The sequence below is a fragment of the Maribacter luteocoastalis genome (assembly GCF_048890225.1).
Lineage (GTDB): Bacteria > Bacteroidota > Bacteroidia > Flavobacteriales > Flavobacteriaceae > Maribacter > Maribacter luteocoastalis.
In genome coordinates, this window is sequence record NZ_JBMFZG010000012.1 from 1 (window position 1) to 57,671 (window position 57,671).

The following is a 57,671-nucleotide window of genomic DNA, read 5'->3' on the forward strand; positions in this document are numbered from 1 at the left end:
CATATGTTTCTGTCATTGGTTTTATGTCTTTCATTATTACTCTCTACTTATTTAGTGACAAGAGTTTTGGAAATATGACAGATTTTTGAATTTATTTACAGATTTTCTCAAATTACTGGCAACGGTTCGTATAACCGTCAGTTACGGGTTAATATGCGTTAATTTTCGGTTTAGCACTGACGTTAGCAATTCCGAGTGGATTCGGACGCAGTCGAATCCGCCGTAATTGCGGTTATACATTGTTGTACCACGTTTTTATTTTTTAATTAATTCTTTAATAGTCAAAATATTTGTCAGTTTATTTATCCCAGTATTTGAGATAAATCGAAAACTTAATTCTATAAATACAAATCTTATAACGAGTAAACCTATTAAAAGAATTGGTAAAAAGCTAAGTCCTTTTTCAATTCCTTGATTGTAGGCGATTAAACCAAATCCAATAAAAGGATAAGATAAAAGGATTGAGAACATTACTTTAAATGCTTTATGAATCCGAACCTCAATTTCGCCTATTTTTCCCTCAAATTTTCCTATCAAAACACAAACTGCTCCACGACCTATTTCAGACGAAATCAGTTTAAACCCTTTTTCATTTACTTGTCCTCTAAATTCTTTTTTTGTCCAATCAGAAGTTAGGGAATCAGTGATTTCTGTATTTGATTTTAAATTTTGCATAGAGATTGAGTAGTCGCTTCTCAATTCAGCGTTAAAATTTTTAGTCGGAAACAATTTCATTCAGTTAGCAGGTTTTTCTCAAATGTGGTACAACAATTGTGTATGTGTACAATTACACATATTCCTATTTTATAAACATCTAATCTAAAGGATTTTTGATTGTTTTAAAAGTATTGGTTGCCACATGGGTGTAAATTTCCGTTGTTTTGCTAGAACCATGGCCCAAAAGTACCTGAATCTGGCGTAGATCCACTCCAGCTTCTAAAAGATGCGTGGCAAAACTATGCCGTAAGGTATGTGGGGTCACCACTTGCATCAATCTGGCTTTTTTTGCCGCTTTCTTTACCACCTGTACCACGCTTTCGGCACTATATTTTCTTCCTTTCCTTCCTTCAAACAAAAACACCTCTGGGCGCCATTCCTTATAGTACATGCGAAGGTCGTCCAACGCCGTTTTGGATAATAGGGTATATCTGTCCTTGTTCCCTTTTGCCCCTTCAACACGCACCAACATTCGTTTACTGTCTATATCCGTAAGTTTTAAATTTAATAGTTCAGAACGTCTTAATCCCGATCCATACAGGAGTTTTAGTATACATTTGTGTTTGATGTTTTGCGTATTGTCAATAAGGGAAAAGACCTCTTCCTTGGCAATGACCTTAGGCAATTTTGATTCTTTTCTAGGTCTTTCTATCTCATAAAACCTATTGGGCATACCAAGAACTGCCTCATAGTAAAATTTAATGGCATTGATAGTTTGGTTTAGGTAAGAATTGGATCGGTTTCTATGGATAAGCTTTTGTAAGTAAGACCTTATGTCACTTTCGTTGATTTCGGTCAACTCCTTGTTTTTGTAATGGTTGATGAACATTTCAAAAAAAACCACGTAGGTGCGTACAGTACTGTTTGCGTATCTTTTCAACTCAAGCTTTAGTAAATATTCTTCTGGACAGAGACGGTATCCAGGTAGACATTTTCGCTTTCTGAACCAAGCCACGTCAACCAGCTCATTATTGGTGTTTATAGGTTTATTGGAAAGGAAACGATTGTAATTGATCCACACTAGACCCTTGAAAGTAGAAAAGATAATCCCTAGGTTTCTTTTTGTGTTTACAATATAGGCCATTTGGTGGGGCTCGCTCCATTTGGGTTCTGGGAGGCTCTTCACCAAGCCCTGTATAAGCCTATCTGGAGAGAATTTGATGCCGATCATTTTTTGCCCATTGATCATTAAATGATAAAGTGTTATCGATTTCATAGCATTCATGTAGCAAGAATAGACAAGAAATTAAATATAAACTGTATATTAAACTCATAATATATGTTTACAAATGGCTGATGTTAGATTATGTCCTATGTGTGATGAAATTGTAAAAGGAAGGTCGGACAAGAAGTTCTGTTCATCAAAGTGCAGGTCAATACATCAATATGAAAATAGGCAGGAGACAGAAACTTTTTATTTAAAGGTTGAAAAAAAATTACGGATAAACAGAAAGTTATTGAAAAAATATAACAGATCAGGTTTTACCACCATAAGAAAAGAGGAGCTATTGGCCCAGGGGTTTGACCCTAATTTTTTTACCCATTATTGGAAAAACCAAAAAGGCGATGTGTATTTGTTTGTGTATGAATATGGGTTTTTGAGAACACTGAACAATGGAAAGGAAAAATACCTTCTTATTAAATGGCAGGACTATATGGAGAAATGACCATACCCAATAAGAAAAGTTTTTTAACCCACATTCCTGTGTGTCAATTGGGGTTTTTTACAGAGGTATTTGTTATGGTAGGATATGGCAAATTAGGGTTCTTTTTCTTTTTTAGCCATACATGACCACCATAGGTCTCTACTAGATAGGGTGTTTTTTAAAATACGACCCCTAATTCACCCTCTACGGGTTGTGAATGGGGTTTTTTAACCTCTGCAACTACTTTAGGGCCCTACAATCAGGTTTTTTTTTCTTTTTAGCCATACATGACCACGATAGGTCACCACTAGAGAGGGTTTTTTTTTAAATACGACCCCAAATTCACCCTCTGCGGGTTGTGAATGGGGGTTTTTTTAACCTCTGCAATCACTATAGGACCCAACAACTAGGGTTTTTTTTCTTTTTTTTAGTTATACATGACAACGATAGGCCACCACTAGATAGGGTATTTTTTAAAATACGACCCCTAATTTACCCTCTACGGGTTGTGAATGGGGTTTTTTTTAACTTCTGCAATCACTATAGGACCCAACAACTAGGGTTTTTTCTTTTTTTTAGTTATACATGACAACGATAGGCCACCACTAGATAGGGTATTTTTTAAAATACGACCCCAAATTCACCTTCTACGGGTTTTGAATGGGTTTTTTTTAACCTCTGTAACCCTCTTCAACCCTATTGGAAACTTTTTTACCATAAGGAAATACCATAGACCTATGGTTGGTATCGGCAAACGGCATCCCTCTCCATTTCATTAGGTCAAAAAATAGGGGCCCGTTTTACAGGTGAATGAAAAGGCTATTTAAACAGGTTATAATTTTTTTTGTTGAAAAGAGTTTCGATGAGGTAATCCATTGCCTCTTGATCCTTTGGCATTTTATCCTCTTTGACCTTTCTCTTTAACATATTGTCAATCACATCCAAATATGTTGTTTTCGAAGTTATATCTATATTAAAAAAAGTATCCTCTTCAAAAGAAAAATCATCGAAGTGCTTTGACAGATTACCTAAAGGGGCAGAACAAGAGATTTCTTGCTATAACTCCACCAAGGCAAATCACGCAACATATCAGTTCAACATATGTACTTTGGACCGCATTATTGTATTCCCATTACAGTCAAAAAAAATGAAAAAGGTTTTCAGTATAGTTGCATAAAATAACGCGGACTTTATATGGCGCTACGTTGTATTTAATTCAAAATTAGTGGTAACCTATATAGTAATATTCGCATTCGGACTGATTTATGGAAAATCTTTTTTATGAAATTGATAAGGACAAAACAGAAACGATGATTGTTTTCATCAATTTCAAAAGAATAGACTATTATCTGGGTTTGGTGATAAAATATGAAGTCTTGAGAATGTTTTTTTTGGATGGAACAACCTGAAATTCTTAAATTTAAGACAAGTTTAAAAACAATATAATGGGAAAATTTGAAATTAAAAAGGATAAATCTGGACAGTTTAGGTTCAATTTAAAGGCATCCAATGGACAGGTTATTCTAAGTAGTGAAGCCTATTCCACAAAAGCAGCCTGTAACAATGGAATTGCTTCGGTTCGTGCAAATTCACAAGATGACGGCAGATATGATAGGAATACAGCTAAGGATGGCAGTCCATACTTTAATCTTAAAGCATCAAACGGTCAAGTAATTGGAGTCAGTGAAAGGTATTCGAGTTCATCATCTATGGAGAGTGGAATTGCCTCGGTCAAGTCTAATGCTCCAGATGCCAGTATTGAAGATAATTCTTAAAAAGGTGACTGTATTACTATTTTAAAATAAAAATCAGAAAAGTTTAAATAGAAGATTGTTGTTATTGGTAAATGGATTTAATTTCTAATGCTACATAATCCACATCGCGGTATGAGCATATTTCTCTATTCATCCTATTTTTTTATATCTATATTGAAAATTCGCTTCAATAAAATAGTTTCGGCCTCCTTTTCGGTAATAATAGGTGATTTATCGACTCTTTTTATTGCGGGTACTTTTTTGGAAAGTGGGGGTGGTTTTATAGTGAGCTCCCCTTTGCCAGATAAAATTTCTTGCTTCGCTATTCGTATTTCCTTTTTATCGTAATACTTGGATAATTTAGGAAGCGAAGATTCTATTGTTTTGGCTAAATTAAGATTATTTTCCGGCGCATCTTCCTTTCTAGGGTAAAAGTGTTTTATTATCGTTTCAAGATGAACTTTATAGCTATTATATTGAATTAAGAACAACCCTTTAATAGTACTTTCCAAAGGCCGTAATTGGGTCAAGTTGTCTTGCAGCCATTTGGTTATATAAAACAGACATTCGACTTGCTCATAGTATTGTTCCAAAACATAGTTAAACTCCAATTCATTTGAATTGGCCTTCCTATTTATTAACTGGTAGATATTTTTTTTTAGAGAAGCTCCTTTCAAAATTACCCCACTATTGTCCCTATCCGATTTGTAAAGTATCGGTCCCTTAACATAATCTATAACTAGTACCTTATTTTTAAATTTTTGAAAATCAAATTTTTTATAGTTTTCTATGAATTCATTTGCAAATTGATTGTCAGGGATGTAAAACACAATTTCTTCCCACAAAATTGGAATTAGTTCTCTGTAAAATTTTTCTAAGGATGTGTTATTCATGTGCACTCTTTAGCATAGTTGAATAATCTTCTGGTAATTCAGCATCTATGTCGCGTAAATATTTCTCCAACGCAGTCATAGAGGTATGACCGGTTATTAACATCAACCTACTTTTTGCTTCAAAAGGTGAAGAATCCTTCATCAAGGCCCTATATAATTTAGTAATGTATGTGTGCCTAAAACTATACAGGCCATAATCTGCGCCTAAATTGAAGGGTTCTTTGACGACTCTTTTAAAACGCTTTGTAAAATAGTCTCTCCTATTTCCAATAGTCGTTTCCCATTTGCCTGCAATTTTGTCCGGTGTGAACAGTACCGCTTCTTCATCCAGTTTTTTAAGATCTGGTATATCCTTCCATAATATTTCCGGAATGATCTTTGTCTTCAAAGGACTGTTTTTAGCCTTGAAATGGACCCTTTTATTTTTTAGGTCAATATCTTTCACTCGTAGTCTGCATACTTCTATAGGCCGTAAAAAATTATAGGAGATGAATTTTATATAAAGTAGTAATATTGGGTCATTTATTTCTAAATGACTAAATATCCTTTCTTGTGTATCCTGAGAATATGTTTTATTTCGTTCCGGAATAGATTTTAATGGAGGTATTTTCTTTATAAAATTTTGCTCTAAGATATCATTGTCGACGAATACTTGAATAATACTACTTAAATCTGTTCTGAAGTTATTTCTGTTACGGGCACTTGTCCTATCCAAAACATCATTTAAAAATGAGGTAACAACCTTCTTATCAAGATCTGTGATGTCCACTATTTCAGGACAGTATGTTTTTAACCATTTTAAAAAAATTTTTATTTTATTTTCATAGCCTCTTTTGGTTGTTTGGCTTAATAATTTTTCTTTGCGTTTTATCCCAAAATCAAAAGCTTCTTGAACAGTCATTTTTTTCCCATTTGAAATAAGATTCAAATTTTTGATGCCCTCATTGGCTAAGCGTTGGGTATTGGCGGTATCATTTTTAGATTGTAAACTATGATGTAATTCTAAATTATCGGAATAGGGATTGTAGCCTTGTTTCAATAACCGTAACAAGACCTTTCTATAGGTGACCAATACTGATAACCTATCTTCTTTGGTTTTATACTTGTTGGCATTTCCGTAAAAGGGAGTCTGTCGTTTTTTCTTTCCGGTTTTAGGGTCACGAAAAGAAAAATAGACATACCATCTTTTTTTTAAATCCCACTTGGCCGAATATATTTTGGGCTCGGAAAAGTTTCGCTCTACAGACAAATCGTATGCACTTTCGTATTCATTTTTGTATTCATTAGAAAACAACTCCTTAAAATTAGGCATAAAAAAACGGCTTAGTGAAAACTAAACCGTTGTTTTTTAAGATTTTAATCTTAGTAGCGGGAACTGGACTCGAACCAGTGACCTTCGGGTTATGAGCCCGACGAGCTACCTACTGCTCTATCCCGCGGAGTGACTGCAAATATACAACCCTTTTTTACTTAAATCAAAATTCTATTCTAAACTTTATCTTAAAAATCTATACCTTCGAAATTATGACGGATTTTAATGATTTTTTGGCCAATGCTATTTCATGGACAGAGTGGCCTATGTTTATTTTATTGATCGGTGGTGGACTACTGTTGATGTTTTACTCTAAATTGCTGCCTTACAGGTATTTTGGTCATGCCTTGGCTATTACACGTGGAAAGTATGATGACAAAAATGCCAAGGGAGATGTAAGCTCTTTACAGGCACTTTCTGCCGCAGTTGCTGCAACCGTTGGGCTAGGAAATATTTCTGGGGTCGCCATTGCCATTCATGATGGTGGCCCTGGAGTTGTTTTTTGGATTTGGATGACCGCATTAATTGGTATGTGTATCAAATTTTATTCTTGTAGTCTTTCAATAATGTATAGGGGTCATGATTCTGAGGGAAATCTTCAAGGAGGTCCTATGTTTTATATTACTAAAGGCTTGGGGAATAAATATAGGCCCTTGGCCATTTTCTTTGCTATAGCCGGATTGTTTGGGTTTTTAGGGGTATTTACAGCCAATCAGTTTACAGAAACGTTTATGAGTGTAATTGATCCCGGATCAACCCTATTTGAAATGAGTGACTATAATTGGAAGTTGACTATAGGTTTTGTCCTGGCCATAATCACTTCCTTTGTTATTTTCGGCGGACTATCAAAAATAGCCAAAGTAGCTACTGCATTGGTTCCATTTATGGTTTTGGTATATCTGGTTGCCGTTATAATTGTTATGGTAATGAATGCATCCCAGGTATTGCCGTCACTAAAATTAATCATTACAGAAGCATGGAATTTTAAAACTGTTGTTACTGGTGGTTTTTGGGGTTTGGTGATCATTGGTGTACGTAGGGCCATGTTTTCAAACGAAGCAGGTTTGGGTAGCGCGCCCATGTATCACGGTCAATCTAAGAATGACGAGCCTATACGCGAAGGTCTTGTGGCAATGTTGGGCCCGTTTATAGATACCATTTTGGTGTGTACCTTTACTGCTGTTGTCATTATACTTAGTGGTGCATATTTAGAGGATGGAAGCGGAATTGTAATGACTTTGAACGCATTTCAAAAAACACTTTTTGGCTTTGGTGATGAATTATTAATGATTATTGTTTCTGCATTCGCGCTCTCTACATTATTTACGTATTCCTATTATGGCGTAAAATGCTTGTCTTATTTAACCAATGCCAAAATTGGACGCTTTTATAATTGGTATTTTATTATCATGATTGTTTTTGCAGCCGTTGCATCATTGGAACTGGTAAAAAACTTGATTGATTTATCTTATGCATTAATGGTAATCCCTAATATGATAGCTGTACTTTTGTTGGCGCCAAAAGTAAATGCTGCGGCAAAAGTATATTTTAAAAAATTGAAGCATGAAAGAGCATAAGGCTGGTTTTGTAAATATTATTGGAAACCCTAACGTTGGTAAATCTACCTTAATGAACGCTTTTGTGGGGGAAAAACTCTCTATTATTACCTCAAAGGCGCAAACTACCAGGCATAGAATATTAGGAATCGTCAATGGGGATGATTTTCAGGTAATCTTAAGTGATACCCCAGGAATTATTAAACCTGCTTACGATTTGCAGTCCTCTATGATGGATTTTGTGAAATCTGCCTTTGAGGATGCCGATGTGCTTTTGTATATGGTGGAAATAGGGGAGAAGGCACTAAAAGACGAAAAGTTCTTTGATAAAATAAAAAATTCTAAAATCCCCGTACTATTACTTTTAAATAAGATCGATGGAGCAAGCCAGGAATTGTTGGAGGAACAAGTCCAATACTGGCAAGAACAATTACCAACCGTAGAAATTCATCCTATTTCTGCATTGCAAAACTTTAATGTAAAAGGGGTGTTTGAGCGTATTTTGGAATTATTGCCGCAATCACCGCCATATTACCCAAAAGACCAATTAACAGATAAACCAGAACGTTTTTTTGTAAATGAGACCATTAGGGAAAAAATCTTGTTGTATTACAAGAAAGAGATTCCCTATGCGGTGGAAGTTGAGACAGAGGAATTTTTTGAGGATGAGGAAATTATAAGAATTCGTTCAGTGATTATGGTTGAGCGTGATACACAAAAAGGAATTATAATTGGGCATAAAGGTAGTGCCTTGAAAAGAGTGGGGGTAGAAGCCCGTAAGGATTTAGAAAAATTCTTTGACAAACAGGTACATATAGAGTTATATGTAAAAGTGAACAAAAACTGGCGAAGTGATAGTAGACAGTTAAAAAGGTTTGGATATAATCAGTAATAGTGTCTGTTGGAATGTATTGATCGGTCAATACTTTTAAATTTGGCAGTATACCATCCGGTTCTCTAGTTTATAAAATATGAACTCGGCATAAAGGGGAGCCTTATCTTTATTCTTCTTCAAAAACCATCAGTACCCCCTGATCAGTTAAGTATCGCTATTGGGTTGTACGTATGTTGTTTATGACACATTAAATAGTACCTTTGCGCCAAATTTAAAGTTATGGGCGCTATTGTAGCTATTGTGGGAAGGCCAAATGTGGGGAAATCGACTTTTTTTAATCGATTAATACAACGTAGGGAAGCTATTGTTGATGCGGTAAGCGGCGTTACCCGTGATCGCCATTATGGTAAGAGTGATTGGAACGGTAAAGAATTTTCTGTTATTGATACCGGGGGTTATGTTTTGGGTAGCGATGATATCTTTGAACAGGAAATAGACAAACAAGTTGAGCTTGCCATTCAAGAGGCAGACGCTATAATCTTTATGGTGGATGTAGAGACCGGGGTAACCGGGATGGACGAGGATGTAGCTAAATTACTTCGTCGTGTTAATAAACCAGTTTTTCTTGCCGTGAATAAGGTAGATAATGCCATGCGTGAAGAAGACGCCGTTGAGTTTTATTCACTTGGTTTGGGTGATTTCTATACACTTTCAAGTATAAATGGAAGCGGAACAGGCGATTTATTGGATGCACTTGTAAAAGAGTTGCCAGATGTAGTCGAAGAAGAAAGTGAGTTGCCAAGATTCGCCGTAGTGGGCAGGCCAAATGCAGGTAAATCATCTTTCATTAATGCCCTTATTGGTGAAGAAAGATATATAGTTACAGATATTGCAGGTACTACACGTGACAGTATAGATACTAAATATAACAGGTTTGGTTTTGAATTTAATTTGGTTGATACTGCAGGAATCCGCAGAAAATCCAAAGTAAAGGAAGATTTAGAGTTTTACTCGGTTATGCGTTCAGTAAGGGCAATTGAACATTGTGATGTTTGTTTGTTATTGTTGGATGCCACTAGGGGATTTGACGGCCAGGTAGAAAATATCTTTTGGCTAGCCGCTAGAAACCATAAGGGAATCGTGATTTTAGTAAACAAATGGGATTTGGTAGAAGACAAGGAAACCAATACCATTAAACAATATACGCAACGTATTAAACAGGCTATTGAGCCTTTTACAGATGTTCCCATTTTATTTATTTCAGTGCTTACAAAACAGCGCATATTCAAGGCAATAGAAACCGCCGTTGAGGTCTATGAGAATCGTAATAGAAAGATTCAGACGCGAAAGTTTAACGATGTAATGTTGCCTCTAATTGAGAATTATCCTCCGCCAGCGTATAAAGGTAAGTTTGTAAAGATCAAGTTTTGTACGCAGCTGCCAACGCCCTATCCACAGTTTGCTTTTTTCTGTAATCTTCCGCAATATGTTAGGGAGCCCTACAAACGCTATTTGGAGAATAAGATAAGAGAGGAATTTAATTTTACTGGTGTGCCTATGGCTGTTTTTATGAGGAAAAAATAGTTTGCCAGGAGCTAGGAGCTAAATGTTTACCAACCACCAGAGGCCCCACCGCCTCCAAAGCCGCCACCACCAAAGCCGCCACTAAAACCACCGCCTCCAAAACTGCCACCGCCTGAACTTCCAGAACCACTTGATCTACCCATATTGCTTAGTATGATGATGTCCCACGGACTTAATCCACCGTGTCTTCGCCCACCACGACCATTATTTTTTCCACCACTTTTTCTACTCCAAAGGATAATGATAATGATGATGAAAATGATAAAAGGGAGAAAAGAGGAGAACGGAAACCCTTGATGGTCATCAAAGGTACGATCTTCCTTAAATTCACCGGTCAACACTTGAAAAATAGCATCTGAACCTTTGTCCAGACCTGCATAAAAATCACCTGATCTAAATTCTGGTAAAATTATGTTTTCAATAATTCTTTTTGATAAAGCATCGGTAAGGGTAGCTTCTACGCCATAGCCCGTATTTATAGCAATTTTTCTATCGTCCTTGGCCAAGATTATAAGAATGCCATTGTCCTTTCCTTTCTGCCCAATACCCCATTTTTGTCCCCATTGGGCTCCTAGATAATTAATGTTCTCTCCTTCTGTACTGCTTATTATTGTAATGACAATTTGGGTAGAAGTACTGTCCGAATATCGTATGAGTTTATTACTAAGTGTTATTTTTTGTTGATTACCAAGAAGGTCAATATAGTCGTAAACACTAGTTTGCAGTTCAGGCTTCTCCGGTATTTCAAATTGGGCATATCCTGGAAGTATCCAGCATAAAAAAACAATAAGACTAACCTTTAGATACCTCATTGCTCAATTCATTTGTGCTTTCATGATGCCATGGGAAATGGGCTTCCAATTCTTTACCCGCTTTAAGGACCCCTGCCACAATACCTTCTTTGAAATTACCATTTTTAAAGTGATTTTGAATGGTTTCCTTGGTTGTTTCCCAAAAATCCTTGGGGACTACCTTATTAATGCCTTTATCGCCACAAATGGCAAATTTCTTGTCATTCACGGCAACATAAAGTAGCACGCCATTTTCTTCTTTGGTATTGTCCATTTTAAGCATATGGAAAACCTCTTTAGCACGTTCAAAATGATTTATCCTGGCATGTGCTTCAAGATGTACCCGTATTTCTCCTGAAGTATTTTTTTCAGCCTCAAGAATAGCGTTAACAACTTCCCGCTCTTCAGCCTCCGTCAAAAAATCCTCTACTTTGGACATTGTTTAATTATTCGAAATTAAAATCTACATCTGGTGCTTTTTCAGAACCGGACTCCGATTTAAAATAGGCCAATTCATCAAAATTAAATAACCCAGCTAATATGGAATTGGGGAATTTTTTAATGTGTAGGTTGTATGGTTCAACAGTTGCATTGAATCTGTCCCTAGCAACATTAATTCTGTTTTCGGTACCTTCTAATTGCGATTGTAATTCTAAAAAGTTCTGGTTCGCCTTTAGTTCTGGATAGCGTTCCACAGTAACCAAAAGTCGGCTCAATGCTCCGCTTAATCCACTCTGTGCCTCATTAAATTGTGCCAACTGTTCTGGTGTAATATTCGTTGGGTCAATACTGATGGAGGTTGCTTTGGCACGTGCTTCAATAACGTCGGTTAATGTTCCTCTTTCAAAATCTGCTGCGCCCTGTACGGTCTTCACCAAATTACCTATAAGGTCATTTCTGCGTTGGTAGGCACTTTCAACGTTTGCCCAGGTTTTAGTTGAGGTTTCCTTTAGACTTATGGCTGTGTTGTTAAAGCCCACGCCCCATTGATAAAGTCCAAATGCAATTACGCCAAGTACTATAAGTACGATTAATCCTTTTTTCATGGTAGTGTTTGTGTTTATAGTTGATCCTTAATTTTAATAAGCTCTGTTTTTACCCGCTCCAATTTCTGGATGATATCAAAATTAGTAAGTGTTCTTTGTTTCTCCTCCTTAAGGTGTGTTTTTGCCCCATCAAGGGTAAAGCCACGTTCTTTGACCAAGTGATAGATCAATTGTAGGTTTTTAATGTCCTGGGGTGTAAATTTTCTATTCCCCTTGGCATTTTTTTTAGGTTGAAGAACATCAAATTCTTTTTCCCAAAACCGTATCAACGAAGTGTTTACGCCAAATGCCTGGGCCACTTCACCTATTCCGTAATATCGTTTTTCAGGAAGTTCTATTTGCATTAATCCAAAGATTGATTTTCTTGATTGGCATATTTCAGCATGTTTTCAAACTCTTCGGGGGATAAACTTCCATAATAGAAGTTAATAGGGTTTATGCGGTCATTTTCTTTCCATACCTCATAATGGAGGTGAGGCGCTTCGGAACGTCCGGTACTGCCAACAAAACCAATTAGGTCTCCTCGCTTTACCTTCTGGCCTTTTTTTACATTGTACTGGCTTAAATGCCCATAAAGGCTTAAATACCCAAAGCCGTGTTCAATGCGGATATGTTTGCCATAGCCTGAGGAATTATTATCTGCTCTGGTTATTTTGCCATCGCCAGATGCATAAATTGGAGTACCCTTGGGTGCGGTAAAATCCATTCCATAATGCATTTTTCTTGCCTTTGTAAATGGATCTGAACGCCAACCGTAACCAGATGCCATACGCGTAAGGTCATCATTGTTTATAGGTTGTATCGCAGGAATGGACATTAATAATTTTTCCTTTTCCTCGGCCAATTTGGTAATCTCATCCAAGGATTTGGATTGTATGGCCATTTGTTTTTTAATGATATCTAAACGTTCGGTCGTGGCAATGACCATCTCGGAATTATTAAATCCTTCCAACGACTTGTATCTATTTATACCCCCAAAACCGGCACGTCTTTGTTCCTCTGGTATTGGGTTGGCCTCAAAATAAAGTCGGTATATATTATTATCGCGATCTTCAATGTTTGCCAAGACATCTTCAATCTGTTCCATTTTTTTATTTAAAAGCTCAAACTGTAGCTCATAATTCTTTACTTCTCGCTGTAGGGAGAGTTCTCTCGGGGTATTGATAAGGTTGGTGTTCAATAATAACGTCAATCCTAAAAATCCAAAAATCAAGGAGCCTAAAAAGAAAAAACCAATATTTCTGTAGCGCTTGGATTTTTCCGGCTCTATCTTTCTATATGAAAGTGTATCTGGATCGTAATAGTATTTTACCTTAGACATGAAGGGATTTTATCCTATTTTTGTGGTTTAGTTTTAACATAACAAACAAATATAAAAATTGTTTTCCACAAACAGTTAAATTTTGTAAAAGCTTAGCGTTTTAGATGAATTCCAGAGAAATAAGAAAGCAATTTCTAGCATTTTTTGAAAGTAAAAAGCACAAGGTGGTACCTTCGGCACCAATGGTTATAAAAGATGACCCAACGTTGTTGTTCACCAATGCGGGAATGAATCAATTCAAGGAGTATTTCTTGGGTATTAGTGAGCCAAAAAGCGTTAGGATAACAGATACCCAAAAGTGTCTTCGTGTAAGCGGTAAGCATAATGACCTAGAGGAGGTTGGCAAGGATACCTACCACCATACTATGTTTGAGATGCTGGGGAACTGGAGTTTCGGCGACTATTTTAAAGAAGAGGCCATTACATGGGCATGGGAGTTGTTAACTGATGTTTTTAAGATTGATAAGGATAGTCTGTACGTTTCTGTTTTTGAAGGGAGTGAAGATGACGATAAATTGGACAAGGACCATGAGGCTTACGATTTATGGAGCAAAATAGTGCCCAAAGAGCGCATTATCATGGGTAACAAGAAGGATAATTTTTGGGAAATGGGAGACCAGGGTCCTTGTGGTCCTTGCTCAGAAATTCATGTGGATATTCGTTCCAAAGCCGAGAAGGCAAAAGTGTCAGGGGCAAGTTTGGTAAACCAAGACCATCCTCAAGTCGTAGAGATTTGGAACTTGGTATTCATGCAATACAACCGCAAGGCGGATGGCAGACTAGAAAGTTTACCATCTAAACACGTGGACACCGGAATGGGATTTGAACGTTTATGCATGGTTTTGCAAAATGTGCAGTCCAATTATGATACCGATGTTTTTACACCATTAATTAGGGAAATAGAGGCTATAACCAATTCTAAATACGGTAAAAAGGAAGAAACGGATATTGCCATACGGGTAATTGCAGATCATATTAGAGCAGTTGCTTTTTCTATTGCCGATGGCCAATTGCCGAGTAATACCGGGGCCGGATATGTGATTAGGCGAATTTTACGTAGAGCGGTACGTTACGGATTCACTTTTTTGGATACCAAGGAACCGTTTATGTACAGATTGGTAAGCGCACTAGTAAAGAGTATGGGTGATGCTTTTCCGGAATTGAAAGACCAAAAGCAATTAATGGAAAATGTAATTAAGGAAGAAGAACATTCTTTCTTGAAGACCTTGGACCAAGGTTTGGTCTTGTTGGAAACGATTATCGATAATACCAAAACAAATACGGTTGATGGTGAAAAAGCATTTGAATTGTATGATACCTTTGGTTTTCCAATAGATCTAACGGCCCTTATTTTAAGTGAAAAAGGGTATGGGTTAGATGAGGTTGGTTTTGAGGCAGCTATGCAACGACAAAAAAAACGTTCTAAATCTGCTTCTGAAGTTTCTAAAGAAGACTGGGAGGTTTTGGAGATAGATTCTGAACAGGAGTTTATTGGTTACGATATGTTGGAGGCCGATGTTAAAATCACGAAATACCGTAAAATCATATCAAAAAAAGAAGGAACCCAGTATCAATTGGTGTTTAACTTGACGCCTTTTTATGCCGAAGGTGGAGGACAGGTTGGAGATAAAGGGTATTTGGAAACTGCTGACGGGGATGTAATTTATATTATCGACACAAAAAAAGAGAACAATGAAATTGTGCATTTCTCTAAAAACCTACCCAAGAAATTAGAAGGTTATTTTAGGGCTGTTGTAGATGTAAAACAAAGGCAACGTACCCAAGCCAATCATACAGCAACGCATTTATTGCACCAGGCACTACGTGAGATTCTTGGGACCCATGTAGAACAAAAAGGGTCTGCGGTTCACTCCAAATACCTTCGTTTTGATTTCTCCCATTTTTCTAAATTGACGGTAGAAGAATTAAGGCAGGTAGAGGATTTTGTAAACGCACGTATTGAAGGTCATTTGCCCTTGGAGGAAAAGCGAAATATACCCATGCAAGAGGCAATAGATGCGGGTGCTATGGCGCTTTTTGGGGAAAAATATGGTGATACGGTTAGGACTATAAAATTTGGTAAATCAGTAGAGCTTTGTGGGGGTACACATGTTCAAAATACTGGCGATATTTGGCATTTCAAAATTAAGTCAGAAGGCGCTGTAGCTGCCGGTATACGTAGGATAGAGGCTATTACCAATGATGCGGTCAAGGATTTCTATTTTGAAAATAACCGAGCCTTATATGAAATAAAGGATGCGTTGGGCAATGTTCAAGATCCCGTAAAAGCGGTGATTAGCTTGCAAGAGGAAAATTCAGAATTAAAAAAACAGATTGCTGGCCTATTAAAGGATAAGGCAAAAAGCCTTAAAGGTGATTTGTTGAATGAATTGGAAGAGGTAAACGGTATTCGCTTTTTAGCTAAAAAGATAGATTTAGATGCAGCAGGTATAAAAGACCTGTCCTTTTCGATGGGCATGGATCAACAAAATCTTTTCCTTTTATTTGGTGCGGAACAAAACGGTAAGGCGTTACTTTCTTGTTATATTAGCAAGGAGTTGGTAGCATCCAAAAACCTCAATGCAGGTAATATTGTGCGTGAATTGGGCAAATATATCCAAGGAGGCGGTGGTGGCCAACCATTCTTTGCTACCGCTGGAGGTAAGAATCCTGCGGGTATTGCTGAGGCTTTGACAAATGCCAAAACTTTGATTTCTTAATTCTTTGAATTCTAATATAGGGTTGGTGGTATAATAGTTATTTTGTAAATGAAACTCCAGACCCAAATCCCTTTGCAAAAATCTGATAATCAAATGGATTATGATAGTCAGGTCTTGCTTATGGGTTCGTGTTTTTCTGAGAATATTGGGAATAAGCTCACATATCATAAGTTCAGGACTCTACAAAACCCGTTCGGCATTTTGTATACGCCACTAGCTATTGAAAAATGTATAGCGGCAGCAATCCGAAATACTGGACTATCTGAAAAACATCTGGTGCAATACAACGATAAATGGCAATCGCTGGATGTGCACTCAGACCTTTCTAGAAAAACTAAAAAAGCTACTGTTGAGGCTTTGGAAAGGGCTTTGGTAAAAACAGGACAATTTTTACAAAACGCTACACATGTGTTTTTGACCATGGGTACATCTTGGGCCTATACCTACAAGACTACAGGGGAATTTATTGCAAACTGCCATAAAATACCTAGTAAACAATTTGACAAGGTCTTAATTCCGCATGAACGCTTGGTTAGTTCCTTGTTGAATACAATTGAATTGTTAACATCCGTAAATCCTGAGGTGCAAGTCGTCATTACCATTTCTCCTATTCGTCATTTAAAAGATGGATTTGTGGAAAATCAGCTGAGCAAGGCTAATTTAATTTCTGCGGTGCATCAGGTTGTGGCCAATACCAAGGTAGCGTACTTTCCGGCCTATGAGATACTTTTGGATGAGCTTCGCGATTATCGTTTTTATGCAGAAGACATGGTTCATCCTAATAAATTGGCGGTCGACTATATCTGGGAAAAGTTCAATAAGGTCTATATTTCGGATAAGGCAATGAAAACTATGGCGGAGGTTGCCAGTGTTCAAAGGGGATTGCAGCATAGACCTTTTGACGTATCATCTAGTGCCCATCAAAACTTTATGAAGTCGCTACAGCAAAAAATTGCGTATATAAAAGAGGAATATCCGTTTATGGATTTCAAGCAATCCAATTCATGAAGAAGTTTATATCAGGCGTTATAATTACATTGGCGGTTGTCCTTATTTTTCGTTCTTGTACCCAAGAGAAGGAATCAAAATCTATTTTGGAGGAAAACTCAATGCTTATTCAGCAAGAAATTGCCAACGTTTCTAAATTGATTGTTACCGAAGGGCATTTTGCAGAAGTGTATACTTATAAGGATTCCAAAGCGCTTTTTGGACCCTTGTTTACCGCTGATAAAAAAGCATTGGTTGTGGTCAATGCAGAAGTGACAGTTGCTTATGATATTGGTCAAATTGATTTTGAGGTCAACAAGGAAGCCAAAACCTTATTAATTAAAAGTATTCCTGGACCGGAGGTGAAAATTAATCCAGATTTTGAGTATTATGATGTTACGGCAGATTATTTGAACCAGTTTAGTGCATCAGACTACAATACCATCAAACGGAATGTAACGGCGTCTTTGTTGAAGAAAGTGGAGGCATCTTCACTTAAAACCAATGCTAAAAATAGATTTATGAGCGAATTGCAAAAATTCTATATTCTTACAAATAGTATGGGGTGGCAATTGGTTTATAATGAGACTTCAATCTCCAACATGGAAGATTTTTCTATACTACAGTAGCCTTTGCCTTATTTATCAAGGAGATGCCATGGTCTATTAAATGGCCTAATTCGGGGTTTTCCAATGTTAAGGAGTTCATATTCCGCTATTTCTTTCATATAATCCGAATCTGGTTTCCGAAGAGTCTTTAGGGTTAATTCTTAATTATAAATAAGAAATAACCTACAAAAATAAAGAAAAACACAATGTTTACATAGGCTTATACAACAATATTTTTTTTAAGTAAGAGAAAAAATATCCCTTTGATGTAGGAAAATACTTAAAATAAATATCATGAATGACCAACCTATTAATTTAAGGGTACTGCTACTTCTAGTAATCGCATTTGGCATATCTCTATATGCGAGAGCCCAGAACAATGTTAGAAACCCAAACACAGATTCAGAGATTCTTTCGAAGGCTATTACAGATTCCACTCTTTGGGAAAATACATCTATCCCACTCGAAAGTCTATCTGAAATTTACCTATTAGATCATGGAGTAACTCTTGATGTACCGGAGCAGTTTACCATACAGGGTATTCTTATTAAGGTAATCCAAAAAAATCAACTTTCTCTAGTTGGTGATACTCCTTTGGTGCAAGTACACACCTTTAATGTAGAAAATGAAGCTGCCTTGGTAAGGCTTTATTTAAGATATGTGGAAAATGGAGTGGAAAAAAACACCAATACGGAACTATGGTTTAATAACGACGGGGCAAACTGGAATTTAATAACCAAATAAAAAAAACCATGAAAAAAAATACTACGACCAAGGCAATATCATTGTTATGCTTGCTATTGTTTATAGGTCTTTCCAAAATTACGGCGCAAAATCATATTTTGAACAACGATAGGCTTCGGATAGGTAATGGCACCCAAAACTCCATTAATTCCGCAGGGAATATGGAACAGCCCTTTTATTATAATGGATCTACCTATAGAAAGTTGACCTATAGCACCTATCCATTGGATATACAATGGGGTGTTGGTGGTGATGGCACGGCCAATTGGAACATAAACGGATCCTTGGCAGCGAATCCAGCTTTGTCTGGCCAAACCTTTGACTATAGTAATTTCACCATTACAAATCCAACAACAGGTGATGGGTATGGCCAAATACGCACCTCAGGTACTATAACGATCAATGCTCAGGCGTTCTTAGTAGAAAACATCTACGAGTTACTACAGCCTGAAGGTTATATTGGAATAAAAGTTAAAATTACGAATATCAGTGGTTCACCGGCCTCCAATGTTCGGTTATGGGTGGGTACCCGTGATGATTATGTAGGAGGTACGGATCAACCTACAAAGACGCGTGGAAATTTGATCAACCAAGAATTCGTATCCATATCCGCTACTTCGGAACAAGCTAAGGCAATAAAAATATCCACAGCACAAGAAGCTATTTTGTTCTTTAGCAATTCGGACAGGGCGTATTCTACGATAAATAGTTGCTGTAGTTTTAGCAATTCCACGAATCAAGACCCTGCTACAAATCTTATAACACAGACCGGTGATGGTTCTTATGCCCTCTATGTGCGTTTTAATGATCTGGGTGTTAATGAAAGCGATGAACTAATCTGGTATTATGGCGCCGGTACATTACCTGAAATTGATGAGATTATTGCAAGGGTGGCAAGTGCAGCTATCGGGGCGTTCGATAATATTACATACCAATCGGCGGATTATGGGGCCACAACGGTGGAAGCAGGCACAGGGTACTGGGTATTGGTGCCCAATGGGGCCACGGCCCCTACCGAGGCCCAGATAAAAGCGGGAGTGGACTACAACGGGGTTACCGTTGCTTCTGCTGGAAATGCCTCTATGCAGGCAAATGTGGAGCACGTATTTAATTTGACCGGATTATCCGCCTACACAGATTACGATTTTTATTTTGTATCGGAGTACTTTGATGGTGTTGATTATGTTTTCACCGAAATCATCAGTGAAGACCTGCATACTAAGGAGGCTCCACCTGTTTTGACTTCCATTAGTCCAGATACGGCAGCTTATGGAGAGACCATCACCATTTTAGGTTCAAATTTACTGACGACGAGCGGTGTCACCATTGGTGGGCTCAATGCCACATATACCGTAGTTGATTCAGGAACGGTTGAGATTATAGTCCCTAATGGCGCGGATGATTACTATATAGAATTGACCAACGAGAGTGGATCAAGTTCCATTGAATCCGAGATTTCAAGCACAACGGGAAATTGCAATACAGGATGGGGTGGTGCATGGCAAACAATAACTCCTGCTGATAACGGAATCCTTAATTCGGTTACACTAAAGTTAGAGAATACTGATCCCAATAACATATATGATTTGTTCTTGGAACTTCATACGGTTGATAATGACCCATCTTCTCCAAATCCCAGCGTTAAATTTAATTCATTATTGATCTCTTCGGAGACGATGACCGTTTTACCAAATACTGCTGCTGCCGAAGTTATATTTACATTCGCTACAAATACGGTATTGGATGCCAACACTAACTATTACATAGTGTTAAAAAATGCATCGGGAAATCCTTCGGAAAATGGGCTTCAGGCAATATATAAGCAGTGTTCCAGTAGTGGTACTACAGATGGTGCAGCTGGTAATATTTTTGGTCGATTGTACCATAAATTTACCGTAAACCCAATATTGAACGTAAGCAATCCGCCTACAGACATATCTATTTCACAGAATACAATTCAAGAAAATAACACTATCAATCAGTTGGTTGGGTCTTTTAGTACGACAGATGCCGATGTAAGTGATTCACATTCTTATGTATTCGTTTCTGGGTCGGGTGATACGGATAATACTTCTTTTGTAATAAATGGAAGTAATCTTGAGGCCGGAGAAGAATTTGACTATGAGACTAAATCATCATATTCAATACGAGTTTCAACAACGGATTCAGAGGGAAATAGCTTTGAAAAGAGTTTTATAATCACCATTCAGGATAATTCTGATGAAGATGGTGATGGAATAAATGATTCATCAGACAACTGTATAAATATTGCCAACGCTGATCAAACCGATACGGATAGTGATGGGATGGGTAACGCTTGTGACGATGACGATGACAATGACGGTACGCCCGATACGGAGGACGACTTCCCCTTGGACGAGACCGAGGATACCGACACGGACGGTGACGGCACGGGTGATAATTCCGATACGGACGATGACAATGATGGTACGCCCGATACCGAGGACGACTTCCCGTTGGACGAGACCGAGGATACGGATACGGACGGTGACGGTACGGGAGATAATTCCGATACGGACGATGACAATGATGGTACGCCCGATACCGAGGACGACTTTCCGTTGGACGAGACCGAGGATACGGATACGGACGGTGACGGTACGGGAGATAATTCCGATACGGACGATGACAATGATGGTACGCCCGATACGGAGGACGACTTCCCCTTGGACGAGACCGAGGATACCGACACGGACGGTGACGGCACGGGTGATAATTCCGATACGGACGATGACAATGATGGTACGCCCGATACGGAGGACGACTTCCCGTTGGACGAGACCGAGGATACCGACACGGACGGTGACGGTACGGGTGATAATTCCGATACGGATGATGACAATGATGGTACGCCAGATACGGAGGACGACTTCCCGTTGGACGAGACCGAGGATACCGACACGGACGGTGACGGTACGGGAGATAATGCCGATACGGACGATGACAATGATGGTACGCCAGATACAGAGGACGACTTCCCGTTGGACGAGACCGAGGATACCGACACGGACGGTGACGGCACGGGTGATAATTCTGATATGGACGATGACAATGACGGTACGCCCGATACGGAGGACGACTTCCCGTTAGACGAGACCGAGGATACTGACACGGACGGTGACGGCACGGGAGACAATGCCGATACGGACGATGACAATGACGGTACGCCAGATACAGAGGATGAATTTCCGTTGGACGGGACCGAGGATACCGACACGGACGGTGACGGCACGGGTGATAATACCGATACGGACGATGACAATGACGGTACGCCAGATACAGAGGATGAATTTCCGTTGGACGAGACCGAGGATACGGATACGGACGGTGACGGTACGGGAGACAATTCTGATGATGATATTGACGAAGATGGTATTCCTAATAGTGAGGATCTCTATCCTTACGGAGAGTCGGAAGATAGGGACAACGATGGTGTGCCAGATGTTGATGATGCCTTCCCGGACAATCCTGATGAGAGCGTAGACAGCGATAGCGATGGCACGGGTGACAATGCCGATATTGATGATGACAACGACGGAGTAATGGATGACGAGGATGCTTTTCCTTGGAACCCCGAGGAGTACTTAGATACTGATAATGATGGCATTGGTAATAATGCAGACTGGGATGATGATAATGATGGTACTAGTGATGCGACAGATAAATTCCCGTTGGACCCAAGTGAGCATTCTGATATAGATGATGATGGAATTGGTGACAATGCTGATATAGATGATGACGGGGATGGCATATCCGATGGTTTGGACGCATTCCCTACCAATAAGGAACCTACTTTGGTGCCTGCCCAGGCTTTTACTCCAAACGGAGACGGAAACAACGATAGCTGGGTAATTCCTGGAATAGACAACTACCCCAATAACGTGGTAAAAGTCTACAACAGATGGGGGCATGAAGTATTCGCCGTACAATCCTATCAAAATGATTGGCAAGGATTTTATAGGGAAAATAGAGAAAAATTACCTGCTGGTTCCTATTTATATGTAATTGATCTTGGAGATGGTTCTGAGGTAGTCCGAGGATGGATATTTATCAACTATTAAATCAAACTTTAAAAAAATAATTAAAATGAAGCGAATAATAAATTCAATCACTGTTTTGTTCGTCATGCTTTCCATAAGTTTTGCATGGAGTCAACAGGATCCCAATTATACTTTCTATCAATATAATATGAACATCTACAATCCTGCTTATGCAGGGAGCACAGAGGGCATGGAATTTGTTCTTGGGCTTAGAAGTCAATGGGCGGGTATTGAGGGTGCCCCGGAAAGCCAAAGTGCTATTTTTGGGGTGCCGGTTGGCAATAAGGTGGGACTTGGTGTATGTATCCTTAATGATAAAACGTTTATCGAGACCCAAACCTGGTTGGCTGTTGATTTCTCTTATCACATACAATTGAATGATGCCAATCGTATTTATTTTGGTCTTAAGGCGAGTGCAAACTCATACGACGCAAATACCCAAGGTTTATTGACCTATGGGGTTGGACAGGATGGCTCTTTGATGAATTTTGAAAGTCGTTTCACTCCGAATATTGGTGCAGGGGTCTACCTGAGAAATGAAAAGTATTTCATATCACTCTCAGTGCCAAAGCTTTTGACCCCGGATAGACTCCAAGAAACTAATGGTAATGCTTTTTTAGGTGCTGATAGTATGCATGCTTATCTAGCAGGAGGTTATGACTTCTCTATCGGGGCCAAGACTAAACTTAGAGCGTTGGGAATGATCAGATATGTGGAAGCATCACCCATGTCATATGAAATTACGGGACTTTTGGATTTTTCGGAACGTTTTACCCTTGGTGCTGGATATAGGTATAATGAAAGTATTAGCGGACTTTTTCTTTTTAAGGTTTCAAATGGGTTTCAATTAGGTTATGCTTACGAATCTGCATGGCAAAGACCTATAGATGGTCTAGATCAGGGAACCCATGAAGTTTTCATGAGGTTTGTACTATAAAGATATTTGTGTTTTATAAAATGCCCAAGACTTTTAGTCTCGGGCATTTTATTTTTATTTGATAAATTGCTTATCCGTTAAACTAATACCATCGTCTATTAAATGGCCTAATTCTGGTTGATCTTGTTTTATGTTTTCCATATGTTTTTTTATAGACTTGGCAAACGTGTCGTCCCCATTATTAACAGCCAGTTCATATAGCTCTATGGATAATAACCAATCGTTAGGAAATTTTTCTTTTATCACTTCAAATACTTTATTTCTGGAAATCGTGGTGTTACGACCTTCCCTGAAATCCCTTACTTGCTGATATAATTTATTCAATTCAGAATTTTTATTTTCTTCCGGTATAGTTATGGTTTTACTTAGCTCATGATCAATTAGGTCAAAACTTTGCAGGTCTGCAGGGCCGTTATAAGCAGAAATGATTTTTTCACCAATGGCCATGTTGTATAGTTCTTGGTTCGATTCAAATAAAACCTTTCCATTATGCGTAACCTTACAATTTTCAAATGTGATTACTATAATCTGGCCTTGTAGGTTTCTTGTACCCGTAATTATTTTTCCGCAAACGTTTATACCACCTTCAAATTGCAAAGAGACCTCTTTTCCTTCGCAAATATCATATGCCTTTAAGTCTCTTGGTCCCATTTCTTCAATAGCTATATTTATACCTTTTAATCTACCAATGGGAGAGCCAAAACCGTTGGCGTGCTGGTTGGTATCTTGACCTACTAATCCTTTCTCATGATATGCCAATGCAGATTTCCCTTTTGTTTGAAAATAGATGGGTTCTCCATTGTGCTCAATGACATATTCAAAATTTCCTGAGACCTGTAAACCCGTACTAAGCTCTATAGTACCTAGCTCTTTAGAGTCGATTAACTTTTGTATACCGTTTAAACCACCTGTTCTTAAGGCCATGGTGTTTGCAAAATCCTCTAAGACCTGACTTAAAAACGCAAAGTCTGGAGTTACAAATAGTTGTGGTTGGGGTTTGGTAATGTCAAAAGAGGTATGTGCCGCTTCCATAGAATAGGGTATTTTCTTTACTTTGTCAGTCATACACAAAGCACTTTCACCAATAGAGGAAAGTAGACCGGCACCATATATTTTTGGGCTGTATACTGAGCCTATGAGTCCATATTCCACAGTCCACCAATGTAAGTTCCTAATCAATGCCATTTCGCTTGGCTCACCCATGTTTTGTTGTAGTTTGGCAACTTTTTCTTCAGCTTTGAGTATATCCCTAGGGTTTGTACTCTTAGCTTCTTTTATAATCGATAAATGCCGAACCGCTTCATACAGCTCAAAATCTTTGGCACTAGATACCGCTTTGCAGCCAATTTCACCAAAACGTCTTAAATATGCCGCATATTCCGGATTTGCAATAATTGGCGCATGGCCTGCACCTTCATGAATAATGTCTGGCGCAGGTGTATACGCAATATGCTCCAATTGCCTAATATCAGAGGCAATGACCAGTACGTTATAGGCCTGGAATTCCATAAAGGCAGCAGGGGGAATGAACCCATCTACGGCAACCGCTGCCCAGCCCAAGTCCTTTAAAATACGGTTCATGCCGTACATGTTTGGGATATGGTCCGTAGATATCCCGGTTTTTTGAAGGCCTTGTACATACGCTTCATGTGCTACACTACTCAAGTAATCTACGTTTTTGCGCATAACGTAACGCCAAACTGCTTGGTCTATAGCGCTATAGACCTCATAGTTTTGAGGTTTTATGAATTGCTTCAAGTGTTTTGGAAGCTTATCTAAAATTGGATTGCTTTCGTAGTTCATCACTAATAAATATATATAATTAGGGGATTATATATTGTTAAATTCAGATTATTAGTTTATTTTCCTAAATACTATTCTTTTTTAAGGAAAATGTATATTTATAAGGTTATAAATTGATTTAAAAAAGGAAATAGTTATGCTTGAAAAATTGGATGGCATTGATAGGGCGATATTAAGGATATTGGAAAAGGATGCCAAGACGGTGGCAAAATCGATTGCAGAACAGTTGGGACTAACCAAAACCCCTGTTTATGAGCGTATAAAACGTTTAGAAAAGGAAGGCTTTATTCAAAATTATACGGTTGTTTTGAATACTGCCAAAATTGAGGAGAGTATTACTGTTTTTAGTTTTGTTTCGCTTGATGCACAAAAAGGCAGTCTTATGGATGATTTTCTGTTAAGTGTAGCAGAATTTAATGAAGTTACGGAGTGTTATGTGGTAGGGGGTGAGTTTGATTTTTTATTGAAAGTAACTGTAAAAAATCTTGATGCGTATTATGATTTTGCCAAAATGCGAATTGCAACCTTACCAAATATTGGTGTGGTTAAAAGTGCTTTTGTGTTAAATGAGGCTAAGAATAGCCATCATTTTCCGCTGTTATAAAAAAAGTCGGTTTAAAAATAAATTCCCAAACCGACTTCATAAATAAACTAAATTAAACTTATTTTGATGCTATTGTATTAGGAGGGTATTGTTCCAAGATTTGCGAAACGAATTCCCTAATGCGCTGTTCTTTTTTTTCTATATTTTTGGTATTTGCCAATGTGCCTTCCCCTTTGCCTTGCCAAACTAATTCTTTGCTCTTAGTATCGATAAGGTCAATATATAATGAGCCTTGGGTGGTTGTGCTAACACTGCTGCCTCCCCAGCCCCAGCCCGGTCCCCAAGCATATGGATTGTAACCCCAGCCCCAGGCTCCGCCCCAGCCAAAGTTGTTGTTGTATACATCTACACGTTCTTGTTCTTTAGTGAATATGCTAACCAATAGGTCAGGATTTTCAGATTTAACAAATCCACGCGCGGCCATTTCATTTTCAATAGCCTTTAGAATTCGTTTTTTATCTAGGTCCGAAATTTGTGCCTTATCTATTCCTGTTTTGTAAAATGCATAGGATTTATAGCCATTGAAATCTGCTTGTTGGTCGTAATCGGAAAGTACCCGAACAGATGAGCAAGAGCTTAAGAAAACTAATGCCAGCAAAGGAAGAGCAATGAATTTAAGATTTTTCATATTAGTTTTTTTTATTAAATAAGTGTGTAATTTCTAGGTATAAATAGGCTCAAAAATCATGCCGAACATCTGGGTTATTGGGTATTCGTTTTTGGGTTATAGCCGTATGGGCAATGCCTGCAACCACTTTCGCAACAGTAACCACGTTTTTTATGATATTGTTCCGTAAACACACGATATCCTTCTTCAGACCAATAAAAATCTCCCGCTTCTATGGGTATGATTTCTTTCATTTAAGCGCTCTCAATACTGTGGATATACTTTTCCAAAGGTTTTAATTATAGGTTAAAGTTACTTGTTTTTATGTTGATAAATAGAAAGATTAACATAGTGTAACATCCTTTATCGTGATGTTTTACAAACGATTTAATGGTTTGTGGGTATTGTTGGAAACAATAGCTAAATTATTACAAATGATAAAAATTAACATTTATATTTGTTTGTGACCAAACTATTTTGGGTGTATGATATTGGTTTTTAAACACTTGTTCTATAAAAATTATGTAGGCTTATCTTTATGGCCTTTTATTTTTATAAAAAATCAATCTTTAAAAAAAGATGTAGAGTTAATAAACCATGAAAAGATTCACTTAAGACAACAGCTAGAACTTTTGATCTTACCATTTTATATCCTGTATTTGTTGGAGTGGATAATTCGTTCTATTTGGTATATGAATACTTACAAAGCATATCAAAACTTGAGTTTTGAACGCGAAGCCTACGCCAATGAGAGAAACATTCAGTACTTGGAAAGTCGTAGGCCTTTCAGCTTTATAAAGTACCTTTATACCAGAAAATAGGTCCTTTTGCAAAGCGAGAATCAATACGTACACCTTCCTATATTGGTTGAAAAGAACATCACCCTTGCCATTAAGCGTGAGGATTTGTTACATCCTTTTATTTCTGGGAATAAGTATCGTAAATTAAAATATAATGTACTTGAGGCCATACATAAAAAGCATACAACCTTGTTGACTTTTGGTGGGGCGTTTTCAAATCATATAGCAGCATTATCAGTGGCTGGTAAGGAAAAGGGGTTAAGGACTATTGGTGTTATTAGAGGAGAGGAGCTGGCCCAGAAATGGCAAACTAATCCCACATTATCCTTAGCGCATGAAAATGGAATGCGTTTTAAATTCGTGAATCGTGAATCCTACCGGACCAAGACCAACCCAGAATTTTTGGATAAACTAAGACAGGAGTTTGGTCAGTTTTATTTAGTGCCGGAAGGTGGTACTAATGAATTGGCCGTAAAAGGTTGCGAGGAGATTTTAGACCCAATAGATATAGAATTTGATAAAATTTGTGTTAGCACTGGTACTGGCGGTACCATAACAGGTCTTATTAATGCATCGGAAGATACACAGGAAGTTTTAGGGTTTTCGGCATTGAAAGGGGATTTTCTTAAATCGGATATTGCCTCCATGACAGCAAAAAGGAATTGGAAACTGATTTGCGATTATCATTTTGGTGGATATGCAAAAATATCGGAAGAGCTGGTACTTTTCATAAATTGGTTTAAAAAAGAAACAGGAATTCCATTGGACCCTGTTTATACTGGAAAAATGGTATTTGGGTTGTTGAAAATGATTGAGAATGATAGCTTTGCAATGGGAACCAAGGTTTTAGCAGTGCATACTGGAGGGTTACAAGGCCTTGTTGGAATGAATATGGTATTGAAAAAGAAAAATTTACCTTTGTTGGATATATGAGAAAGAATATTTTGATGCTTGTGGTTTTGGCTATTTTTGCCATAGGATGTAAATCCAAAAAAACCTATACCGATTCCCTTCGTACTAAAAATGTACTTTCGGAGCGAAATAAGAGTGCCAATAAATCTGCCAGGGAGAATACGGATGCTTCTATCCCAGAAGATGTAGGTACGTTTGTACGATTCAAAATCGAGAGTGTTTCAGAATATATCGAAACCTTTTCAGAAATTGCCCAGATAGAAATGAAGGCCTATGGGATTCCGGCTAGTATTACCTTGGCACAGGGACTATTGGAAAGTGGCTATGGCCAAGGGGAATTAGCTTTGAAAACCAACAATCATTTTGGGATTAAATGTCACAAAGGTTGGGAAGGAGATTATGATTTTCATGATGATGATGAAAAAGGTGAGTGTTTTAGAAAATACAACCACCCTATGTACTCATTCCGAGATCATAGTATTTTCTTGACAACCAGGAGCAGATATGACTTTTTGTTTGATTATAAGTCCACCGATTATAAAAATTGGGCACAGGGTTTAAAAAAGGCAGGTTATGCGACAGATAAAAAGTATCCCCAAAAGTTAATCTATTTAATAGAAAAGCATCAGTTGTACAAATTTGATGGGAAAGGGTCAAATACCAGTTATGATAATGCTGTGGTGATGACAGATTCCGACGCTGTTCATATCGTAAAAAAAGGAGATACGCTATACTCTTTATCTAGGCGTTATTACTTGTCAGTTGATGAGTTAATGCGAATGAACAACTTAAAAGATGCCGGCCTTTCTATAGGTCAAAAGCTAACGGTAAAGTCTATCCAAATTAACAAATAGAAGTACATGATCTATAAAAGAAGTAGCGCATTATTTGCGGAAGCAAAGCAATATATTCCCGGAGGTGTTAACTCTCCTGTAAGGGCTTTTAAAGCGGTTGGTGGAGACCCTATTTTTGTTAAGAAAGCCAAGGGTGCCTATTTGTATGATGAGGATGGCAATAAGTTGATAGATTACATCGCTTCTTGGGGCCCCTTAATTTTAGGACATGCCTACGAGCCTGTAATTAATGCCATTGTTGAAAAAGCACAAAAAGGCACTTCTTTTGGTATGCCTACCGAAATTGAAACAGATTTGGCAAAGCTGGCCGTGGAAATGGTGCCTAATATAGAAAGGATACGATTTGTGAATAGTGGTACGGAGGCATGTATGAGCGCAGTACGCTTGGCACGTGGTTATACAGGAAAGGATAAAATCATTAAATTTTCTGGTTGTTACCATGGGCATTCTGATTCTTTCTTGATTCAAGCCGGCAGTGGTGCGGTTACTTTTGGTAGCCCAAATAGTCCAGGGGTTACGCAAGGTACGGCAAAGGATACCTTGCTTGCCGCATATAACAATTTGGATGAGGTGCAAAATCTAGTAAGTGCCAATAAGGGGGAAATAGCGGCTATAATTCTTGAGCCTATTGCTGGGAATATGGGTTGTATTGTGCCTACAGATTCTTTTATTAAAGGGCTAAGGGAATTATGTGACCATGAAGGAATACTACTCGTTTTTGATGAGGTAATGACCGGATTTCGATTAGGCAAAGGAGGTGCTCAAGAAGTTTTAGGAGTAAAAGCTGATATCGTGACTTTTGGAAAGGTAATAGGCGGTGGTTTGCCTGTAGGTGCGTTTGCCGCCAATGCAGACATTATGGGCCATTTGGCACCTGATGGGCCAGTATACCAAGCAGGGACGCTCAGTGGAAATCCCTTGGCCATGAGTGCAGGATTGGCTATGCTAACAGAACTGAACACAAATCCTAATATTTTTAAAAGCCTGGAGGAAAAAACAGCTTACTTGCATAAAGGTATTGCGACAGCATTGGAAAGCAAAGGTGTAACACATCAAATAAACCGCTATGGAAGTATGATCTCCGTCCATTTTACAGATGAGCCTGTAGTAGATTTTGCTTCTTCTGCCAAGGGAAACAACGATACTTTTAAAAAGTATTTTCACGGTATGTTGGAGCAAGGTGTATACCTGCCACCATCGGCCTTTGAAAGCTATTTTTTGAACGATGCGTTAAGCTATCAAGATTTGGATGACACTATTGCGGCCGTTGAAAAAATAGCTTTATAGCTAAACAAAGTAAGCTAAAGGCTGGGTAAGGCATTGAATACCTCACATTTGTTGTTAAACCAAGTTTGCATCGCTTCTGGAGATTTCATAAGATAGTGCATTTTTTCCATGGCTTCCAAATGGGATTTATCTCCTTTTTGGTACATTTCCATGCCATGTTTTTTGCTCTGTTCTGCAATTTCTTCGAAAGAATTGGCACTAAATTCAATATCACAGGCGCCGCCCAACTGCTTACAAGTCATTATTTTCAAAAGTGTTATGTTTAGTAGTCTTGCTACAAGATACTTAATTTGTCTTTTGCCCTTACTGTGTTTCTAATAATACAAGACTGATATAGGTCATTGGAGGTGGTGTTCGTTGCCATTAGTTTTCTAAAATAAAAACTGATCAAATGGAAAACGTTAAAAGACCCACCCATAAAAGGCTATTTTGGATTTTGATTATTTTATCTATTATTGTTGGGTATATTTTTTATAGTATTTTACAAGAGGAATTTAGCTTACGTTTTCTGTTATTTTTCTCTGGGGTGCCTTTTTTTCTATTTGTCATTGGAAGCTTCGGATTGCTTTGGCCAATCATCAAACCACAAGGTGATGAAATTTATATAAGTCATGCCTTGTGGATTGGTATATTATTTATGATTCTATTCTTTATCCATGTTTGGGTGCTTTTACCAAGAATTTGCCCACAATTTGGAGAATGTTTAGGGGTAAGCTAGTACGTGATTTTAAGGGGCTGAATTGCTACTATACGTTCTCTGCAATTGTCCTAAAAGTAAGATTTATTCTTGGTGTAGTTATACGTTTGCTTGGCGGAAGTCTATGTAGCCAATGCGTTTGTGTGTCACCCTTCATCACCAGCAAACTACCATGTTTTAAAATGAGGTCTATCTTTTCTTTGGTGTCTTTGTGTTTGAATGCAAACTTTCGTTCTGCCCCAAAACTAAGCGAACCAATGGCGCCGTTTTTTTTCAAATCTTTTTCACCATCACTATGCCAAGCCATGCCTTCATTGCCGTCATGGTATAAATTTAAAAGACAGGAATTGTACGTTTCCCCAGATTCTTTTTCGACAGCTGTTTTTAGCTCCAATAATTCTTTGGTCCAATAAAGTGCTTTTTTGGTAGTATTGGAATACGTGTACTCAAATGGTTTTTCGCCATACCACGCAACCTTACGTTTTGTAATTATTTTTTTACCGTAGATAATAGCCTCATCGTTTCGCCATGCGATAGTGTCCATTAATATTTGATAATAGGAGTTGGCTTTTGCATGGGTAAAAAGTTTTCCGTAGTACTTAACTATTCCGTCTTTAGGCAACCAATTTTTTGTTTTATCTATAAGGTCATCAAATAATTCCAATACTCCATTTTTTTGTATTCATTAGTCAGCTAATTTCCATAATATCTATTATTACTTTGAAACTTCCCATTGTTATTGCCAAATTAAACACGAATCACTTTATTTAATTTATATGCGTGGGGAAATAGGAAACGTTTTAAAAATTTTATTGTGCCGTGTTCTGATAGCTAAAAGTTCCAGCAGAGTTTTTGTATGTCACGAAAGTTAATTTAGGGTTAGAATTGCAATGGTACTGCCTTTAAAATAGTGACAAAAAAAAGGATGGCCATAGCCATCCTTTTTTTTACTTTTTATATGTTTACGCCCTTGCTGTTAAACTTTTAAAGAAAACAAAGCCAAACCCTAGGAACAACATAAAGTGGAATGGGAACAAACCAAAATCGTTCAAAGGAACTGCACTGTACATGCCAAATAGAAAATAAACCATTAAGGCAAATTCCAATATCATATTTGGTGACATTTTTTTTGCGAGGTACTTATTTCCTTTCCAGCTTTCGGTGATATTATTGATATTAAATTTAGGAGTACGTACAAATTCACTACGTTTACCCATATGACCTTCTAAAACAGCTATAGAGTTGTGTAATGAAAAGCCCAGGGCCACTGAGAAAAAGGTGAAGAAGATCTTTATATAATCTATAAAATTATCAAAACTACTGCCTTGTACGCTCTTATAGGTAAACCAATAACATATAAATAAGATAATGGTACTTACGATAAAGAAGCTAGTAGCCTCAAAAACCCATCCTAAATGACCAAACATGTTCTTTATGTACAACATGGGTATGCTTAAAAAGGCAACAATAAATACACAAAGGAACATACTACTGTTCAATAAATGCATTACACCATGAAATTTGGTTTTAAAAGGTATGTTCTTTGCACTGATCACGCTCCAAACGGTTTTTCTAAAATTTTCTGCCCCACCTTTATTCCAACGAAACTGTTGTGAACGAGCAGCGCTAATAACTACAGGAAGTTCAGCAGGTGTTTCTACGTCTTCTAAATACTTGAATTTCCAATTCTTTAATTGGGCACGGTAGCTAAGGTCCAAATCCTCGGTCAAGGTGTCACCTTCCCAGTTGCCAGCATCCAATATACATTCCTTACGCCAGATACCAGCAGTACCATTAAAATTGATAAAGTGGCCTTTTGCATTTCTTCCAACTTGTTCTAGTGTAAAATGTGCATCTAAAGCAAATGCCTGTATTCTTGTTAGTGTAGAGTACTCACGGTTAATATGCCCCCATCGGGTCTGTACCACACCAATTTCTTGATCCTTGAAATAGATGACGGTCTTTTTTAACCAATCTGAAGAAGGAAGGAAGTCGGCATCAAAAATGGCAATAAATTCCCCCTTGGCAATCTTTAGCCCTTCTTTTAAGGCACCAGCCTTAAAGCCAACTCGATTTTCCCTGCGTATGTGCTGTATGTCCAATCCTGTTTCCTGTAACTCGTTAATACGGGCCGCTGTAACAGCAACAGAGTCATCCGTAGAATCGTCCAATACCTGTATTTCCAATTTACTTTTTGGGTATTCTATTTTGGCAATATTCTCTAAGAGTCGTTCCATTACATATTCCTCATTATAAACAGGAAGCTGTATGGTAACCAAAGGAATTTCTTTTGGGTCCAAAAGATTGAATTTTGGCGCTGTTTGGTTCCTTCTTTTTTGCCCCAAATAATTTACCAAAAGATTAAGTTGGGCAAGGCTATAAAAGAAGATCAATAGTAGTGAAATACTATAGATTGCGATGATAATGTAAGCTATGGTGAGTGTCATATTATTTTATACTGTATTTAAATATCCAACCTAATATTTTTATGCCTGCAAATATAGTTCCTTTTACCGTACCTGATACTTTTGAAACACCAATTCTTTTTTTGTAACGTACTGGTACTTCGGCATATGCCATTTTTTTCTTTAAAATTTTCAATTGCATTTCAACTGTCCATCCATAAGTCTTATCCTGCATTTTTAATTCGTTGAGCTTTTCGTATTTTATAGCTCTAAAAGGTCCTAAATCCGTAAATTTTGCACCAAAAAATAATCGCATTAAAAATGTGGCCAACCAGTTGCCAAAAATTTGTTGTGGAGTCATTGAACCTTCTTCCCGTAAACTTTTTTTTCGGGCCCCAAGCACAAAATCCATCCCATTTTCCAAAATAGGTGCCACAATCTTTGTCAATTCATCTGGATAGTCAGAATAATCTCCATCCATAAATACGATAATATCGGGTTGTTTGGATTTTTTGGCTATATATTCTATTCCACACAAGCATGCATGGCCGTAGCCTTTTCTATTTTCTGTAAGTACGGTTGCCTTTGCTGCTTGGGCATTTTTTACAGTGTCATCTGTAGAGGCATTGCTTACCACAATAATTTCACTTACCGTTTTTGGAATCTCATTGATTACATGTGCAATGGAGTCCTCCTCGTTAAAGGCTGGGATGATAACGTTGATATCTACCATTATTTTAAATCGGAAATGCTATTTTTTTTTTGAAAGGAGTCGAAATGAGTCCATTCCTTAATTTTTTTTCCATTACTATATTTTTCAGCGGAAGTGAGTTTTTCATCTAGATATTTTAGGCAGTATCCGTTCTTAAGGTCATTATGTAGTTGGCATTTGTGATATACACGACCCTTTTTGTCATAATACAACCACCATTTGGTTTTTAAACCACTTTTAAAATGCCCTTGCTGTGTACGAATTCTTTTTTCATCGCAAAAGTACCAATATCTTTCCCGTTTGTTATATTGATAGTGTCCTTGTTGGTATAACGTACCGTTTTTAGGATAAAATTTCCAGTATCCATCTTATATATTAAACCGTAGCCAACCTTCAGATGCCAATTTACCATTATAATAACATGTTTTTTAATTGGTCCTGTTCATAAGCCCGGCAAACTTAATTAGTAAAACAAAAGAAATAAGTGTAACCGTTTTCATACCAGTTTTAATTTTTGTTCACCAAATCCATAAGGTCAACATCATTGCCCAAAAGTACTTGGGTAGGGTTAATACGACCTGCTTCCGGACCGTTTTCCAATTTTAACACCCCTCTAGGGCAAACAGCGGAGCATATACCGCAACCTACACAACTAGAGCGTACAATGTTTTCTCCTTTTTGAGCGTAGGCCCTAACGTCTATACCCTGTTCACAATAGGTAGAACAATTACCACAAGAGATACATTGTCCACCATTTGTAGTAATTCTAAAGCGTGATTTAAATCGTTGTACAAATCCAAGATATGCAGCTAAGGGACACCCAAACCTGCACCAAACCCTATTTCCAAAAATAGGATAGAACCCAGTGCCGATGACGCCTGCAAAAATTGACCCTATGGCCAAGCTGTATGTGTTTTGCACTTGTTGGGTTTTTATGCCCAAAACGGTTCCTGTTTCTGAGAAAAAGCTATATAAGGTCATACCGGTCATCACAATGGCAAACAATAAAACTCCGTGTATAAGCCATCGTTCCACTTTCCAAGCAAATAATGATTTGTCTGAATGTTGCCGGTAAGGGTCCCCCAAGGTCTCCGCCAGTCCGCCACACCCACAAACCCATGAGCAATACCAACGTTTACCAAAAAAATAAACCATTACAGGCACAATGACCAGCGTTAATATCACACCCCAAAAGAGAATAAAAATTCCAATACCCCCACTGTTTAAGAGCGATTTCAAATTCCATTGAAAGAAGAAATCATAGTCAAGGGGAAAGGCATTTTTAAAATCATAATAGGGCATTTGTAACCGCACCATAATTTCAGGAATTAAAAAGGCAAAGACAATCTGAAAGAACAAGACCGATGTTGTACGTACAATTTGATATATATTATGTCTGTATTTGATATACATACGAATCGCCATAACCGTCATGACCACACAGTACATAAAGCCATAAACAAACCAATGCCCTGCGGGGTTTCCGCTTAGACTTTCGCTAATTGGATCTACCAGATATGTCCAGTTTACGGCATATTCCGAACGAAAATAAAGTACTAAGTAAAACCCAACCAAAAATATAAATACCAACCATGCGATCCATCCCTTATTCGTACTGTCTTGGAGGTATATTCCATCGTTCTTAATGCCTTTTTTACCTAAAAGCAAAACGTTGGGCAGAATAAACATTAGTGCACCAATACTACCAAGACCAAAAGTTAGGAACCACATGAAACCCTTATTTTTAACAATGAAGCCACTTCCGGCTTTTTTGCCCAATTCTGCAGCCATATCATGGGGCTTAGTGTAAATCACTTTTTTATACTCTTTGTTTTTTCGGTGATTTGCATTGGCGATTTCAAGGTTTTTTACAATCACTGGTGATAATTGCAACATGCCCTCGAACCGTAATCCAACTACATTTTGTTCCATATCGCTAATGAACTGTTCACTTTTAATGCCTTTCTGTTCAATAAATTGTGAAAATGTTTCTGGGGAGAGGTTGTAAGTGCCAACTACAGGCAAAAGAGTGAATATGGTAAGACCTGTTAAAAAGATTGCTAACCCTATATTTTTAATTGCTTTCATTTAAAGAATAGATTTTTCAGTGCTTATGAGTTGCTAAAAATTCGTTTCCAACTTTTCTTTTTTGGTGTGATGTTTTGACCGAATTCTTCATTGTATTTGGTTACAATGGCATCTTCATAATGGTTATATAATTCAGGGTCAAAATTGGCATCTTTTAAATATGCTATCACATAATCTATATTTCTATTCTCGGATAACCATCGGTCAAAGATTTCATGGCGCATACGTATACCAAAAGTGTTTATCCCCAAAAACAATTTTGTGCTTTTGTGAAAAGCTATGGTTATGCATATTTTTTCTTTGTGATGTCGCCAGTGAAAGTGTTGCTCATAGTCTTTCTTGTTACGTTCGCTAAAGACCCAACCGTAGGTTTGGTATTCTATATCCAAGAACTTGGCCGAATTGAACCAATGGCCTGGTTTATATTCCGTTGGCTTGCCACAAAGTGTCTGTGCCAAGGTTTCTCCCATCATACGCCCAGTATACCATACTGCCTCTACTGGCCTACGGTTGCCAATGGCTTCATGCTGTTGTGCGCAGTCACCAATGGCGTAAATGTCATTTATATTGGTTTCCAATAATCGATTTACCTTGACTCCTTTTTCAATTGCTATTCCAGAATCCTTAAGAAAATCTATGTTGGGGGTAACACCGGCTGTAAGGCCAACAACCGAGCATGGAATAGTATCTCCTTTATCTGTTACCACAGCTTTGGCCCGTCCATTTTCATCAGCCAGTATTTCTTTTAAATTAGTGTCTAAACGCAAATCTATATGATGTTCCAATAGGTGTTCATTGATCATTTTGGATTCGCCAGAGGGTAAAACCCCATTCCAAAAACTAGTCTCACGGACTAGAAACGTAACAGGTATTTTACGGCTTCTTAGCATTTCTGCCATTTCAATCCCTATAAGTCCTCCACCAACTATAACAGCGTGTTTACAGATTTTGTTATTGGGTGCGTTTTGCTCTAATATATCTAGGTCTTGTTTGGAATATAGTCCTTGTACGCCTTTCAAATCTTGACCGGGCCAACCAAATTTATTGGGCTTAGATCCTGTGGCAATGACCAATTTGTCATAAGAAATCTCTTGTCCACTTGCCAATATCACTTTTTTGGAATTTGGCACAATGGTTTCAACAAACCCATTTAATAGATCAATCTTATTTTTTTTCCAGAACCAGTTTTCATAAGGTTGGGTATGCTTAAATTTCATGTGGCCCATATACACGTACATTAATGCCGTACGAGAGAAAAAATAATCGGTTTCTGCGGAGATTATGGTAATTCTATTGTTTGATAATTTTCTAATATGCCTTGCTAAGGTTACACCAGATATACCATTGCCAATTATTACGATGTGTTGCATAAAGTGGTTTTGTTGGGTTTTATGTCGTTCCTAAAGATAATAACTTAACCAGGTGCCTTAATTTAGAAAGATTATAAATGGGTGTACAGTTTACTAATACCTTAAAAGCGTAGTTTTATGTATGTATTTACTTTACATGCCGACTAACCATCCAATACAGAACTATTAAATAGGTTATAATGAAGTACTACTGCAATTGCCTTTTGTTTTTATTGGTTTCATCATTCTCATTTGGGCAAACATTAACCAATTTTTTTAATGATACTGACGATTTCCTTAACTCCTATGTTGAAAATGGTAGAGTAGATTATGCGAGTGTCAAAAAGAATCCAAATACCTTAATTGCAACTTTGGAAATAGCAAAAAAGATAAAGGCTGATGGCTATAAGGCAAATGAATATCAGGCTTTTTGGGTAAATGTGTATAATTTGCTGGTTATAGATGGTATTGTTAAACATTACCCAATACAATCCCCATTGGATATTCCAGGTTTTTTTGACAAGAACAAACATCAAGTAGGTGGGGAAAATATTACCCTAAATGCTATAGAGAATAAATTATTACGAGCAAAATATCCTAATGAACCCCGTTTTCATTTTGTATTGGTTTGTGCAGGTATCGGGTGTCCTCCCATTATAAAGGAAGCCTACAGGCCTGCAGTGTTTGAAATTCAATTAAAAGAGCAAACCGTTAAGGCATTAAATAACCCAAAGTTCATACGGGTAAACGGTTCGGATGTTCAGATTTCCCAAATATTTGATTGGTATAAACAAGATTTTGAGCAAAAAGGAAGCGGTATTAAAGACTTTATAAATAATTATAGAAATCAAAAACTACCAGAAAACAGTACCATTTCATTTTATCCTTATGATTGGAAATTAAATGAATCAGTAAAATAAGCATAAAGTAGTTGGGATTGCCTGTCTGAACTTGTAGTATTTTCAAATTGATTTCTACCGTGAAATTTAACATAGTATTTGGGTTTCTATTTTAAGAAAAAGGAGTAAATATTCTACTTTAGAGGTCCTAATCCATTGTCAATGAAAAATTTGGGACTTCTGTTCTTGTGTGCACTTCAATTTTCTTGTTCAGGTAAAGCACAAAAGAAAATTAATGGTGTAAGTTTTGTAGCTTCTAGGGAAGAGGTAGCGCAATCCCACATAGACGAGGTCGTGAAAATCTATGCGAATAGTGCGGCCATCATGCCCTTTGGTTTTATTAGGGACATAACTTCGCCTCAGATAATTTTTGATACAGAGAGACAATGGTTTGGTGAAACACGTAAAGGTGCCAAGCAATATATAGAACTATTGCAAAGGAATGGATTGGAAGTCATGGTAAAACCACAAATTTGGATTGGTGGAGGGCAGTTTACGGGTACCTTAAAAATGGAAAGCGAAGATCATTGGCTACAGCTTGAAGATTCATATAAGTGCTTTATCCTGAATTATGCGGAAATGGCGGAAGAGGTAAAGGCCCCTTTACTCTGTATTGGTACGGAACTGGAGAATTTCGTAAAGAACAGACCTACATATTGGGAAAGATTAATAAAGGAAATAAGATCTGTTTATTCCGGTAAACTAACATATGCGGCCAATTGGGACGAGTATGACAGAACGCCTTTTTGGGAAAAGTTGGATTATATTGGCATAGATGCTTACTTTCCCTTATCTGAGGCTAAAACCCCTACAGTTAACGAATTACAGTTAGGATGGAGACCTTGGAAAGATAAAATTGCGACTTTGGCCAAAGTAAAAAATAAACCGGTAGTCTTTACGGAATTTGGGTATCGCTCTATGAATTTTACAGCAAAAAAACCTTGGTTGGTAGATAGAAATGAGGAAGAGGTAAACCTTGTGGCACAGTCAAATGCAAAAACCGCCATATTTAATGAATTTTGGAATGAGGATTGGTTTGCCGGAGGTTATGTTTGGAAATGGTTTATACAGCACCAGAACTCTGGAGGGGAATTAGATAACCGTTTTACACCTCAAAACAAACCGGCTCAGGAGGTAATCAAAAATCACTATAAAGCCTATTTGGATTAGGTGAAATTGAAGACTTGGGAATTATCACCTATCCAAACTCTTTTTAATTGCTATTCCACGCTATTTTTAGTAATATTTGTACTTCACTATCCATATCATGCGCATACAACAATTAAATTTACCAACATTATTTCTATTAGTTTTTTCTTCAATGGTATTTGCCCAAACTCCAAGAGATACCATTGTTGCTAAAAGTGGTGACGGCATTTTTTCTATATTGAGAAGTGCTGGGATACATCCAATAAAATACTATGTTGAATTTCTAAATTTAAATGAAAAGAATGTTCGAAATGGCAGTGATTTAATAATTGGGACAACCTATATATTGCCAAATGCCCCAGATAGTTTTAGGAACATGGGAACCAGAATATCGGTTGATACGGGTTTAGAGGAATCAATTTTTGACAAGGAGCTCTCCAAAATGAAAATTAAGGACGCTACACTTCTTCATACCGTATATTATATAATGAATACCCCAGAAACCATACTCAACAGCAATTCAAATGATTTTATGCTAGGATTGGCCAAAGAGCTACTGGAAAAGGGTGCTCGGGTATGTCTTTTGGAGAATGCCTTAATGCAACCGAAAGGTAATTCAGAAAAAGATATTGAAGCATTTAAAATATCGGTTTTAGGTAATTATTCTGGAGTCGTCAATAGAAAATTTTTGGTATATAATGGCAATTATCAGCGCGTTTTGTTAATAGAGGATGGTATTGATAATACTAAGAATATAGAGGTAACGGTAAACCATTACGGTCAAAGTAAGGAAGGGACAAGGTTGGCGGCAAGCCTACAAGACGTTTTTAGAAAAAATGCAATTAGAAAATCTTCTTCCAAAGAGGGTATTTCTTCCTTTAATGATGAGGCAAATATTTTTCTTGCAAAAAATGTACTTCCACCTATTACCATTATTGGGTTGAATAGCAGTAATAATAATCAAGCACAGGGAATCCAATTAAAGTCCGCTAGACCAAACATTACTAAAATGATTGCCAATGGAATATTAAAAGATTATTCCAGTTTAAATTTTGAGGATAATTAGGTTGCCTGTAAATGAGTTGGGCATGAACTTTGTTTTTAATAAAAAGTGAGAAATAAATTCCATTTTATTCATAGTATAGTCCTGCTATGTATTTTGCAGGTGGCCGCTCAGGATACTTTGGTTACCGTTACCGCAAACCCTGGGGATGGCATATTGTCCTTATTAAGAAATGAAGGCTTAAAACCTTATGAGCATTTTGATGAGTTTGTGTCGCTTAATGTGGCTAAATTGAAAGATAGTGTTCATCTAATAGCCGGTAATTCCTATCAAATTCCCAAGGTAAGGTTAGAAAACATTCCTATTGTAGATTCTATTCAGGATCAATCTAAAAAAATTAAGGAAGAAGAAAGTATAGTATTTTCAATTTTTGGGGAGAAGCACGAAACTGTTCTGACAAAAAGTAAACGGTTAAAGGGTGCGGTTTACTATTTGGTATCCGGTCACGGTGGACCAGATCCAGGAGCTATGGCCGTTTATGATGGTAAAAGCATTGCTGAAGATGAATATGCATATGATATTACCTTACGATTGGCCAAAGAATTATTGGCCCATGGTGCAACGGTTTATATTATCATTAGGGATGAAAACGATGGTATACGTGATGAACGTATTTTGGAAATAGATCATGATGAAGTGGCTTACCCTGAAAAGACCATTCCTTTGAATCATTTGGCACGCTTACAGCAACGGGTTGAAATTGTAAATGATTTGTACAAAACCAATAAAGGAAAATACCAACGACTTATTGTAACCCATGTGGATAGTAGGAGCAAAGGGCAGAACATAGATGTATTTTTTTACCATCATGAGCAAAGTAAAAATGGCAAGAAATTGGCAGAGAGCATTCACAAGACGTTTCAATCTAAATACAGTAAATATCAGCCAAATAGAACTTATGAGGGAACTTTTGGAGATAGGACGGCCCTATATTTAGTGAGAAAAACACATCCGGCAATGGCCTATATAGAAATTGGTAATATTAAGAACAAAAAAGATCAACGCCGTATTCTAGATCCCGATAATAGACAAGCATTGGCTAAATGGATTTCTGAAGGGGTGCTGCTCGATTTTGAGGATAAGTAGCAGTGTTCTTTTTAATGGCAATTTTTTCAAGGTAATATGTATATAAATCATTTGGCTTTGCACCTGTAAAATACATGGCATGTATTACCCCGAAGTGATATTGCAAGGTAATCATACCGCGCTCATGATATCTTCTTGCAGAGGTTATAACATAGTTGGGTATAATTTTAAACCGTACTTTTTTATATATCCTATGGATAAGTTCAATATCCTCATAAATTGTATAATTTTCATCAAAACCGTCGAATTCGTCAAACAATCCTTTAGTTATATAGAGTGATTGATCACCGCCCCTACAGAGAATATGGTTTATACATGTACACCAAGCAAAGAATCTTAAAAACAAACTTTTACTATTAAAATGTAACCTAAAACAGCCGGCGCTAAAACCTTGCTCGTATGCCTTAACGATATTTTGGTCGAAATTTCGTGGCGGAATAGAATCTACATGAAGAAAATAAAGAATAGTGCCCGATGCATTTTTTGCGCCAAGGTTCATTTGTTTGGCACGGCCTTTAGATGATTTTAAAATTTTTGCACCCAAGCTTGCTGCTATGTTGGTAGTGGCGTCTGTACTACCGCCATCAACTACAATAATTTCTTTTATACCGTCACCTGAAGCATTTTTTTCAAGTGCCTGTAGTACTTTTGAAATATGCCCTTCTTCATTAAAAGTAGGGATGATAATACTGATTTTGTTCTGTTTTCTGTCCATTAATAAAAGATACCACTGTAATGGTAGCCATTACGGGTTATACCTTACAATTGCTTTATTAATTCTTGGAAAAGTTTCACCATTTTAGGTTCGGTTTTGTTGGCAATTGCGATTATTTCGGCAATATTTACAGGTTTTAAATTATCGGGATCGCATTCATCGGTTAGGACAGAAACCGCCACAATAGGCAAGTTTAAATGATTGGCAACTATTACTTCAGGCACGGTACTCATACCTACTGCATCTGCACCAAGAATTTTTAGCATTCTATATTCGGCCTTGGTTTCTAATTGTGGGCCAACTACTGATGCATATACTCCAGATTTTAATGTAATGTTATTTGTAGCCGCAATGTCAATAAGTTTAGCGCGCATACCCTTGTCGTAAGGTTCGGACATATCTGCAAATCGTTCCCCAAACTCACTCACATTTTTAAATGCTAATGGAGATCCACCTTGTAGGTTAATATGGTCTTCTATTAACATCATATCTCCTTTTTTATAGTTTAAGTTTACAGCCCCAGCCGCATTTGAAATAAACAGTTTGCTGATGCCCAGCATATGCATAACACGAATAGGATAGGTAATATCTATAAAATCATAGCCTTCATATAAATGAAAACGGCCTTGCATGACTACAACTTTTTTTCCTGAAATAGTGCCAAAAACCAACTTTCCGGTATGAAATTCTACTGTTGCCAGTGGAAAAAACGGGATGTGGTTGTAATGTGCCTCAATTTGGTTTTCTACATGGTTCACTAATTCGCCAAGACCTGTGCCCAATACGATACCAATTTCTGGGTTTTCAAACCCCTTTTTCTGTAAATAAGCTACAGATTCCTCCAATTGTTTTTTTGTCATTATTTCATGTGTTTTAAAAAAGGTTCAAAAGCACTAATGTCCTTTATATCTTCATAATAATCTATGTCGTTTCTAGCTTCTAAAAGGGTTGTCTTTTCATACTTAATATCATTTAAGGTGTCCTGTAAAACAGTATCGGTTCCCCAAATTTTGTTTAGAAAAAGTTCCTTTTTAAAGGTTTTCATTCCTAATAAATAGTATCCACCATCCTCTGCTGGGCCAACTACAAAATCGTACTTATCCAAGGCTTTGAAGGCAGTTTCTAAATCGGATAAGGATAGGTTTAACATATCACTGCCTATAATAATGATTTTGTCAAATCCTTTTGAAAACCCATCTAAAAAAGCATTTGCCATACGCTCGCCCAAATCTGCGCCAACCTGTACTTTTTTGTCGTAGCGGTTGTTGTCCCAAATATCATTTGCCCAAATCTCTTCTGAGTAATAGACAATTTTTTTAGCGTATAGGTTTTTGGTAATTTTGGAAGTATGGTTTAAAAGAAATTTATAAATTTCTAAAGTCGCCTCATCTCCAATGGTTGCCGCTAATCGCCTTTTACCCTTGCCCAATTCGGGGTTTCTTGTAAATATTAAAAGGAGATTTTGTGAGCTTGCCAGTGTAAAATCTATGGCCTTATCGTCTTTTGTATTTTCGTTAGGTTGTAAAATTCCCAAATCAGCTTCCTTTATTAATAATCCAAACAATTTTGTTTATACAGTACTACACTTACCTGACGGATTTATTTAAAATAAAGTCAGTTGTCATATACTTTGATTCCATTATCCAATAACTTTCCCCAATGCTTATTAAAGGCGTGTACACTATCGGTTTCCTGACCTCGACTGTTATAGACAGCTCTGTTATTATTTTTCCAGCTAAAAATACCACCATAAAGATTAAGGACATTAGTGTACCCAAGTGCTTTGAGCTTTTCACCAATATTTTCTGAACGTATGCCAATAGAGCAGTACACTATTATGTTTTGTGATTTATCTGGAATTTGGTTTAAGACTAAATTTTTATCAAAATCCTTATAGCCTACCCAAAGGGCATTTTTTAAATGGCTAACATTAAATTCTTCTTTTTCCCTAGTGTCCAAGAAGATAAAAGTGTCATTTAAGGAGATATCCATAGGATAGATGTAGGGGACAGATTCCTTGTTCCAAAGTTTTAGGGCACGGTCTATTCCTTTCTGTCCATGACCACATGAGTTTAGCAAAGCAAATAGCAAAATGGATAAAATAAAACGCATTGAAGTATATGATCTATACACAAAGGTAGTATTTTTAAAGTGGTGAAATAAGAGCCTATAGGGGCTTTTCAAATTAAAAATCATGCTGAAAATTTTTACTAGTACTACTTTTTTTTCTTTTCTAATGTGTTTTATTTCTTGTAAGGAAAAAGAAGCTAAAGTAGAAGTAAAGAAGTCTATTACTAATTACTGTATGGAGGAATATAGGCCACAGTTTCATTTTACTCCAGAGGAAAAATGGATGAACGATCCCAATGGCCTGGTATATCATGATGGGGTTTATCATTTGTTCTATCAATATTATCCAGGTGATATTGTTTGGGGGCCAATGCATTGGGGGCATGCCATTAGTAAGGATATGGTGCGTTGGGAGCATAAGCCTATAGCTCTTTTTCCTGATGAAAATGGTTTTATTTTTTCTGGTAGCGCAGTGGTTGATATAAATAACACCTCTGGTTTTGGGTCTGATGAAGCTCCAGCATTGGTAGCCATATTTACGTATCATAATATGGAAGGCGAACAAGCGGGCAGGAGTGACTTCCAAACACAGGGAATAGCATATAGTTTGGATAATGGGGACAGTTGGATAAAATATGAAGGTAATCCTGTGATTGGTAATGATGGAATCAAGGATTTTAGAGATCCCAAGGTTTTTTGGAATGAAAAAGAAAATATATGGACCATGCTTTTGGTTGCAGGCGATCATTTGCAGATTTGGGATTCACCAAACCTAAAAGAATGGGAACAGGTAAGTGAGTTTGGTAAGGATAATGGAGCCCATGGCGGTGTCTGGGAATGCCCGGATATGTTTAAATTAAAGGTAGCGGGAACTGATGAAGAGAAATGGGTGTTGCTGATAAGTATTAACCCGGGAGCACCAAATGGCGGTAGCGGCACACAATATTTTATTGGGGACTTTGATGGTAAGACATTTACTACAGAACAGACAGAGAGCAAATGGGTGGATTATGGGCGTGATAATTATGCGGGCGTTACCTATAACAATGTACCATCTGGAGATAGGATTTTTATTGGATGGATGAGTAATTGGGATTATGCTAGGGATACACCAACCAAAAAATGGCGTAGTGCCATGACCATTCCTAGAAAGTTGTCATTAGAAAAAAATGATGGATCCTATGAACTTATTAATTATCCTTTACATCAAGTAGATGGATTGGTTAAAAATAAAGTAGCAGGAAAAGATTTTGTTTTGCATCCGCATAGTGAGAAAAAGCTGTTGATTGAGCATGGGAACCAATCAGAATTAATATTCAAAACCGCAGACCCTAATTTTTCTTTGACCATGGCCAATATACAGGGAGATAGTCTTTTTGTTAGGTTGAACAAGGCAGATAAAAGCGCCTTAATGAATAGGTCTAAAGCAGGTAAAACTGGATTTTCAGAGAAATTTGCACTCGGAAACCAACAAATGCCTATGCCTAATTTGCCTGATGGTGAAATTGAGATACGGATTCTCTTAGATAAGTCATCTATAGAATTGTTCGTTAATAAAGGCCAATATGTAATGACAAACCAAGTATTTCCTAAATCAGATTTTACAGAGTTGGTCTTTAAAAATAATACGGAAAGGGCAATAGGGGTTATGGATTTTACCGAGAATCTAGTGGAACGTATTTGGGAATAAATATATCAGGGAGCCATGGTTTTGGCCATGGTTTCTAAATCTAAGTGTAAGTAATTTTTATTAACTTTTATTATTTCGTGTTTTAAACTTTCAGGTAGGTTGGTGTATCCTATTTGTGCTCCTAAAATCATTCCCGCAACGGCGGCAACCGTATCATTGTCCCTACCATAGTTTACAATAAACTGCATGGTTTTTTCAAAATCACCATTGCCATATGCAATTCCGGTAATCATTATTTGCCATATTTCTGCGCTATGGAAAGCAATAGCGCGTTTATCCTTTTCCAATAACTGATAGAGCATTTCTTGTTTTATCCAATCGCTGGTTGTTCCAGGAAATCCTTTAGGTACCTCAAAACGCGTATCCCTATTGACAAAAGAAGAATCCACAATGACAAGGTTATTTATACTGTTTACCTGTGTTCTGGCATTTTTTAATATTGTAAAAGGAATACGGCCTACCAGCCTACTATCTTGATAGCCTAAAGGATCAGTAAAGGTAGCCGTGTCCAACAAGGAATCGATATTTTTTGTTTGCAAGGCCATATTGGTCATGGCCGCAACCGTGGCAGAAATATCCTTTGCGTAACCAATATCAAAAATGCTATGGTCATAAGCTAAATTATATGCTGTGGTTGGGTTTTTGGTGACTAAACCAAGCATAGGAGTATATAGTTGTCCTGCACAGGACATTTCTCCGCCATAAAATCTATTAGTCGCTTTTAAGTATGAACTTGTGTTGTCTTGATATGCTAATGCAACTCTGGCCCATTCCTTTATCCATTCTATTTTTTCAATCTGATCGTCTAAATAGTCAATATTTCTTTTTGTTTCTTCATTTACAAGCGAATTCGTTAAAGTCGCATAGTATTCTATTATGAACTTAGAAAAATTGTTTGGATTCAGTTTGCCGGTATATTGTTCAAAATATTTGATCATCAGGTATTTCCAACGTGTATCATCAGTGGTGGCACCTGCCATTAGATTATGGTCCCATGTTCCTTCGGGAGATTGTTCACGAACCGCTGGGGTAAGTCCTGTAATGTAGCCATATTTTAATTGAATTGCCTTACGGTCCCACATTTCTGTGGAGGCACCCATAGCATCTCCGATGGCCGAGCCTACTAGCGCCCCTAAGATTTTATCATAATATTGAACGTTAGTCAATATTAGGCTATCTGAGCCATAGTCAATAGTTTGGGGAGATTTAATGTTTGGCCCAGTTTTAGTCCTTTGATTACAGGATAGTATGAGTATAAGAGGTAATAGGAACCAGTTTTTCATGATTTAATAAGATTATAAGCTATTTGCAATAGTTTTTCTTTCTCATCAAGGGTGCGCTGCATGGGCAGTTGTGCTAAGCCTATTAAACGCCGTATAATTTCGATGCCAGCCATTTGAAGTAGTAATTGTTCTCTAATTTTGCCTTCGTAACCGATGATTATTTTTTCCAAGTAAGTTTCATCATGAGTTGCCATAATTAAATGCCCAGCCATAACCCCAAGGTCATATTCTGGAAAACCAACAAAAGCAAATTCAGGGTCAAGCACATAAGTATTATTTGCAGTCTGCATCCAACTGCCCGGGTAATAATCACCGTGTAAAAGAGTGGTGCCTTCACTTAAGTATAATGCCCCTATTTTTTGAACTGTTGCTTTTAAGACTTTGTCATTTTTATATTTAAGTGATAATTTCTGCAATCCAGGTTGAATATCATCTAAAGAAAAACCATTTTCTAACATAAAGGGTAGCTCAAATATGTGTTGATGGTTAAGCATGCGCATGCTTAAGTTTTCTGGAAAATCATTTGTATTTTTTGTTTGGTGAATAAGGGTTAATACTTCTAGCAGTAAATTAAATGTTGTCGGAGATATTTTTCGAATATCATATATCCGTGTTAAATCTTGAACTTTGCCCAAATCCTCCATCATTAGTAAATGATCTTTTGGGTCAAAATGAATTACCCTTGGTAGATGAACCCTTATTTGGGGATTGATTACCTTCTTGTAAAACTGATACTCTATTGCTATTCTATTTAAAGGGGCGGAAATGCTTGGATATTTTTGAACAAATGGTCTTGATTGTTTAATAATGAAGGAGGATTTGTCTGTTTTAACACGCAAGACAACATTCATGTTCCCCTCTCCGGGACTTTCAATAGATTGTATATGTTCATTAAGTAATAACCAACTTTTTTTGGTTAAGTAAGATTCTAATATTTTTAATGGTGTGTTTAGGTCTATTGAAATCAATCAAGGTTAATTTTGTGATTTACTTTTTAAAGATAATGTATAAAACCAAAAAAATCCTTACGGTGAAGTAAGGATTTTTTGTGGTACCTCCAGGAATCGAACCAGGGACACACGGATTTTCAGTCCGTTGCTCTACCAACTGAGCTAAGGTACCATAGCGCTATAAGCGGCTGCAAATATAAATTCAATTTTAGGATATACAAACTAAATTTCAAAAAAAGCATTCTGTTTTTTGCATTTTGTTGAATTTGTGGGAGTTGGGAATGTGCTTTTCATAGGATGTGTTGTAAGGACATTTATTTTCAATTTTAAACTTTAAGATTGTGTAAGTTTCTTCTATTTAAGACTACGTAGTTTTCTAAAACTTCATTTAAATGAAACTTGGCTCGCTGGAAAGGCTTTAGTTTTTGTTACTATTTATATTATGTATAGGTTATTTGTTGTATCCCAAATTATTCACCTAAATAGCCTGTTAAGGTTGATGTTGGCCCACTTTTTCTTTTTTACCTTTGTGACTATGAATCTAGTGGTCGATATAGGAAATACGTTTGTTAAATATGCTGTTTTTAACAAAGACGAAATTGTGTATGATACCAATTCTAAGTCAAACGATTTTGTAAGGACTATCAAAACGCTTTTTAAAGAGCATTCATCGGTAACCCATGCGATAATATCTTCTGTTGGCGGCTTAGAAAAGAGAGATTTTGATATTCTATCGTTGTTTTGCAATGTGCATGTGTTAACCCATAAATCTAAAGTTCCGTTTAAGAATAGCTATGCAACTCCACAAACCTTGGGATTGGACCGTATAGCTTTGGTTACCGCTGCTTTTTATCATAATCCCCATGAAAATAACCTAATAATAGATGCTGGCACTTGTATCACCTATGATATGATCAACGATTTTGATGAGTATTTAGGTGGCGCTATTTCTCCTGGGATACAAATGCGTTATAAAGCATTGAACCAACAAACTGCAAAATTACCTTTATTAGAAAAGGAAGAGCCGTTGGATTTTATAGGTAATTGTACGAAAAATAGTATACATAGTGGCGTAATTAATGGCGTTTACCACGAAATTTATGGCGTTATAGATCAATATAATTCCCGTTTTAAAGATTTAACAGTTATTTTAACAGGGGGTGATGCTCTATTTTTGTCAGAACGACTAAAAAATACCATATTTGCGGATTCCAAATTCCTCTTGAAAGGACTAAATTATTTGCTGGAATACAACAAGCACTAAATGATCAGAAAAATTGTAATTGCAATTGTGTGCATAGCCGCAAGCGGTTTGTACGCTCAAGATGGTACCGTTTCTCCTTATTCCTATTTTGGAATTGGAGATTTAAGAAGCGCAAGAACGGTAGAAAATCAGATGATGGGCGGCATCGGAGTTTATGCAGATAGCATACATGTTAATTTACAGAACCCTGCATCTTATGGCGAGTTAGGTTTGGATGTGTTGGATAAAGTTGGTCTTGTGACCTATACTGCCGGCATTTCTAACAAACAGTACAGGCTTAAAAGTTCTACTGAGGAAGAACGAAGCTCAGTTACCAATTTGGATTATTTATCCTTAGGTTTTAGTTTGGGGAAAGGTTTGGGTATGGGCTTTGGTATTATGCCTTATTCTTCCGTTGGTTATAATTTAGTTGATGAACGCACTAGTAATGGGACTTCATTAACTAATGTTTTTAATGGTAACGGGGGGTTAAACAGGGTTTATTATTCTATCGGATATCAGTTTATTGAAAATCTTAGTGTTGGTGTTACCGTAAATTTTAACTACGGTATATTAGAGAGTGAGAGATTACAGCAAATAGAAGATGTGCAATTTGGGACATATGATAGAAGAAAATCGGAGGTGAACGGTTTCGATTTTAATTACGCGTTAAACTACACACCTCTTATTTCAGGTAACAATAGATTGCACACATCAATAAGGGTAAATACACAAGGCAATCTAGTTTCAAAAAATGAACGTCAGATAGGGTCCTTTTCAATTGCTACACAAGGAAATATTGAGGAGATAGATGTTGATCTGGTCGCACAAAACTTAAAGAATACGGAATTTAAAATACCAACCACAACAACATTGGGGCTGGGCATTGGACAAGATTATAAATGGTTTTTGGGAGCGGAATATGCCTTCCAAGGATTAAGTTCATTTGAAAATCCATTTTTAGGTGTGGGTGATATTTCATATAAGGATGCTAGTTCATTGGCTTTGGGAGGTTTTTATACGCCAGATAAAAGCTCTTTTACCAGTTATATGAAAAGGATAACCTATAGAGCAGGATTACGATTGGACAAGACCGGAATGTTAGTCAACAATGTAGACATAAATAATTTTGGCATAACTTTTGGATTAGGGTTGCCATTGGGTAGAAGTTTTTCTAATATCAACCTAGGTTTTGAACTTGGTAGAAGAGGAACAACAAGGGCCAATTTGATAGAAGAGAGTTATTTTAAAATAAATGTTGGACTATCATTAAATGACCGTTGGTTCCAAAAACGAAAGATAAATTAATAAAATTTTAGTACATTAACCACTTTAAAATTAGCAAGATGAAAACGAAACTTTACTTCACGGCAATAATGTTCCTTGGAATGATGGGGGTAAGTAATGCACAAGCTCAAGATCCTGAGTGTATGACTAATCTGTCCATATTCTCAGAACACGCAAAAGTTAAAAATTATGATGCGGCGTATGAGCCATGGAAAAAGACATATGAAACATGTCCACAGCTAAATAATGCCATATATGTTTATGGTGAGCGTATCCTTAAATATAAACTTGAAAAAGCAACCGGTGCCGATAAAGAGGCCTTGGCAAATGAGCTGATGGGTCTTTATGATAACAAGCTAAAATATTTTGCGTCCAAAACCAGTGTAGGAGAGGCTATGGTAGATAAGGCTATGGTCAAATATGACAATAAAATGGCAGATGATGCAGAGATGTATGCCATGATGGATGAGGCATTTACTAAAGACAAGGAGAATTTCACAAATCCCAAGGCGCTTTATATTTATTTCTCTAGTTTGGTAGATTTACATAATGCAGGTAAAAAGGACCTGCAAGAGGTTTTTGACGTTTACGATAACGTTACCGAGAAAATTGAAACTGAAAATGAGAAGATAACTGAAAAAATCGCCGAACTTTTACCTAAGGAAGAAGATGGTACATTAACTTCAAAAGAAAAGAAACGGCTTAATTCTTATAACTCATATTCTGAGGTTTACGGTAAGATTTCTGGTAGTGTTGACTCTAAATTAGGTGCATTGGCAGACTGTGAAAATTTAATTCCTCTTTATCAGAAAAATTTCGAAAGTAAAAAAGGGGATTTAAAATGGGTTAAAAGTGCAGTTGGTAGAATGTTTAGTAAAGAATGTACTGATGATCCTTTATTTAAGCAAATGGTTGAAGTGCAAGCAGAACTAGACCCATCTGCAGATGTATATGTATACCTTGGTACCTTAAAATCTAAAAGTGGAGATACTAGTGGAGCTGTAGGGGATTTCAATAAAGCATTGGAATTGGAGACAAATGCAAGAAAGCAATCTAATATTGCCTATAAAGTAGCTACTATATATAGAAGAGGAAGTAAATCAACAGCAAGGAATTATGCTCAAAAAGCAATTGATGCAAACCCATCTAATGGTAAAGCGTATTTGTTGATTGCAAGTTTATATGCAGGTAGCGCAAATGATTGTGGCAGCACCCCTTTTGAAAAAAGGGCTATTTATTGGAAAGCAGCGGATATGGCCAGAAAGGCAGGTCGGGTTGATCCTTCATTAAGTGGTAGTGCTAGCCAAGCAGCAGCTAGCTATAGTGCAAAAGCACCAACTAAAGAAATGATCTTTAGTGCTGGTATGGCGGGTAAAACTATTAGTTTTTCTTGCTGGGTAGGTGGAAGCATAAAGGTACCTAGCTTATAAAATGATAAAACATTTTTTTGAAATAATAAAGGGCATTGCCATGGTATTTTCCATGGCAATGCTTTTTTTTTCTTGTGGGGATAATTATAAGCGGGTAGGAGACGAAGCTAAAAAGAAAATTTTCCCACAGGGCGTTGCCAAAAATTTTGAACTTACTTATACAGAGTCGCCAAACAAAATAAATTCGGATAGTATTGGGGCTTCTAAAGTATTAGCTATTCTATCTGGGCCAATTCGTAATGATTTTGAAAATTTAATTTTTCCTTACCAAACTTTTCCTGAAGGGCTTCGGGTAGAGATTTTCAATGAGAAAAATGAAAAAACAACAATTGATGCAGATTATGGTATCTATTATGCATCAACCGCTTTGGTAGACCTTCAAGGAAATGTAATTATCAAAGGTAACGATGGTAAAATGTTAGAAACTCCACAATTGTATTATGATAGGGGAAATGAATGGGCATTTACCCAAGAAAAATTTAAATTTACCAATCCGGAAGATGGCACTGTTATGGACGGTGAGGGAATGGATATTAAAAAGGATTTAAGTTTTTTAAATGCGCATAAAACATTTGGGTTAATGCTTATAAAAGAAGATAAGGATGATTAGAATTTTAAGATATACGGAGTACTTATATATTTTAGTAGCCGTTTTTTCAGTATATAGAATTTTTACAGATTGGAATACGGATAGGAATATGGCTTACTTTTTTGTTTTTTTTGCCGTAATTTCTATCGCTATGTTTTTATTTAGAAGAAAGTACCGTAAAAAATTTGAACAACACGCTAAGAATAATCAAGAATAGTCGTGGATAATACAGTTCTCATTATTGTTTTATCCTTACTATTTTCTGCTTTTTTCTCAGGAATGGAGATTGCATTTATTTCTGCCAACAAGATTCACATAGAAATTGAGAAAAAACAACAGGGTTTTTTGGCTAAAGTGTTGACACGACTTACTAAAAAACCATCAAAATTTATTGCCACCATGTTAATTGGCAATAATATTGCTCTGGTCATATATGGCTTATACATGGGTGAATTGCTAATGAACTGGTTCTTGGGCATGAACCCCAGCAACACCTTTCTCAGAGCAATGATAACAGATTTTAGTTTGCTCACTCAAACCATTATTTCTACTTTTATTATCCTAATTACTGCAGAATTTTTACCTAAGGTTTTGTTTCAGATTTTCGCCAACAAGCTTTTAAAGCTTTTGGCAATACCCGCCTATTTTTTCTATCTATTATTTTCATTGATTTCGGATTTTGTTATAGGGGTTTCAGACTTTATTTTGAAATACATTTTCCGTACTTCTGGTGACGAAGTTCAGTTGGCTTTTAGTAAAATAGAACTTGGTGATTATATTACGGAACAGATGGAAACAGTTGAAGAAGAAGATGATGTAGATTCGGAAATTCAAATTTTTCAAAATGCATTGGAATTTGCAGCAGTAAAAGCAAGGGAAGTAATGGTCCCTAGAACGGAGATAATGGCCGTAGAAATGCATGAAACCCCTAAGAACCTTGCAAAATTATTTACCGAAACAGGCTATAGTAAAATATTGGTGTATAAGGAAACCGTGGATAATATTATAGGGTATGTTCACTCTTACGAACTGTTTAAAAAACCCAAGACTATTAAAAGTATATTGTTACCTGTAGAATTTGTTCCGGAAACTATGTTGATCCAAGACATTTTAAACGTACTTATAAAGAAAAGAAAGAGCATGGCCGTGGTACTGGATGAATATGGAGGTACTTCTGGACTTATGACTGTTGAGGATATTGTAGAAGAATTGTTTGGGGAGATAGAAGATGAGCATGATACGACAGATTTACGGGAGGAACAGATAGATGATTCCCATTATTTGTTTTCTGCAAGGCTAGAGGTCGATTATATTAATGAAAATTACAAGTTGAATTTGCCAACCAGCGATGAGTATGAGACACTTGGCGGACTTTTGGTGCATCAGGTTGGTGAAATTCCGGAGAAGGATACTGAAATAAGTATTGGCCATTTTAAGTTTATGATCCTTGAGGTGTCCAGTACCAAAATAGATTTGGTTTCATTGGAGCTCGTGCAAGAGGATTAACAGCTTATCCATCAATATTTCGCGTGTTTTTAGTTTTTATTATTTCAATTAAAAATGGTAATTTCGCCAACTGATTTTAATTTTTCCATAGAATGGCAGTTTTAGAAAATATAAGAAAACGTACAACAGTTTTAATACTGATTATTGGGCTTGCCCTTTTTGCCTTTGTAATTTCTGGTGTATTTACCAGCAGTAATTTTGGTGCTGGTGGTAAAGTGGGTTCTGCGGTAGCGGAAATTAACGGAGAAGAAATATCTATTGATGATTTTAGACAAAAAGTAGAAACTGCTTCCAGAAGAGTTGGTCCAACTACAACTTCAATGCAGGTGGTGAACCAAGTTTGGGACAATGAGGTTAGAAATGCAATTTTAGGAGCTCAGTTTGAGGATTTAGGAATTGGGATAGAGCAGGATCAAATTGTAGATTTTCTTAAAACTACAGGATATGCACAGAACCCAGAATTTCAAAACGAAAATGGTGTTTTTGATGGGAATCGCTTCAGGCAAACTGTAATGGATTGGAAAACAAACAATCCTGCACAATATGAAGCTTGGTTACAAACAGAGCAAGAAATTATACAATTGGCAAAAGAACAGACCTATTTTAACTTGGTTAAGGCCGGGATTGGGGCTACTTTGAAGGAGGGTGAATTGGACTATAAATTGGCCAACGAAAAAATGGATATAAAATATGTCCGTGTTCCCTTTACCTCTATTCCGGATAGTACGATCACGGTTTCTAAAAGTGAAATAGCTGCTTACGTAAACAAACATAAGGAAGATTACAAACAAGACCCAGCAAGGGATATTCAATTTGTATATTTTGATGAGAAGCCATCTGAGGCAGATGATGCAGCTATTAAAGCTTCTATCACTAAGTTGCTAGATGATACTATTGAGTATAATTCCCAAACGGATAGGAATGATACTATAAGAGGTTTCAGGAATACTAATGATATGACTGCATTTCTGGATCGTTTTTCAGATACAAAGTTCGATACCATTTACAAGGCTAAAAAAGCATTGCCATTAAGCGTTGCAGATACGTTAATGGCATTGGAAGTAGGTGAAATATATGGGCCTTATAAAGAAAGTGGTTCTTATAAGATTTCCAAAATGATGGGTAGAAAACCAAATGGTTCAGTTAAGGCAAGTCACATTTTGCTAACCTATGAAGGGGCAACCAGGGCAAATCCTGAAATTAAGAGAACTAAGGAAGAAGCTGAGGCCAAAGCTAAAGAATTATTAAGTGAGGCTAAAAAAGCTGGTGTTGTATTTTCAGAATTGGCAAGAGATAATTCTGATGGCCCTTCTGCTCCCCAGGGTGGTGATTTAGGTTATTTTCAAAGAGGGGTAATGGTGCCAAAATTCAATGACTTTGCATTCGGTAACCCAGTAGGTACTATAGGTCTGGTAGAAACTGATTTTGGATTTCATGTGATAAAAATTGACGATAAGGAGGATGTTGTACAGATTGCTACCTTATCAAGGGAAATTGTTCCTTCTGAAGAAACCATCAATACATTATTTACTGATGCCACTAAGTTTGAAATGGCTACCATTGACGATGAAGGTGCATTTTCGGATATTGCTAAAAGCAGTGAGTATTTTGTACGACCTGTTAACAAGATCAAACAATTGGATGAGAACTTACCTGGTTTAGGAAAACAAAGAAATATTGTGCAATGGGCCTTTAGTGCTGATACCAATGTTGGAGATATCAAACGTTTTAACATCAACAATGGGTATGCAGTTGTACAACTTACGGGTACATATGAAGAAGGTGTAATGAGTGCAGAAGATGCATCAGCCTTAGTGTTGCCAATTATTAGAAAAGAACGTAAGGCAGCCCAAATTATCGCTGCAAATAAAGGTAAATCAATGGATGCTATTGCCTCAGGCAATAATGTTACCGTGTCCACGGCTTCTGCCTTAACAGTGAAGTCTCCAACTATTCCTGGTGCCGGTAGTGAACCAGCTATTGTTGGTGCTGCATTTGGAATGAAAGAAGGCGAGACGTCTGGGTTATTAGAAGGTAATACGGGAATATTTATGATTGAGCTTACCAAAAGAACAGAGGCCCCTAAATTGGATAATTATAGCACTTATGCCAATACTTTAAAAAGTAATGCCGCCAATAGGGTGGGTACTGATGTTTATAATGCCTTAAAGGAAGCGTCTGAAATAGAGGATAATAGAGCTATTTTCTATTAAGAAAAAATATAGATGTAAAATATAAAGCCTCCTGATAAGGAGGCTTTTTTTTATAATATTATATCTGTATAATTAAGAATTGTGGTATATCCCTTATTTTTGAAATACTCCATTTTTTGAATGTTCCCTGTGGCCAAAATAAAGTCGCCGCCCCACGCACCCAAGCTTTTTAGGCTGCCGGTATAATCCTTAAACAATTGCTCTTTTATTGTAGGTATTTTTAAAGTTTTAGATAATAAATTTTCATGCATGTTTAAGAGGGTTTCAAAATCTGACAAACGCGTGCATTCAATAATCTGTTCCGTAATTTCATTCACTCCAATAACCAAATCAATTTTATTGAACTCCAATTTTCTATAGGCATCAATGGCATCCCTGCTGTTCTTTTTTTGATTTAGGTAAATAAAAAAGAGATGGTCTAAAAACTCGGGCTTAAAAGCCACTTCATCAAAATTGGGGATTAAATTGTTTTTATGGTATACTATTGGTCGGTTATGACTGGCACATGCAATATCATAGCCACTGCCACCAAAAGTAGCATCAAGAAGTTGGTAAGGGTTTATTTTGGCCCAATTGGCAATATTATTAATTAAGGTTGATGAAGAACCCAGACCCCAGACCCTAGGAAAAGTAAGTTCGCTATCTACAAAACAGCCATTATATTGGTTAAGAAAAGTTGGGTTTAGATGTTTTGCCTCGTTTAAAATAGTACGCAATCTTTGTGCAATGTCCTCATCAGATGTGCTAAGAAGTTTAAGTTTATCTATTTGGAAATCTGCCGAAAACCAAACTGTATTGGTTTCATTTAAACTTCGCCAATTGAGAATTCCTGTTTTGGAGTGTTTGATCTTAAGATGTTGTCCAAACT

General features: G+C 37.1%; 52 protein-coding genes and 2 tRNA genes (1 of these 54 running past the window's edge). 26 read left to right on the plus strand and 28 right to left on the minus strand.

The genetic code is table 11. The features are described 5' to 3' along the window. Positions 1-255: 255 nt before the first annotated feature. A complete protein-coding gene (locus ACOCEA_RS16670) occupies positions 256-735 on the minus strand; it encodes a hypothetical protein (protein WP_420757410.1) in 480 nt (159 codons plus the stop codon). A 79-nt stretch (positions 736-814) separates the two neighbouring features. Further along, positions 815-1,942: a site-specific tyrosine recombinase/integron integrase gene (gene xerA / locus ACOCEA_RS16675; RefSeq protein ID WP_420757411.1), complete on the minus strand. Its 1,128-nt coding sequence runs from the start codon at positions 1,940-1,942 to the stop codon at positions 815-817. A 64-nt stretch (positions 1,943-2,006) separates the two neighbouring features. On the opposite strand from xerA, the gene ACOCEA_RS16680 reads away from it, so the two are divergent. Then, positions 2,007-2,384, plus strand: coding sequence for a hypothetical protein (locus tag ACOCEA_RS16680; protein ID WP_420757412.1), 378 nt, complete (start codon positions 2,007-2,009; stop codon positions 2,382-2,384). 1,424 nt (positions 2,385-3,808) lie between these two features. Further along, a complete protein-coding gene (locus ACOCEA_RS16685) occupies positions 3,809-4,138 on the plus strand; it encodes a YegP family protein (RefSeq protein WP_420757413.1) in 330 nt (109 codons plus the stop codon). 134 nt (positions 4,139-4,272) lie between these two features. Here ACOCEA_RS16685 and ACOCEA_RS16690 read toward each other — a convergent pair whose 3' ends face one another. The 3 genes from ACOCEA_RS16690 to ACOCEA_RS16700 form a co-directional block, all read right to left on the minus strand. After that, on the minus strand, positions 4,273-5,010 hold the full coding sequence (locus tag ACOCEA_RS16690) for a hypothetical protein (protein WP_420757414.1): 738 nt from the start codon (positions 5,008-5,010) through the stop codon (positions 4,273-4,275). Beyond that, positions 5,003-6,322, minus strand: coding sequence for a tyrosine-type recombinase/integrase (locus ACOCEA_RS16695; protein ID WP_420757415.1), 1,320 nt, complete (start codon positions 6,320-6,322; stop codon positions 5,003-5,005). Before ACOCEA_RS16695 ends, ACOCEA_RS16690 begins: the two co-directional genes overlap by 8 nt. 54 nt (positions 6,323-6,376) lie before the next feature. Next, positions 6,377-6,449: transfer RNA gene (locus ACOCEA_RS16700), tRNA-Met, on the minus strand. Between the two features lie 85 nt (positions 6,450-6,534). Here ACOCEA_RS16700 and ACOCEA_RS16705 point away from each other — a divergent pair. The 3 genes from ACOCEA_RS16705 to der all read left to right on the plus strand — a co-directional run bounded on the left by ACOCEA_RS16705 (position 6,535) and on the right by der (position 10,297). Beyond that, positions 6,535-7,899, plus strand: a complete 1,365-nt coding sequence (locus tag ACOCEA_RS16705; RefSeq protein ID WP_420757416.1) for an alanine/glycine:cation symporter family protein — start codon at positions 6,535-6,537, stop codon at positions 7,897-7,899. Next, positions 7,886-8,770: a GTPase Era gene (gene era / locus ACOCEA_RS16710; RefSeq protein WP_420757417.1), complete on the plus strand. Its 885-nt coding sequence runs from the start codon at positions 7,886-7,888 to the stop codon at positions 8,768-8,770. The genes ACOCEA_RS16705 and era overlap by 14 nt, the downstream gene beginning before the upstream one ends. 222 nt (positions 8,771-8,992) lie before the next feature. Continuing rightward, positions 8,993-10,297, plus strand: a complete 1,305-nt coding sequence (gene der, locus ACOCEA_RS16715; RefSeq protein ID WP_420757418.1) for a ribosome biogenesis GTPase Der — start codon at positions 8,993-8,995, stop codon at positions 10,295-10,297. 26 nt (positions 10,298-10,323) lie between these two features. Here the strand turns inward: der and ACOCEA_RS16720 are convergent, their stop codons facing one another. The 5 genes from ACOCEA_RS16720 to ACOCEA_RS16740 are packed head-to-tail and all read right to left on the minus strand — an operon-like array spanning position 10,324 to position 13,455. Then, positions 10,324-11,109, minus strand: coding sequence for a TPM domain-containing protein (locus ACOCEA_RS16720; protein WP_420757419.1), 786 nt, complete (start codon positions 11,107-11,109; stop codon positions 10,324-10,326). After that, on the minus strand, positions 11,090-11,527 hold the full coding sequence (locus ACOCEA_RS16725) for a TPM domain-containing protein (protein ID WP_420757420.1): 438 nt from the start codon (positions 11,525-11,527) through the stop codon (positions 11,090-11,092). The genes ACOCEA_RS16720 and ACOCEA_RS16725 overlap by 20 nt, the downstream gene beginning before the upstream one ends. Before the next feature lie 7 nt (positions 11,528-11,534). Beyond that, positions 11,535-12,134 (minus strand): LemA family protein, encoded by a 600-nt coding sequence (locus ACOCEA_RS16730; RefSeq protein WP_420757421.1) that lies wholly within the window; start codon positions 12,132-12,134, stop codon positions 11,535-11,537. Between the two features lie 14 nt (positions 12,135-12,148). Continuing rightward, positions 12,149-12,478: a MerR family transcriptional regulator gene (locus ACOCEA_RS16735; RefSeq protein ID WP_420757422.1), complete on the minus strand. Its 330-nt coding sequence runs from the start codon at positions 12,476-12,478 to the stop codon at positions 12,149-12,151. Beyond that, entirely contained in the window at positions 12,478-13,455 is a 978-nt protein-coding gene (locus tag ACOCEA_RS16740) for a M23 family metallopeptidase (protein ID WP_420757423.1), read from the minus strand. Before ACOCEA_RS16740 ends, ACOCEA_RS16735 begins: the two co-directional genes overlap by 1 nt. Positions 13,456-13,559: 104 nt before the next feature. Between ACOCEA_RS16740 and alaS the strand changes: the two genes are divergently transcribed. From alaS to ACOCEA_RS16770, 6 genes are all read left to right on the plus strand, one after another. After that, entirely contained in the window at positions 13,560-16,175 is a 2,616-nt protein-coding gene (alaS, locus tag ACOCEA_RS16745; protein ID WP_420757424.1) for an alanine--tRNA ligase, read from the plus strand. Positions 16,176-16,223: 48 nt separating this feature from the next. Next, positions 16,224-17,183, plus strand: a complete 960-nt coding sequence (locus ACOCEA_RS16750) for a GSCFA domain-containing protein (protein WP_420757425.1) — start codon at positions 16,224-16,226, stop codon at positions 17,181-17,183. Then, positions 17,180-17,791 carry a DUF4230 domain-containing protein gene (locus ACOCEA_RS16755; RefSeq protein ID WP_420757426.1) on the plus strand — a complete coding sequence of 204 codons (612 nt, stop codon included), beginning with the start codon at positions 17,180-17,182 and terminating at the stop codon, positions 17,789-17,791. Before ACOCEA_RS16750 ends, ACOCEA_RS16755 begins: the two co-directional genes overlap by 4 nt. Positions 17,792-18,064: 273 nt before the next feature. Continuing rightward, positions 18,065-18,514 carry a hypothetical protein gene (locus ACOCEA_RS16760; protein WP_420757427.1) on the plus strand — a complete coding sequence of 150 codons (450 nt, stop codon included), beginning with the start codon at positions 18,065-18,067 and terminating at the stop codon, positions 18,512-18,514. A gap of 8 nt (positions 18,515-18,522) precedes the next feature. Beyond that, on the plus strand, positions 18,523-22,596 hold the full coding sequence (locus tag ACOCEA_RS16765; RefSeq protein ID WP_420757428.1) for a thrombospondin type 3 repeat-containing protein: 4,074 nt from the start codon (positions 18,523-18,525) through the stop codon (positions 22,594-22,596). A gap of 25 nt (positions 22,597-22,621) precedes the next feature. Next, positions 22,622-23,512, plus strand: coding sequence for a PorP/SprF family type IX secretion system membrane protein (locus tag ACOCEA_RS16770; protein ID WP_420757429.1), 891 nt, complete (start codon positions 22,622-22,624; stop codon positions 23,510-23,512). A gap of 54 nt (positions 23,513-23,566) precedes the next feature. Here the strand turns inward: ACOCEA_RS16770 and ACOCEA_RS16775 are convergent, their stop codons facing one another. After that, on the minus strand, positions 23,567-25,315 hold the full coding sequence (locus ACOCEA_RS16775; RefSeq protein WP_420757430.1) for an aromatic amino acid hydroxylase: 1,749 nt from the start codon (positions 25,313-25,315) through the stop codon (positions 23,567-23,569). A gap of 136 nt (positions 25,316-25,451) precedes the next feature. On the opposite strand from ACOCEA_RS16775, the gene ACOCEA_RS16780 reads away from it, so the two are divergent. Then, on the plus strand, positions 25,452-25,919 hold the full coding sequence (locus ACOCEA_RS16780) for an Lrp/AsnC family transcriptional regulator (RefSeq protein WP_420757431.1): 468 nt from the start codon (positions 25,452-25,454) through the stop codon (positions 25,917-25,919). A gap of 58 nt (positions 25,920-25,977) precedes the next feature. On the opposite strand, the gene ACOCEA_RS16785 is transcribed toward ACOCEA_RS16780, so the two are convergent. Together ACOCEA_RS16785 and ACOCEA_RS16790 are read right to left on the minus strand one after the other, a co-directional pair. Next, positions 25,978-26,547: a DUF4136 domain-containing protein gene (locus ACOCEA_RS16785; protein WP_420757432.1), complete on the minus strand. Its 570-nt coding sequence runs from the start codon at positions 26,545-26,547 to the stop codon at positions 25,978-25,980. Between the two features lie 74 nt (positions 26,548-26,621). After that, positions 26,622-26,780, minus strand: a complete 159-nt coding sequence (locus ACOCEA_RS16790; protein ID WP_420757433.1) for a C1orf53 family protein — start codon at positions 26,778-26,780, stop codon at positions 26,622-26,624. Positions 26,781-27,353: 573 nt separating this feature from the next. On the opposite strand from ACOCEA_RS16790, the gene ACOCEA_RS16795 reads away from it, so the two are divergent. From ACOCEA_RS16795 to hemL, 3 genes are read left to right on the plus strand one after another with little or no spacing between them, the layout of a single operon-like run. Continuing rightward, on the plus strand, positions 27,354-28,259 hold the full coding sequence (locus tag ACOCEA_RS16795) for a 1-aminocyclopropane-1-carboxylate deaminase/D-cysteine desulfhydrase (RefSeq protein WP_420757434.1): 906 nt from the start codon (positions 27,354-27,356) through the stop codon (positions 28,257-28,259). Then, positions 28,256-29,092, plus strand: a complete 837-nt coding sequence (locus ACOCEA_RS16800) for a glucosaminidase domain-containing protein (protein WP_420757435.1) — start codon at positions 28,256-28,258, stop codon at positions 29,090-29,092. The genes ACOCEA_RS16795 and ACOCEA_RS16800 overlap by 4 nt, the downstream gene beginning before the upstream one ends. Before the next feature lie 6 nt (positions 29,093-29,098). Then, on the plus strand, positions 29,099-30,379 hold the full coding sequence (gene hemL, locus ACOCEA_RS16805; protein ID WP_420757436.1) for a glutamate-1-semialdehyde 2,1-aminomutase: 1,281 nt from the start codon (positions 29,099-29,101) through the stop codon (positions 30,377-30,379). A gap of 14 nt (positions 30,380-30,393) precedes the next feature. Here hemL and ACOCEA_RS16810 read toward each other — a convergent pair whose 3' ends face one another. The 7 genes from ACOCEA_RS16810 to ACOCEA_RS16840 form a co-directional block, all read right to left on the minus strand. Further along, on the minus strand, positions 30,394-30,621 hold the full coding sequence (locus tag ACOCEA_RS16810) for a DUF1059 domain-containing protein (RefSeq protein WP_420757437.1): 228 nt from the start codon (positions 30,619-30,621) through the stop codon (positions 30,394-30,396). A 504-nt stretch (positions 30,622-31,125) separates the two neighbouring features. Then, positions 31,126-31,740, minus strand: a complete 615-nt coding sequence (locus tag ACOCEA_RS16815) for an alpha-ketoglutarate-dependent dioxygenase AlkB family protein (protein WP_420757438.1) — start codon at positions 31,738-31,740, stop codon at positions 31,126-31,128. Positions 31,741-32,038: 298 nt separating this feature from the next. Then, entirely contained in the window at positions 32,039-33,523 is a 1,485-nt protein-coding gene (locus tag ACOCEA_RS16820; RefSeq protein WP_420757439.1) for a cellulose synthase family protein, read from the minus strand. A gap of 1 nt (position 33,524) precedes the next feature. Continuing rightward, complete coding sequence (locus ACOCEA_RS16825; protein WP_420757440.1) at positions 33,525-34,214, minus strand: glycosyltransferase family 2 protein; 690 nt, start codon at positions 34,212-34,214, stop codon at positions 33,525-33,527. Positions 34,215-34,419: 205 nt separating this feature from the next. Then, the gene (locus ACOCEA_RS16830) at positions 34,420-34,560 is read right to left on the minus strand and encodes a hypothetical protein (RefSeq protein WP_420757441.1); all 141 of its coding nucleotides are present in this window, start codon (positions 34,558-34,560) and stop codon (positions 34,420-34,422) included. A gap of 140 nt (positions 34,561-34,700) precedes the next feature. Continuing rightward, positions 34,701-36,281 carry a 4Fe-4S binding protein gene (locus ACOCEA_RS16835; RefSeq protein WP_420757442.1) on the minus strand — a complete coding sequence of 527 codons (1,581 nt, stop codon included), beginning with the start codon at positions 36,279-36,281 and terminating at the stop codon, positions 34,701-34,703. A gap of 23 nt (positions 36,282-36,304) precedes the next feature. Further along, on the minus strand, positions 36,305-37,651 hold the full coding sequence (locus tag ACOCEA_RS16840; RefSeq protein ID WP_420757443.1) for an NAD(P)/FAD-dependent oxidoreductase: 1,347 nt from the start codon (positions 37,649-37,651) through the stop codon (positions 36,305-36,307). A 179-nt stretch (positions 37,652-37,830) separates the two neighbouring features. Between ACOCEA_RS16840 and ACOCEA_RS16845 the strand changes: the two genes are divergently transcribed. From ACOCEA_RS16845 to ACOCEA_RS16860, 4 genes are all read left to right on the plus strand, one after another. Then, positions 37,831-38,550: a DUF547 domain-containing protein gene (locus ACOCEA_RS16845; protein ID WP_420757444.1), complete on the plus strand. Its 720-nt coding sequence runs from the start codon at positions 37,831-37,833 to the stop codon at positions 38,548-38,550. A 141-nt stretch (positions 38,551-38,691) separates the two neighbouring features. Then, positions 38,692-39,699 (plus strand): glycoside hydrolase family 113, encoded by a 1,008-nt coding sequence (locus ACOCEA_RS16850; protein ID WP_420757445.1) that lies wholly within the window; start codon positions 38,692-38,694, stop codon positions 39,697-39,699. Positions 39,700-39,850: 151 nt separating this feature from the next. Next, the gene (locus tag ACOCEA_RS16855) at positions 39,851-40,744 is read left to right on the plus strand and encodes a hypothetical protein (RefSeq protein ID WP_420757446.1); all 894 of its coding nucleotides are present in this window, start codon (positions 39,851-39,853) and stop codon (positions 40,742-40,744) included. 45 nt (positions 40,745-40,789) lie between these two features. Then, entirely contained in the window at positions 40,790-41,827 is a 1,038-nt protein-coding gene (locus ACOCEA_RS16860; protein ID WP_420757447.1) for an N-acetylmuramoyl-L-alanine amidase family protein, read from the plus strand. On the opposite strand, the gene ACOCEA_RS16865 is transcribed toward ACOCEA_RS16860, so the two are convergent. The 4 genes from ACOCEA_RS16865 to ACOCEA_RS16880 form a co-directional block, all read right to left on the minus strand. Next, positions 41,781-42,542 carry a TIGR04283 family arsenosugar biosynthesis glycosyltransferase gene (locus tag ACOCEA_RS16865; RefSeq protein ID WP_420757448.1) on the minus strand — a complete coding sequence of 254 codons (762 nt, stop codon included), beginning with the start codon at positions 42,540-42,542 and terminating at the stop codon, positions 41,781-41,783. The two genes, ACOCEA_RS16860 and ACOCEA_RS16865, sit on opposite strands and share 47 nt — an antisense overlap. 44 nt (positions 42,543-42,586) lie before the next feature. Further along, entirely contained in the window at positions 42,587-43,402 is an 816-nt protein-coding gene (locus ACOCEA_RS16870) for a purine-nucleoside phosphorylase (RefSeq protein WP_420757449.1), read from the minus strand. Next, positions 43,402-44,031: a TIGR04282 family arsenosugar biosynthesis glycosyltransferase gene (locus ACOCEA_RS16875; RefSeq protein WP_420757544.1), complete on the minus strand. Its 630-nt coding sequence runs from the start codon at positions 44,029-44,031 to the stop codon at positions 43,402-43,404. Before ACOCEA_RS16875 ends, ACOCEA_RS16870 begins: the two co-directional genes overlap by 1 nt. 125 nt (positions 44,032-44,156) lie before the next feature. Beyond that, on the minus strand, positions 44,157-44,654 hold the full coding sequence (locus ACOCEA_RS16880) for a rhodanese-like domain-containing protein (RefSeq protein WP_420757450.1): 498 nt from the start codon (positions 44,652-44,654) through the stop codon (positions 44,157-44,159). Between the two features lie 82 nt (positions 44,655-44,736). Between ACOCEA_RS16880 and ACOCEA_RS16885 the strand changes: the two genes are divergently transcribed. Next, entirely contained in the window at positions 44,737-46,302 is a 1,566-nt protein-coding gene (locus tag ACOCEA_RS16885; RefSeq protein ID WP_420757451.1) for a glycoside hydrolase family 32 protein, read from the plus strand. Between the two features lie 5 nt (positions 46,303-46,307). On the opposite strand, the gene ACOCEA_RS16890 is transcribed toward ACOCEA_RS16885, so the two are convergent. The 3 genes from ACOCEA_RS16890 to ACOCEA_RS16900 form a co-directional block, all read right to left on the minus strand. Beyond that, positions 46,308-47,585 carry an ADP-ribosylglycohydrolase family protein gene (locus ACOCEA_RS16890; protein WP_420757452.1) on the minus strand — a complete coding sequence of 426 codons (1,278 nt, stop codon included), beginning with the start codon at positions 47,583-47,585 and terminating at the stop codon, positions 46,308-46,310. Continuing rightward, positions 47,582-48,553 (minus strand): phosphotransferase, encoded by a 972-nt coding sequence (locus tag ACOCEA_RS16895; protein WP_420757453.1) that lies wholly within the window; start codon positions 48,551-48,553, stop codon positions 47,582-47,584. Before ACOCEA_RS16895 ends, ACOCEA_RS16890 begins: the two co-directional genes overlap by 4 nt. Positions 48,554-48,634: 81 nt before the next feature. Beyond that, positions 48,635-48,707, minus strand: a tRNA-Phe gene (locus ACOCEA_RS16900). Between the two features lie 363 nt (positions 48,708-49,070). On the opposite strand from ACOCEA_RS16900, the gene ACOCEA_RS16905 reads away from it, so the two are divergent. From ACOCEA_RS16905 to ACOCEA_RS16930, 6 genes are all read left to right on the plus strand, one after another. Next, positions 49,071-49,799 (plus strand): type III pantothenate kinase, encoded by a 729-nt coding sequence (locus ACOCEA_RS16905; protein ID WP_420757454.1) that lies wholly within the window; start codon positions 49,071-49,073, stop codon positions 49,797-49,799. Then, entirely contained in the window at positions 49,800-51,086 is a 1,287-nt protein-coding gene (gene bamG / locus ACOCEA_RS16910) for a BamG family beta-barrel-assembly machinery protein (RefSeq protein WP_420757455.1), read from the plus strand. A gap of 38 nt (positions 51,087-51,124) precedes the next feature. Next, complete coding sequence (locus tag ACOCEA_RS16915) at positions 51,125-52,495, plus strand: tetratricopeptide repeat protein (RefSeq protein WP_420757456.1); 1,371 nt, start codon at positions 51,125-51,127, stop codon at positions 52,493-52,495. A gap of 1 nt (position 52,496) precedes the next feature. After that, the gene (lptC, locus tag ACOCEA_RS16920) at positions 52,497-53,105 is read left to right on the plus strand and encodes an LPS export ABC transporter periplasmic protein LptC (RefSeq protein ID WP_420757457.1); all 609 of its coding nucleotides are present in this window, start codon (positions 52,497-52,499) and stop codon (positions 53,103-53,105) included. Between the two features lie 198 nt (positions 53,106-53,303). Continuing rightward, entirely contained in the window at positions 53,304-54,590 is a 1,287-nt protein-coding gene (locus ACOCEA_RS16925) for a hemolysin family protein (protein WP_420757458.1), read from the plus strand. Positions 54,591-54,682: 92 nt separating this feature from the next. After that, positions 54,683-56,803 (plus strand): peptidylprolyl isomerase, encoded by a 2,121-nt coding sequence (locus ACOCEA_RS16930; protein WP_420757459.1) that lies wholly within the window; start codon positions 54,683-54,685, stop codon positions 56,801-56,803. A 50-nt stretch (positions 56,804-56,853) separates the two neighbouring features. Here the strand turns inward: ACOCEA_RS16930 and ACOCEA_RS16935 are convergent, their stop codons facing one another. After that, on the minus strand, positions 56,854-57,671 hold the 3' portion of the coding sequence (locus tag ACOCEA_RS16935) for a GYDIA family GHMP kinase (protein WP_420757460.1). It continues 88 nt past the right edge of the window; 818 of the gene's 906 nt are visible here — the last part of the coding sequence; the start codon falls outside the window, past its right edge — the gene reads right to left on this strand; the stop codon is at positions 56,854-56,856.

Coding starts and splice junctions, on each gene's coding strand:
- ACOCEA_RS16670 (WP_420757410.1), bottom strand. CDS start 735: ATGAAATTGTTTCCGACTAAAAATTTTAACGCTGAATTGAGAAGCGAC.
- xerA (WP_420757411.1), bottom strand. CDS start 1,942: ATGAATGCTATGAAATCGATAACACTTTATCATTTAATGATCAATGGG.
- ACOCEA_RS16680 (WP_420757412.1), top strand. CDS start 2,007: ATGGCTGATGTTAGATTATGTCCTATGTGTGATGAAATTGTAAAAGGA.
- ACOCEA_RS16685 (WP_420757413.1), top strand. CDS start 3,809: ATGGGAAAATTTGAAATTAAAAAGGATAAATCTGGACAGTTTAGGTTC.
- ACOCEA_RS16690 (WP_420757414.1), bottom strand. CDS start 5,010: ATGAATAACACATCCTTAGAAAAATTTTACAGAGAACTAATTCCAATT.
- ACOCEA_RS16695 (WP_420757415.1), bottom strand. CDS start 6,322: ATGCCTAATTTTAAGGAGTTGTTTTCTAATGAATACAAAAATGAATAC.
- ACOCEA_RS16705 (WP_420757416.1), top strand. CDS start 6,535: ATGACGGATTTTAATGATTTTTTGGCCAATGCTATTTCATGGACAGAG.
- era (WP_420757417.1), top strand. CDS start 7,886: ATGAAAGAGCATAAGGCTGGTTTTGTAAATATTATTGGAAACCCTAAC.
- der (WP_420757418.1), top strand. CDS start 8,993: ATGGGCGCTATTGTAGCTATTGTGGGAAGGCCAAATGTGGGGAAATCG.
- ACOCEA_RS16720 (WP_420757419.1), bottom strand. CDS start 11,109: ATGAGGTATCTAAAGGTTAGTCTTATTGTTTTTTTATGCTGGATACTT.
- ACOCEA_RS16725 (WP_420757420.1), bottom strand. CDS start 11,527: ATGTCCAAAGTAGAGGATTTTTTGACGGAGGCTGAAGAGCGGGAAGTT.
- ACOCEA_RS16730 (WP_420757421.1), bottom strand. CDS start 12,134: ATGAAAAAAGGATTAATCGTACTTATAGTACTTGGCGTAATTGCATTT.
- ACOCEA_RS16735 (WP_420757422.1), bottom strand. CDS start 12,478: ATGCAAATAGAACTTCCTGAAAAACGATATTACGGAATAGGTGAAGTG.
- ACOCEA_RS16740 (WP_420757423.1), bottom strand. CDS start 13,455: ATGTCTAAGGTAAAATACTATTACGATCCAGATACACTTTCATATAGA.
- alaS (WP_420757424.1), top strand. CDS start 13,560: ATGAATTCCAGAGAAATAAGAAAGCAATTTCTAGCATTTTTTGAAAGT.
- ACOCEA_RS16750 (WP_420757425.1), top strand. CDS start 16,224: ATGAAACTCCAGACCCAAATCCCTTTGCAAAAATCTGATAATCAAATG.
- ACOCEA_RS16755 (WP_420757426.1), top strand. CDS start 17,180: ATGAAGAAGTTTATATCAGGCGTTATAATTACATTGGCGGTTGTCCTT.
- ACOCEA_RS16760 (WP_420757427.1), top strand. CDS start 18,065: ATGAATGACCAACCTATTAATTTAAGGGTACTGCTACTTCTAGTAATC.
- ACOCEA_RS16765 (WP_420757428.1), top strand. CDS start 18,523: ATGAAAAAAAATACTACGACCAAGGCAATATCATTGTTATGCTTGCTA.
- ACOCEA_RS16770 (WP_420757429.1), top strand. CDS start 22,622: ATGAAGCGAATAATAAATTCAATCACTGTTTTGTTCGTCATGCTTTCC.
- ACOCEA_RS16775 (WP_420757430.1), bottom strand. CDS start 25,315: ATGAACTACGAAAGCAATCCAATTTTAGATAAGCTTCCAAAACACTTG.
- ACOCEA_RS16780 (WP_420757431.1), top strand. CDS start 25,452: ATGCTTGAAAAATTGGATGGCATTGATAGGGCGATATTAAGGATATTG.
- ACOCEA_RS16785 (WP_420757432.1), bottom strand. CDS start 26,547: ATGAAAAATCTTAAATTCATTGCTCTTCCTTTGCTGGCATTAGTTTTC.
- ACOCEA_RS16790 (WP_420757433.1), bottom strand. CDS start 26,780: ATGAAAGAAATCATACCCATAGAAGCGGGAGATTTTTATTGGTCTGAA.
- ACOCEA_RS16800 (WP_420757435.1), top strand. CDS start 28,256: ATGAGAAAGAATATTTTGATGCTTGTGGTTTTGGCTATTTTTGCCATA.
- hemL (WP_420757436.1), top strand. CDS start 29,099: ATGATCTATAAAAGAAGTAGCGCATTATTTGCGGAAGCAAAGCAATAT.
- ACOCEA_RS16810 (WP_420757437.1), bottom strand. CDS start 30,621: ATGACTTGTAAGCAGTTGGGCGGCGCCTGTGATATTGAATTTAGTGCC.
- ACOCEA_RS16820 (WP_420757439.1), bottom strand. CDS start 33,523: ATGACACTCACCATAGCTTACATTATCATCGCAATCTATAGTATTTCA.
- ACOCEA_RS16825 (WP_420757440.1), bottom strand. CDS start 34,214: ATGGTAGATATCAACGTTATCATCCCAGCCTTTAACGAGGAGGACTCC.
- ACOCEA_RS16830 (WP_420757441.1), bottom strand. CDS start 34,560: ATGGATACTGGAAATTTTATCCTAAAAACGGTACGTTATACCAACAAG.
- ACOCEA_RS16835 (WP_420757442.1), bottom strand. CDS start 36,281: ATGAAAGCAATTAAAAATATAGGGTTAGCAATCTTTTTAACAGGTCTT.
- ACOCEA_RS16840 (WP_420757443.1), bottom strand. CDS start 37,651: ATGCAACACATCGTAATAATTGGCAATGGTATATCTGGTGTAACCTTA.
- ACOCEA_RS16845 (WP_420757444.1), top strand. CDS start 37,831: ATGAAGTACTACTGCAATTGCCTTTTGTTTTTATTGGTTTCATCATTC.
- ACOCEA_RS16850 (WP_420757445.1), top strand. CDS start 38,692: ATGAAAAATTTGGGACTTCTGTTCTTGTGTGCACTTCAATTTTCTTGT.
- ACOCEA_RS16855 (WP_420757446.1), top strand. CDS start 39,851: ATGGTATTTGCCCAAACTCCAAGAGATACCATTGTTGCTAAAAGTGGT.
- ACOCEA_RS16865 (WP_420757448.1), bottom strand. CDS start 42,542: ATGGACAGAAAACAGAACAAAATCAGTATTATCATCCCTACTTTTAAT.
- ACOCEA_RS16870 (WP_420757449.1), bottom strand. CDS start 43,402: ATGACAAAAAAACAATTGGAGGAATCTGTAGCTTATTTACAGAAAAAG.
- ACOCEA_RS16880 (WP_420757450.1), bottom strand. CDS start 44,654: ATGCGTTTTATTTTATCCATTTTGCTATTTGCTTTGCTAAACTCATGT.
- ACOCEA_RS16885 (WP_420757451.1), top strand. CDS start 44,737: ATGCTGAAAATTTTTACTAGTACTACTTTTTTTTCTTTTCTAATGTGT.
- ACOCEA_RS16890 (WP_420757452.1), bottom strand. CDS start 47,585: ATGAAAAACTGGTTCCTATTACCTCTTATACTCATACTATCCTGTAAT.
- ACOCEA_RS16905 (WP_420757454.1), top strand. CDS start 49,071: ATGAATCTAGTGGTCGATATAGGAAATACGTTTGTTAAATATGCTGTT.
- bamG (WP_420757455.1), top strand. CDS start 49,800: ATGATCAGAAAAATTGTAATTGCAATTGTGTGCATAGCCGCAAGCGGT.
- ACOCEA_RS16915 (WP_420757456.1), top strand. CDS start 51,125: ATGAAAACGAAACTTTACTTCACGGCAATAATGTTCCTTGGAATGATG.
- lptC (WP_420757457.1), top strand. CDS start 52,497: ATGATAAAACATTTTTTTGAAATAATAAAGGGCATTGCCATGGTATTT.
- ACOCEA_RS16930 (WP_420757459.1), top strand. CDS start 54,683: ATGGCAGTTTTAGAAAATATAAGAAAACGTACAACAGTTTTAATACTG.